Source organism: Leeuwenhoekiella nanhaiensis (assembly GCF_002744755.1).
GTDB classification, from domain to species: domain Bacteria; phylum Bacteroidota; class Bacteroidia; order Flavobacteriales; family Flavobacteriaceae; genus Leeuwenhoekiella; species Leeuwenhoekiella nanhaiensis.
Genome location: NZ_KZ319300.1, coordinates 1 through 57,671 on the forward strand (window position 1 = coordinate 1; position 57,671 = coordinate 57,671).

42 protein-coding genes and 1 pseudogene (1 of these 43 running past the window's edge) are annotated in these 57,671 nt (G+C 45.3%); 22 read left to right on the top strand and 21 right to left on the bottom strand.

Going from position 1 to position 57,671, the window contains the following annotated elements; translation table 11 throughout:
- Positions 1-200 precede the first annotated feature (200 nt).
- Complete coding sequence (locus CJ305_RS16420) at positions 201-1,013, bottom strand: dolichyl-phosphate beta-glucosyltransferase (protein ID WP_099647390.1); 813 nt, start codon at positions 1,011-1,013, stop codon at positions 201-203.
- A gap of 177 nt (positions 1,014-1,190) precedes the next feature.
- Between CJ305_RS16420 and CJ305_RS16425 the strand changes: the two genes are divergently transcribed.
- Genes CJ305_RS16425 through CJ305_RS16435 form a run of 3 tightly spaced genes read left to right on the top strand, consistent with a single transcriptional unit; the run spans position 1,191 to position 6,960 of the window.
- On the top strand, positions 1,191-4,229 hold the full coding sequence (locus tag CJ305_RS16425) for a hypothetical protein (RefSeq protein ID WP_099647391.1): 3,039 nt from the start codon (positions 1,191-1,193) through the stop codon (positions 4,227-4,229).
- Entirely contained in the window at positions 4,226-5,452 is a 1,227-nt protein-coding gene (locus CJ305_RS16430) for a hypothetical protein (RefSeq protein WP_099647392.1), read from the top strand. Before CJ305_RS16425 ends, CJ305_RS16430 begins: the two co-directional genes overlap by 4 nt.
- On the top strand, positions 5,449-6,960 hold the full coding sequence (locus tag CJ305_RS16435) for a cellulase family glycosylhydrolase (protein ID WP_099647393.1): 1,512 nt from the start codon (positions 5,449-5,451) through the stop codon (positions 6,958-6,960). Before CJ305_RS16430 ends, CJ305_RS16435 begins: the two co-directional genes overlap by 4 nt.
- Here the strand turns inward: CJ305_RS16435 and CJ305_RS16440 are convergent, their stop codons facing one another.
- The 3 genes from CJ305_RS16440 to CJ305_RS19760 all read right to left on the bottom strand — a co-directional run bounded on the left by CJ305_RS16440 (position 6,961) and on the right by CJ305_RS19760 (position 9,689).
- Positions 6,961-8,163 (bottom strand): glycosyltransferase, encoded by a 1,203-nt coding sequence (locus CJ305_RS16440; protein WP_099647394.1) that lies wholly within the window; start codon positions 8,161-8,163, stop codon positions 6,961-6,963.
- Between the two features lie 124 nt (positions 8,164-8,287).
- Positions 8,288-9,544, bottom strand: a complete 1,257-nt coding sequence (locus CJ305_RS16445) for an MATE family efflux transporter (protein WP_099647395.1) — start codon at positions 9,542-9,544, stop codon at positions 8,288-8,290.
- Between the two features lie 10 nt (positions 9,545-9,554).
- Positions 9,555-9,689, bottom strand: coding sequence for a hypothetical protein (locus tag CJ305_RS19760; RefSeq protein ID WP_262490590.1), 135 nt, complete (start codon positions 9,687-9,689; stop codon positions 9,555-9,557).
- 694 nt (positions 9,690-10,383) lie between these two features.
- Here CJ305_RS19760 and CJ305_RS16450 point away from each other — a divergent pair.
- Entirely contained in the window at positions 10,384-12,405 is a 2,022-nt protein-coding gene (locus CJ305_RS16450) for a tetratricopeptide repeat protein (RefSeq protein WP_099647396.1), read from the top strand.
- A 7-nt stretch (positions 12,406-12,412) separates the two neighbouring features.
- Here the strand turns inward: CJ305_RS16450 and CJ305_RS16455 are convergent, their stop codons facing one another.
- From CJ305_RS16455 to CJ305_RS16490, 8 genes are all read right to left on the bottom strand, one after another.
- Complete coding sequence (locus tag CJ305_RS16455) at positions 12,413-13,141, bottom strand: LytR/AlgR family response regulator transcription factor (protein ID WP_099647397.1); 729 nt, start codon at positions 13,139-13,141, stop codon at positions 12,413-12,415.
- A gap of 36 nt (positions 13,142-13,177) precedes the next feature.
- Positions 13,178-13,495: a histidine kinase gene (locus CJ305_RS16460; RefSeq protein WP_099647398.1), complete on the bottom strand. Its 318-nt coding sequence runs from the start codon at positions 13,493-13,495 to the stop codon at positions 13,178-13,180.
- Positions 13,488-14,531, bottom strand: coding sequence for a sensor histidine kinase (locus CJ305_RS16465; RefSeq protein WP_099647399.1), 1,044 nt, complete (start codon positions 14,529-14,531; stop codon positions 13,488-13,490). The genes CJ305_RS16460 and CJ305_RS16465 overlap by 8 nt, the downstream gene beginning before the upstream one ends.
- Before the next feature lies 1 nt (position 14,532).
- The gene (locus tag CJ305_RS16470; protein ID WP_099647400.1) at positions 14,533-15,663 is read right to left on the bottom strand and encodes an FIST signal transduction protein; all 1,131 of its coding nucleotides are present in this window, start codon (positions 15,661-15,663) and stop codon (positions 14,533-14,535) included.
- A gap of 3 nt (positions 15,664-15,666) precedes the next feature.
- Positions 15,667-17,643: a PAS domain-containing sensor histidine kinase gene (locus CJ305_RS16475; protein WP_099647401.1), complete on the bottom strand. Its 1,977-nt coding sequence runs from the start codon at positions 17,641-17,643 to the stop codon at positions 15,667-15,669.
- Positions 17,636-18,178: a heme NO-binding domain-containing protein gene (locus CJ305_RS16480; protein WP_099647402.1), complete on the bottom strand. Its 543-nt coding sequence runs from the start codon at positions 18,176-18,178 to the stop codon at positions 17,636-17,638. Before CJ305_RS16480 ends, CJ305_RS16475 begins: the two co-directional genes overlap by 8 nt.
- On the bottom strand, positions 18,178-18,579 hold the full coding sequence (locus CJ305_RS16485) for a response regulator (protein ID WP_099647436.1): 402 nt from the start codon (positions 18,577-18,579) through the stop codon (positions 18,178-18,180). The genes CJ305_RS16480 and CJ305_RS16485 overlap by 1 nt, the downstream gene beginning before the upstream one ends.
- A gap of 526 nt (positions 18,580-19,105) precedes the next feature.
- Positions 19,106-21,832, bottom strand: a complete 2,727-nt coding sequence (locus CJ305_RS16490; protein WP_099647403.1) for a T9SS type A sorting domain-containing protein — start codon at positions 21,830-21,832, stop codon at positions 19,106-19,108.
- A 397-nt stretch (positions 21,833-22,229) separates the two neighbouring features.
- On the opposite strand from CJ305_RS16490, the gene CJ305_RS16495 reads away from it, so the two are divergent.
- The 3 genes from CJ305_RS16495 to CJ305_RS16505 all read left to right on the top strand — a co-directional run bounded on the left by CJ305_RS16495 (position 22,230) and on the right by CJ305_RS16505 (position 24,309).
- Positions 22,230-22,796 carry a GrpB family protein gene (locus CJ305_RS16495; RefSeq protein WP_099647404.1) on the top strand — a complete coding sequence of 189 codons (567 nt, stop codon included), beginning with the start codon at positions 22,230-22,232 and terminating at the stop codon, positions 22,794-22,796.
- 160 nt (positions 22,797-22,956) lie between these two features.
- On the top strand, positions 22,957-23,397 hold the full coding sequence (locus CJ305_RS16500) for a 3D domain-containing protein (RefSeq protein WP_223248905.1): 441 nt from the start codon (positions 22,957-22,959) through the stop codon (positions 23,395-23,397).
- 138 nt (positions 23,398-23,535) lie between these two features.
- Positions 23,536-24,309, top strand: a complete 774-nt coding sequence (locus tag CJ305_RS16505) for a 3-keto-disaccharide hydrolase (RefSeq protein WP_099647406.1) — start codon at positions 23,536-23,538, stop codon at positions 24,307-24,309.
- Here the strand turns inward: CJ305_RS16505 and CJ305_RS16510 are convergent.
- Complete coding sequence (locus CJ305_RS16510; RefSeq protein ID WP_099647407.1) at positions 24,306-25,196, bottom strand: DUF808 domain-containing protein; 891 nt, start codon at positions 25,194-25,196, stop codon at positions 24,306-24,308. The genes CJ305_RS16505 and CJ305_RS16510 overlap by 4 nt on opposite strands.
- 288 nt (positions 25,197-25,484) lie before the next feature.
- Here CJ305_RS16510 and CJ305_RS16515 point away from each other — a divergent pair, with 288 nt between their 5' ends.
- Both CJ305_RS16515 and CJ305_RS16520 read left to right on the top strand, forming a co-directional pair.
- On the top strand, positions 25,485-25,856 hold the full coding sequence (locus tag CJ305_RS16515) for a hypothetical protein (protein ID WP_099647408.1): 372 nt from the start codon (positions 25,485-25,487) through the stop codon (positions 25,854-25,856).
- A 127-nt stretch (positions 25,857-25,983) separates the two neighbouring features.
- Positions 25,984-26,847 carry a hypothetical protein gene (locus CJ305_RS16520; RefSeq protein ID WP_099647409.1) on the top strand — a complete coding sequence of 288 codons (864 nt, stop codon included), beginning with the start codon at positions 25,984-25,986 and terminating at the stop codon, positions 26,845-26,847.
- Position 26,848: 1 nt separating this feature from the next.
- On the opposite strand, the gene CJ305_RS16525 is transcribed toward CJ305_RS16520, so the two are convergent.
- A complete protein-coding gene (locus tag CJ305_RS16525) occupies positions 26,849-27,130 on the bottom strand; it encodes a hypothetical protein (RefSeq protein WP_143469403.1) in 282 nt (93 codons plus the stop codon).
- Between the two features lie 324 nt (positions 27,131-27,454).
- On the opposite strand from CJ305_RS16525, the gene CJ305_RS16530 reads away from it, so the two are divergent.
- From CJ305_RS16530 to CJ305_RS16540, 3 genes are all read left to right on the top strand, one after another.
- Positions 27,455-31,033: a ShlB/FhaC/HecB family hemolysin secretion/activation protein gene (locus tag CJ305_RS16530; protein WP_189319474.1), complete on the top strand. Its 3,579-nt coding sequence runs from the start codon at positions 27,455-27,457 to the stop codon at positions 31,031-31,033.
- A gap of 276 nt (positions 31,034-31,309) precedes the next feature.
- Positions 31,310-32,758: a Gfo/Idh/MocA family protein gene (locus CJ305_RS16535; protein ID WP_099647411.1), complete on the top strand. Its 1,449-nt coding sequence runs from the start codon at positions 31,310-31,312 to the stop codon at positions 32,756-32,758.
- Between the two features lie 487 nt (positions 32,759-33,245).
- A complete protein-coding gene (locus tag CJ305_RS16540) occupies positions 33,246-34,673 on the top strand; it encodes an exonuclease domain-containing protein (RefSeq protein WP_099647412.1) in 1,428 nt (475 codons plus the stop codon).
- A 5-nt stretch (positions 34,674-34,678) separates the two neighbouring features.
- Here the strand turns inward: CJ305_RS16540 and CJ305_RS16545 are convergent, their stop codons facing one another.
- From CJ305_RS16545 to CJ305_RS16575, 7 genes are all read right to left on the bottom strand, one after another.
- Positions 34,679-35,338 carry a hypothetical protein gene (locus tag CJ305_RS16545; protein ID WP_099647413.1) on the bottom strand — a complete coding sequence of 220 codons (660 nt, stop codon included), beginning with the start codon at positions 35,336-35,338 and terminating at the stop codon, positions 34,679-34,681.
- Between the two features lie 8 nt (positions 35,339-35,346).
- Positions 35,347-35,964, bottom strand: a complete 618-nt coding sequence (locus CJ305_RS16550) for a hypothetical protein (protein WP_099647414.1) — start codon at positions 35,962-35,964, stop codon at positions 35,347-35,349.
- Between the two features lie 23 nt (positions 35,965-35,987).
- Positions 35,988-36,593, bottom strand: coding sequence for a hypothetical protein (locus CJ305_RS16555; protein WP_189319475.1), 606 nt, complete (start codon positions 36,591-36,593; stop codon positions 35,988-35,990).
- Positions 36,594-36,929: 336 nt separating this feature from the next.
- On the bottom strand, positions 36,930-38,441 hold the full coding sequence (locus tag CJ305_RS16560; RefSeq protein WP_099647416.1) for a rhamnogalacturonan acetylesterase: 1,512 nt from the start codon (positions 38,439-38,441) through the stop codon (positions 36,930-36,932).
- A 176-nt stretch (positions 38,442-38,617) separates the two neighbouring features.
- On the bottom strand, positions 38,618-41,464 hold the full coding sequence (locus CJ305_RS16565; RefSeq protein WP_099647417.1) for a glycoside hydrolase family 2 TIM barrel-domain containing protein: 2,847 nt from the start codon (positions 41,462-41,464) through the stop codon (positions 38,618-38,620).
- A gap of 6 nt (positions 41,465-41,470) precedes the next feature.
- Positions 41,471-42,751: a rhamnogalacturonan acetylesterase gene (locus CJ305_RS16570; RefSeq protein WP_099647418.1), complete on the bottom strand. Its 1,281-nt coding sequence runs from the start codon at positions 42,749-42,751 to the stop codon at positions 41,471-41,473.
- A 74-nt stretch (positions 42,752-42,825) separates the two neighbouring features.
- Positions 42,826-43,872: a GntR family transcriptional regulator gene (locus CJ305_RS16575; RefSeq protein WP_099647419.1), complete on the bottom strand. Its 1,047-nt coding sequence runs from the start codon at positions 43,870-43,872 to the stop codon at positions 42,826-42,828.
- Between the two features lie 137 nt (positions 43,873-44,009).
- Here CJ305_RS16575 and CJ305_RS16580 point away from each other — a divergent pair, with 137 nt between their 5' ends.
- From CJ305_RS16580 to CJ305_RS16630, 10 genes and pseudogenes are all read left to right on the top strand, one after another.
- Positions 44,010-46,106 carry a bifunctional aldolase/short-chain dehydrogenase gene (locus CJ305_RS16580; protein ID WP_099647420.1) on the top strand — a complete coding sequence of 699 codons (2,097 nt, stop codon included), beginning with the start codon at positions 44,010-44,012 and terminating at the stop codon, positions 46,104-46,106.
- A 75-nt stretch (positions 46,107-46,181) separates the two neighbouring features.
- Positions 46,182-47,462 carry a sugar isomerase gene (locus CJ305_RS16585; RefSeq protein WP_099647421.1) on the top strand — a complete coding sequence of 427 codons (1,281 nt, stop codon included), beginning with the start codon at positions 46,182-46,184 and terminating at the stop codon, positions 47,460-47,462.
- Positions 47,463-47,478: 16 nt separating this feature from the next.
- Positions 47,479-48,852 (top strand): FGGY-family carbohydrate kinase, encoded by a 1,374-nt coding sequence (locus CJ305_RS16590; RefSeq protein WP_099647422.1) that lies wholly within the window; start codon positions 47,479-47,481, stop codon positions 48,850-48,852.
- Positions 48,853-48,857: 5 nt separating this feature from the next.
- The gene (locus CJ305_RS16595; RefSeq protein ID WP_099647423.1) at positions 48,858-50,006 is read left to right on the top strand and encodes an alpha-hydroxy acid oxidase; all 1,149 of its coding nucleotides are present in this window, start codon (positions 48,858-48,860) and stop codon (positions 50,004-50,006) included.
- Between the two features lie 3 nt (positions 50,007-50,009).
- Positions 50,010-51,428 carry a purine-cytosine permease family protein gene (locus CJ305_RS16600; RefSeq protein WP_099647424.1) on the top strand — a complete coding sequence of 473 codons (1,419 nt, stop codon included), beginning with the start codon at positions 50,010-50,012 and terminating at the stop codon, positions 51,426-51,428.
- Between the two features lie 224 nt (positions 51,429-51,652).
- Entirely contained in the window at positions 51,653-52,036 is a 384-nt protein-coding gene (locus CJ305_RS16605; protein WP_099647425.1) for a DUF6980 family protein, read from the top strand.
- A 140-nt stretch (positions 52,037-52,176) separates the two neighbouring features.
- Positions 52,177-52,797: a hypothetical protein gene (locus CJ305_RS16610; protein ID WP_099647426.1), complete on the top strand. Its 621-nt coding sequence runs from the start codon at positions 52,177-52,179 to the stop codon at positions 52,795-52,797.
- A 650-nt stretch (positions 52,798-53,447) separates the two neighbouring features.
- A pseudogene (locus CJ305_RS16615) lies at positions 53,448-53,690 on the top strand (type II toxin-antitoxin system ParD family antitoxin).
- A gap of 700 nt (positions 53,691-54,390) precedes the next feature.
- The gene (locus CJ305_RS16625; RefSeq protein WP_099647427.1) at positions 54,391-55,881 is read left to right on the top strand and encodes a glycoside hydrolase family 28 protein; all 1,491 of its coding nucleotides are present in this window, start codon (positions 54,391-54,393) and stop codon (positions 55,879-55,881) included.
- Positions 55,878-57,671, top strand: the 5' portion of a protein-coding gene (locus CJ305_RS16630) for a rhamnogalacturonan lyase (RefSeq protein ID WP_099647428.1). The gene runs 81 nt beyond the window's last position; only the first 1,794 of its 1,875 coding nucleotides appear in the window; it begins with the start codon at positions 55,878-55,880; the stop codon falls past the right edge of the window. The genes CJ305_RS16625 and CJ305_RS16630 overlap by 4 nt, the downstream gene beginning before the upstream one ends.

The following is a 57,671-nucleotide window of genomic DNA, read 5'->3' on the forward strand; positions in this document are numbered from 1 at the left end:
TTAAGTGGTCAACCTATATCAGGGACGTACATAGAAAAAACTCATCACTCAGAATTCCTAACTCTGCATTCTGAAAACTGCCCACTGAGACTGCTTACTGTTTTCATATTTCGTATTTCTGATTTAACAGTCCCCTGAGTGATAAAACCTAAGGAGCATCATATCGAAGGGCCAACTTCTAACCTGTAAGCCCGTAATTCCTAAGCCGCAACACGCAATTCAGGTACTCCGGCATAAACCGCAAAAGCAGGTTCAGGGGTAGCAATCGGTGCCTGTAACACTGCAGGAAGCGTATAGGTTAGCCAGATTTGAGCCAGTTTCCCGGGGATTTCAATAGCGTCTTTAACGCCTAATCGTGAATCGTCCACGTGCACCCAGCGCATCAGGGGTTGTTCGATGATTTGCTTCAGGGTCTGTCCTTTGCCCAGGTATTTTTTCAGTCTTAAAAAGATTTCCACATCAAACAACCATTTGCTCACAAAGCCCTGTTCGTACAATACCGGGATGATCTCACGGGTAAATACTTTGGCTCCGCACTGGGTATCTCTAATGGGTAAGCCTAAAATAAGGAGAATAAACTGCTTGATAAAGTTGGAAAAAAGGCTGCGCATAAAATTACGCTCAATACCTCCACCTCCCGAATTTCGCGATCCAAACACCATAGACACGCGCTCGCGTTTCAGGGTAGTCACCAAATCTTTAAAATCCCGGAAATCCGTTGAAAGATCGGCATCCATAAAGCCGATATAAGCAATTTCGTCTAACGTATATAAATATCGGGCGCCGGCACGAACTGCAGTGGCTTTCCCTGAGTTTTTCTTCACATCTACAATACTGATGCCTGTAGGTGCCTCAGCACGCATACGGTTCAATACATGTAGGGTACGGTCTTTACTGCCGTCGTTTACAAAACATAAATGATAATCGTCGTGCTCCTGAGCAAAGCGCACAAAAGCTTCCTGGTTAAGACGTTTTTCTTCGTTGTAGCAAGGTATGATAATGCCTGTTTTCATCGTAATAGATATTTGGGTTTGTATTAATTTCCGTACAAACATACCTGCGTCTCGGGATGAAAATTTGGCTTTATCTGTGACTGAACCGTTTCTGTAGATGGAAACCATTCGTCGAAGGACGAACCATTTATCGAAAATCCTATCTTTACCTAAAACAAATAAGCCCCAAAACACCTGATGAAGGCAAACCAAACCAATAAATACCTGGTCACCGCAGTACTGCTGGGCATTATTGTACACGGTACCTCCATCTTTTTTACGCTGGAGCGTACCTATGATGCGTTAATTCATTTGTTTTTTGCAAATCATTATGCGACCAGCTGGTTTGAACCCTGGAACTACAGCTGGTACACCGGCTTTACCGTAATGGGCTATCCGCCATTGGTACACCAGATCATCGGGGCGTTATCGCTGGTGGGCGGACTCAAATTTGGCATGTTTACCCTCGCCTTTGTGGGCATCATCTTATTCATCACCGGCGTTTACCGCTTTACCCTGGTGCTTATCCCCGATAAAAAGGTGGCAGGTTACGCGGCCATCCTGGCGGTCTTTTCGTCTTCCTTTGTAGAAACCCTGCATATTTTCGGGCAGTTACCCAGTATTATTGGGATTTCGGTGCTGATGCATGCGCTGCCTGAAATTTACCTCTGGCTGAAAACCGCCCGCAAACGACATCTGTTTAAAGCCCTGGCCCTGCTTTCGGTCACGGTAACCTCGCACCATGTCACCCCTATTTTTGGAATGGTATTCTTTATTTTTCCGCTTATAGGTATGGTAATTATGGATGCGGCCCGCGAAAAAGTATCCACCAACCGCGAAGTCACCCTGATGCTGTTTGTCAAAACCCTGTGGAGCCATCTCAGGCGTATCATCATCTTCGGCGGTTCGGCTCTGTTCCTTATAGTAGTCTGCATCCTGCCCTATTGGATCAATTCCAAAAAAAATCCCATCACCCAGGTGCCCATCCCACACGGTTCCCGGGATAATTTTCTCGAAGTGACCTCATCGGGGCTGGCTTTTTTCATCATTCCCTGGGGAATTTTGCTGCTGCTCCTGCCCTATTTCTACTACCGCTATTACAGCAAGCGCCTGTTGTTTTTTGGGATCAGCTTTACCCTGTTGTCCATTTTAGGAACCGGAGGCACCACACCTATTCCCTTGAAGATTTTGGGCGAAAACGCATTTAACATCCTCACGCTCGACCGGTTTACGCTTTGGGCTTCGATAATGGCCTTACCGGCTTTCGGGGAGTTTTGCTATCGTTTTGTGGAGGGCGATTATAAGGAATACCTGCAGGCCAAATGGGGTTCGCTGCTGCACCGCGCTTCCGGCGGTTTTCTCGCAGGGGTTTTTATCGCCATCGCCATTTTTACAGTTACCCTGGGTAAATTCAGGCCCAGTCAGCCTGCTACCTTAAACATGCTGCCCATCGTCAATTTCCTCAATCAGGACAACCACGACAAATGGCGCTATCTGCCTTTGGGCTTTGGCGATCAGATGGCCTGGCTTTCGGCACTTACTCCCGCGACCACGGTTGACGGCGATTACCACTCGGCTCGTCGCCTGCCCGAACTCACTTCCCGCGCTGTAGAACGGCTTGAAAATTCGAAATACCGCGGTATTGAAGGTATTGGTTCGTTGCAGCAGTTTCTCACGGTACCCGAAAAATACCATCTGAAGTACGTGTTTTCAAACGATAAGTTTTACGACCCGCTCCTGTATTTTACGGGTTGGCACCGCCTTAGTGTGCTCGAAAACGGCATTCAGGTCTGGGAAAAAGGAGGAATAGAACCTCTGCCCAGCTTTATCCCAAAAGAAGATGTTGCCCTGTTTCAAAAACTGATGTGGGGCACCATCCCGTTTCTCACCGTAATTATCGCCCTGCTGCTGCACCTGAAATCGATGTGGACGCGCTCCTTTAAAAAAGGACGGGAACGCGCAGCCACGTATTTCAATTTCATCCCCTCCAGGCATCGCATACCCGGTTTGCTTTACCGGATTTCACTGGTTTGGGTTTTATTAATGACCGGTTTCTTTTGTTTGGGGATGTACCTGTTTTACATCAAAAGTGAAGAGCAGTTGAGCCCTAAAAATGCCGTGATGGCTTATTACGATGCGATGGACTTTAAAGAGTTTGAGCGGGCGCATTCCTATATTGATCCGCAAAGCGGAAAGAGTATCGCCCAGTTTATGCTGGAGATTTCGGTATCAGACGGCTTGCTGAGTTCGTATGCCAAGCTCGACCGCATCGATGTGGAACTGACGGCAGCAACCGATTCAACCGCCCACGCCGTTGCCCGGATGGAATGGGTCACACCCCTGAAAATCATCGAAACGATAGACAGCCTGCAACTGGTAAAACGCAAAGGCGACTGGTTTTTAAGAGCCGAAAGCGTAGATCCCGATATTCCGCCAGATCAGCTGCTCACCGAAAATACCACAGCCTGGTACAACCACGGCAAGCGTAAAATCACTTCCGAACAAACCTACCATGAGGATATCCTGAAACAGCCCGTGGTCGAGGTGCTTTCCGCCCGACTCGTGCAGCGCGACAGCCTGTTTTACATTGTGGGCGAAATTCAGAATGTAGACAACATCCCGGCAGATATTTCGGTGACCGGCGCTTTATACGATGCCCAAAACCGGGAGCAGGCCCGCTACAACGCGCAGGATCTGGTCAAACACAAACTGCTGCCCAAAGAGACCACACCCTTCCGTATTGATTTTATTGAAATCCAGAAAGATTCGGTGCTTCGGGATATTGAAAATTTTGAGGTACAGGTAAAAGCCAATGTCGCCACTACCGATCTGTATCAGGCGGTTGCACCTTCCGCTTTAAATCAAAAAGACCAGCAGCTTACCGGCTTCCTTTTTAATCCCACCACTGAGGCGGCGACCATTCCGCAGTTGCTGTTAGCCTATTACAATGAAAATCAGCAGCTGGTTTGGGTAGAGGCTACCTATGTGGACGAAAGTGTGCGTCAGCAACGCAAGCAGCCTTTTGACCTGAGTTTATACACCGGCGCATGGCCCCAAATCTGTGCTTCGGGTTTGAGCACGGTTTCGGTAAACGGGCTTCCCAATCAGAGTATTTCTGATAAAATCGTACCCTTAAGAACCGATTTTGGCAAAGCCGAAGAATTAATCGAAATCAGCGGGATGCCCTATCGCTATCTCAGCATCACCCCAAATGCGTATATTGGTAATCCGCGATGAAAACCAGAAATACATACCGCTTCGGTTTAGCCCTGCTCCTGCTGGGTTTGTTTGGGGTTGCCAAAGCGCTGCAGACGCCCGCGTCCCAAACGGAAAAGAAGGCCCTAAAGCTTGAAATCCCCGCTTCACAAACCGTTACGCCTGAAGGAATACCGCTTCGGTTTTCAAAATATCAGCTTCCGCTTAGCGATTCCATCCGCCTTATCGCCTCGGGTACCTATGGTACAACCGTTTTAAAACCCCAATCCGGCACTGATGCTCAGTATTTCCATATTCCGCCGGAACTCACCAAACACGCCGGAGTGATCACCTGGCAACTGCTTGAGGGCAAAACCCCACTTCAGGAAGGCCAATTCAGCCTGCTTGCAGATACGACCCATTTGGGCGAACTCGAGAATTACCTGGGTCCGCGCAGCATTGTGGCCAGTCCGCGCGATTATACCATGCTCGTAAGCCTGCCTACCGATTATCTCGACAATCTGTTATCCGACGGAACACCGGTAGTGATCAAACATCAGTTTCAGGAACAAATTACCACTACCCCCAGCCCAATCTATGCGGGTTTTGCGTGGAAGAACATCCCTGCGCCCTTGCAAACCGGCCGGGTGACTACCGCCAGTGTTTTGGGTAAGGCTGCCTCGCGCGAACTCGTCGCTGATGTGTATCCCGATCTGGCTGAAAACTTCAGGCTAAGCATCGAGCAACTGCACCCCTATGCAGACGGCAACGCCCTGGTGACTTTTAAAACCGATCAGATCAGGGATGAGCACGGCAATGTGATTACTGACGGTACGCTGGTTTATTTCTATATGCGGAATGAGGAAGGCAAGCGCTGGAAAACCGCCGCCTCATGCCTCAACGGCTATGCTTTTGCCCCGGTGCTGCACCCGGAATTCCCCACCACCTGGACGGTAGAGGCCGTCATCAAAGGCATTGCCCGTAGCGGCGCTGCTCAGGTGAGTTTTAAACCGGCAACAGACGAGATCCCGCTACGTTTTAAAGACCGAAGCCTGCACATAGGGCCCATTACCAGCTATCTGGGGCAATTGATTCCTGATGGAATTAGCGTCGAAGTTCAGATAGGCAATACAATCCGGGTTCTTAAAACCAGAGATGGCCGGGCTTCCTTTGATCTGAATCCCGAAGAATACGCCGCAGGAGACTATCTGGTTACGGTAAGAGCTTTAGGTTTAACCACTCAAAAAACCATCGCGCTGCAGTGAACCGAAATAAAACCATATTGAGAGCTACGATTCTACTCCTGTTTGTGCTGGTGAACGCCGGGATTCTGTATGGCATCAGCCAGATCATCGCCTACCTCAATACGGGTGCCGATAAATCGACCATGCTGCATCTGGATGCCAAACGCGGCGATTATTACCTGCCCGATGTAACCTGGGAATCTGTTGATAATCCCGGCAGACCTCTCGAGCCCGCAAACCAGACCCGTCTGGAACAGGATTATCTGGACGCCTGGTATGTACGCAACAACGCCCTCTTTACAGGCGATGAGACCGGAATCAACGATCACTATACCTCAAGTGCCCGCGTCAAACTCAAAGAATTGATGGCCTTTAACCAGGCAAACGGAATCAGCATAGAAACGACCACGCTGGCGCATCATCCCACGCTGGAGTTTTACAGTGCTGACGGCAAACTGGCCGTACTCACAGACCGAAAGGTAAATGGTTTTGAAAAAATTTATACAAACGATACACTCCTGCAAGCCCAGGCTTTCAACGCAGATTACCGGGTGGTGCTCCTGCTTGAAGACGGTTTTTGGCGCATCAGGCATTTTGAAAGACTCGCGGCTCGTAAAGATTCGGTTGTAACTGCTTCGATTCAAATGGAAATGGAAGCTTTAGAAGGCATCAACTACTATCCGCAGGAGACGCCCTGGGATACCTTTGGCGAAAACTTTGATCGGGAACTACTGGCTAAGGATTTCAGGTTGGTAACCGATTTAAACCTCAACTGCATTCGGGTATTTATAGGCTATGAAGATTTTGGTAAAGCCAACCCAAAACCCGAAAAGCTGGAAAAGCTTACGCAGCTTTTGGACGAGGCCGACGAAGCCGGTTTGAAAGTGATGGTAACGCTTTTTGATTTCTACGGAAACTACAGCCTCAGCGATTATACGCTGACTAACAAACACCTGAGCGGAATCGTTAAACACGTAAAAGAGCATCCGGCGCTTTGGGGTTGGGATGTAAAAAACGAACCCGATCTGGATTTTGAATCCCGTGGAAAAGAAACGGTTTTGTTTTGGCTGCGCCAAAGCATTCAGAAACTGAGAGCGCTTGACGGCAAACATCCCATAAGCATTGGCTGGTCTACACCCGAAGCGGCTGTCCTGCTCAAAAATGAGGTAGATGTGGTTTCCTATCATTATTACCGGGATCTCAGTGGACTTTCGGAAGCGCATCAAAAGCTGAAGAACCAGACTCAAAAACCCGTAGTGCTTCAGGAAATAGGCTACTCGTCTTATTCAGGTATCTGGAATGGCTTCGGTATTGGCAAAACCAGTCAGGATGAGTTTTACGAGGAGTTTCTACAACTAAAAAGGAGAGACAGTATAAACTATCTCTCCTGGACGCTCTTCGACTTTAGGGAAGTTCCGGAACGTGTTGTGGGGCGGTTTCCGTGGCGTAAAAACAAGCAGAAGTATTTCGGTATTATTGACCAAAATGGGGTGAAGGACGAAGCCTATTACACCATCAAAAACCGTTAATCAGGCAGCCATAAGCAATTCTTCGGCCGTTTCACCATCAATATTTTTAAAAGCTTCCAGATAGCGTTGTGCAATCACAGACATCGGCAGGGCATTGGCCGCTTCAAAATTGGCCTTCGCCAGCTCGGTACGATAGGCAGAATCTACCACCAGTTTAGCAATTGCCTGGGCAAGACTTGTAGCATTTTCGGGTTCAAAAAACTCCCCGCGATAGCCTTCTTCTTTCACCAAAAGGGCAAGATCCCCCAGGTCTGGCATCACAACCGCTTTACCGTAACTACCGGCCTGATGCAGAACACCGCTGCTTCCGGTTGTTGAAGTGTAGGGGAAAACCACCATCGCGCTTTCGGTAAAAATGCGGGGTACATCTTCTTCAGCTACATAACCGGTGAAATGCACATTAGGTAAGTGCGCATACTTAGCCTGAACACCTGCCAGATAACCAATGGTATTCGGGTTATCGGTCCCGGCGATGACCACTTCCAGTTCTTTACCGGTAACCTGACGGGCGCGCTCTACGGCTTCAATAAGGACTTCTACTTTTTTATAGGTACCAAATTTTCCAAAAGTCATAATCTTCAGCGGACCTTCAGCGAGCTCAAAGCTCGGCTCTTTGGCCAGTTCAAAGGTACCGTGCGGAATGAGCATACAGTTTTTGGCCTGGTATTTTTCTTCTAACAGATTCACGTAATTGCCAATGGTAAGGGCTACTTTATCGGCCTTTAAAACCACGCGGGTAAGCAACGAACCGATGAAATTAAATACTTTAATTTTCAGTTTATTGGAGGTGAATCCGGCCTGATTGAGATCTACCGCTTCCATAATGTTATGCAGCAACACGATGGTTTTCATTCCCATCAGTTTGGTAAAAAAAGGAGTAAACAAGCCTAATGCAGCCGGAATCTTTTGGTCCCCAAACTTCATAAACTGAAGATTGTAGAGCACCGCATCGGGTTTTACGGCTTTAAGAGTTTTAGTAATAGACCACACATTGCGATAGCTGTTAAACTTCCAGCAGTTGATGACTTTTACCGTGCAGCCTTCCTCTTCAAAACGGATGTCAGCCTGAGCAGGTTCCACATCGGTTAACAGAACGATTTCAGTAACTTCTTCAAGCTGGCGAAAATGCTTCACCAAATGATATGCATATTCGTTAAGGGTTACTTTACTGGGAGGATACGCGGTTACGATAGCTAATTTCATAATCAAGGTTTTTAAGATTTGGAGTACTTGAGGTTTAAATTCAGAACAAAAATGGGTTAGAAATACCAAAGCTTTTGTCGAAACACGTTCGTTTGAAGTTTGGTATCGACGAATGGTAGTTATCCTACGACGAGGCTTTTTTCAGCTTTAGGCTGTGCAGCACAAAATAAGAGACCTGGGCACACAGCAAGAGCCCCATTGCAATCACCTGAGCGATGACCACTTCGAGTAAACTGGCGTGGAAAAATACGATAAGCAGCACCTGCACCACCCCAAAAATACCGGCCAGGGCTACGGGTTTATATTCATCAAGGGATAAAAAGTAATAGGCAAACACATTAGACAGGGCAAACAGCGAGGTAGCCAGCGCATACCAGCCGAGCAAAGGCGCGACAGACAGGTAAGCTTCCCCAAAGAGCAGTTGTACCGAAAACGCGGGGAACAAAAAGGTAAAGGCGGTGATGGAAAGCGACAGCAAACCAATATAGCCCAAATACTTCTTAAGAACGGGTAACGGATTCTTCCCTTCTTTACGCAGCAAAACCACCTTGGGCAATAGGATCATCACAAACATCCAGGTCACAAAATACACTACCCGGCCTATCAGCGCCAGCGAGGCGTACAAACCCGCATCGTAGGCTTCAAAATAATGCTTCACCAGCAGGATATCGCTGTTGTTACACATGATTTGGGTGAGTTCGTAAGCGGCAGTAAGTACAAAAAACTGCAGGATCTGTTTATACTGCTCGGGTGCCAGTACCGGCTTACTGCCCCGGGTAGGATTGTTCTTTTGAAAGGGAAACATTCCGGCGACAAACGAGACCGCGATGGCGATTGAAACGGCGTAGGCCGCCTCGACTTGAAAAAGTAACAACAGGCTAAAAGTCAGCACCAGGCGCACCAGCATTTCCAGTTGATAGGTGACCGAAAGCTGCACGAAAAGCTGATTGCCCTGCAGATTGCCACGGTTGACGCTCATCGCGAAATATAGGGGTATGGCAAGGCCAAAAATCACAAATAGCGTTGCCGAAGCCGTATGGAACAGTTCCTGCAAAAACGGAGCGCTCAGCACACACAAAATGCCAAAGCCAATCCCCACGCCGGTCGCATAACGCAAAGCTTTAGCGATTAAGGCTTCCCGCGCTTCGGGGTCAAAACCGGCGGTAAATTTAGCCACCGCAAGCTGAAAGGTCATCGCCACAAATGACAGGACTAAAAGCATCGTAATGAGTATGGCGGCATCAGCAAAGGCAGCCGGTCCCAGCACCCTACCCAGAATCAGGTTGTAGGCATAGTTACCTCCGTTTACCACAAAGGCACTGGCCATAAAGATTTGTTCGGGAGTGAGGAGTTTGGGAAGACGTTTGGTTACTACAAGCATGAGATAGGTCTTAGCAGGTTACTAATGAAATGACACGGGTTTCCGCTTTGCGGTGTACCACACGCAGGAAATTTTGGGTAGCGGGGCGGTACACGTTATGCACCACTTTTAATTTAGATTCGGAGGTGATAGGAATAAGTCGCATAGTCTTTGGGTTTTTATTGGTACAAAGATGTTGCGGGAATCACCAGGATTCGGTCAAATTTCGTTTAGCGGAAGTCTGCTGTAGACGAATGGTATTTAATCGGCTTTGAAATGGAGTTAATCGATTTAGGCGAGAGGGTTTCTGGTTGCAGGTTGCACTATTTACTATTTCTTGTTCTTTGCTCTTTGCTCTTTATTCTCTATTCTTCTTTTCGGTTTTCGGTTTTCGGTTTTCGGTTTTCGGTTTTCTAAAAGAATATAATAATATGAATGTAAGTTCCGCTACCTTAAATTTTAGATTTTGAATTCTGAAAACATCCCTCCTAACCTCCCTTCAAAGGGAGGAACTTTCTTCCTACTAAAATCTATACCCTTAGTTCAAAGCGATTCCTGAGTAATGCGACCTGAGGAGCATCGTATCGAAGGAAAAGCCGGGAATGTATGTAATCTTGAATGCAAAGAACTGCCTGCTGAGACTGCTTACTAATTTGGAATGCAGAGTGCTCTGTTATCAGTTATTTCGTATTTCGTATTTCGTACTTTCAACTTCTAACTTCTAACTTCTCAAATCTCAAATCTTACATCTAACATCTAACACCCCACCTCCAAATACCAAAAAGTATCGACGAGTTGCAAATAACTACAGATTGAATCTGTACGAACTGCTTCTAACTTGCATCAGTAAAATAACGATGATGAAAAAACTAATTCTCGCTTTAAGTATGTGTTTCGCCAATTGGGCTTTTGCTCAGGAAATGACTACCGGATTTAACTTACTGGAAAACGGTAAGTATACTCAGGCAAAATTGTTTTTTAAAGAGATCCTTGAAGACTATCCTACCAATAAAACGGCCCAGCTGTGTTACGGCAGGGCTCTGGGTTTGAGTGGTGAGACCGCGAAAGCGACAGCTCTTTTCACCCAAATGCAAAACGAATATCCGGGGGATTATGAGATTGCCTTAAACTATGCCGAATCGCTTTTATGGGCCGAAAACTTCAACGAAGCCCAAACGGTGTATGAAGACCTGGTTAAAACAGACAGTACGAGCTTTTCGGCGGTATTGGGTTATGCCAATACCCTGTCTAACCTGAAAGAATACAACAAAGCTCTGGAGCGCGTCAATCAGGCATTGAGCCTGCAACCGGGAAATGCAAACGCGCTGGTTTCGCGTAAATACATACGTCTGGGCAGAGCCAATCAATTGAGCAGTGATGGAGATTATCGTACGGCTTTGGCTTTGCTTGATGAAAACCTTAAGGATTTTGAAGGCGATAACCTTAGCCTACAGGTTAAAGCCAATGTGCAAATCGCACAGAAAGATTATGATTCGGCTTTTACGACTTATGGCCGTTTGGCAGATTCGGTTGCAGTTTTGACCGGGCAGGCTTTGGTGGCCCATCTCGACGGTGCCGATCAAAAGGCTTTAGCCCTTTCGCGCAAAGCAAAAAATTTCAGCCCGAAAGATTCGCTGCAAAGCATACAGGCCAGCGAGCGTTATGTACAGGCCCTCATCTGGAACCAAAAATTTAAAACCGCGCGCCACGCTTTAGACAGTTTAGATCAGATCTATGGAAATGCTCCGCGTATTTTGGCCTTAAAAGCCAGTCTGGGTATGTACACCGGCACCTTTAAAACCAGTATCGCGCACTATCAGTCTATTTTAGAACAGGACTCCACCTCCTTTGACGGAAATCTGGGTATTGCCAATGCCTACCGCGCACAGGGTAACCTGGATCAGGCTTATGCTTTTGCCCAAAAAACCACGGAATACTACGCAGGTCAAAAAGACGCTTTAGGACTGATGCAAACCCTTTCGGGCAGTCTTGCTCCACAGGTTATGCCACGTGCCGCCTATACCCGTGATAACGGAGGCAACCGGGCCTATGCCGCCGGTTTGAGCGTGCTGTTCCCGGTGTCCTATCGCTTTCGTACCCAAATCAATTACGACTACCGTAAAACTTCCAATGAAGATGTAGATGCGCAGGCCTCGAACAGCAGCTTTAATTTTGGAGTTCAGTACCGCATCCACAACAACACCTGGATTGAAGCCAACCTGGGAGTCCTTAATGCCGAAGCCGATGTCAACAGCTATACAGATGTCAACGGCTCGGTGCTGTTAAAAGCCCGCCCGCTTCCCTTACAATACCTTGAACTGGGCTACAGCCGCGAGTTACAAAACTTTAATGCTACGCTGATCGACCAAAAAATCTTTATGAATAACTACAAGCTCAATTACAATATGGGCACAAACGTAAACCTGGGCTGGTACACGAGCCTTATTTTCACGCCACAAACCGATGGCAACCAGCGCAAGTTGTTGTTTACCTCGCTGTATTACAACTTTACCAAAGCTCCCGCACTTAAAGGCGGAATCAACTACCAGTACCTCAGCTTTAAAGATCAGGTACCTGCGTTGTATTTCAGTCCGTCAAGCTATCAGGCGGTGGAGTTGTTTGCAGATTTAAACGGAAGCATCAAAAACTGGCAGTATACGGCCAATGCTGCCGGGGGTTATCAGTTTGTAGAAAAAGACAAGGCTACGACCCTTTTCAGGATTGAAGCAGGCATCATCCATACGCTATCAGATCGTCTGGATGCGGGTTTTTATGCCAAATACAGCAACGTGGCTTCGGCTACTGCTGCCGGTTTTGAGTTCACCGAGGTAGGCCTAAAAATGAGATGGCAGTTTTTAGCAAAACCGGTGTTTAAACTCTAGTTCGGTTTTAAAGCAGATTGAGCCGCTTCATCAGTTCGGGGCGGTTAGAACGGCTGATGGGAATCACATCCCGCGCAATAAGCACACTGTTGTCTTCAATATCAATAATCTTCTTGATGTTGATGATAAACGAACGGTGCACCTTCACAAACAAATGATCGGGTAATTTCTCTTCTATTTTTTTGAGGGTAGAATGAACGGTGTAGTTCTTCTGTTCGGTCTTGATGAGGATGTAATCGCCTTTGGCCTCGATCAAAAAGATTTTATCAAATTCTATTTTAATCAGACGCCGGTCTATGTTGACGTACATTTCCTTTTCAGTAGAAGCCTCGGGATTTGCAGAGGTTTCTTTGCTTACTGCCGGTGCTGCGGCGGGAGCCGCCGGCGGGGCATTTTCGAGCCTTTGTAAGGCTTTGATAAACCGCGGCAGGGTAATGGGTTTTACCAGATAATCTACAATGCAATCGTATTCAAAGGCTTCAATGGCAAAATTGCGGTCTGAAGTGGTGAGTATGACTTTTGGCGGACTTGCCAGCGTATCTAAAAAATCAAATCCCGTAAAATCGGGCATGTGAATGTCGAGAAAGACAAAATCAACTTCATTCTTGTTTAAAAACTTGATCGCCTGAAGGGCATTTGGAAATTCATCAATTACCGTAACATCTTCCACCTGACTGCACAGGTGTGATACGATCATTCGTGAAGCGGCTTCATCATCTACAATAATACAATTCACAATTTGAGGCTTTTGGGTACTACAGCAAATTACAAATTATAAGTCATTTACAAAATCAGAAAGTCGGTTTAGCTCCCGTTCAAAGGCGATTTGTGAGGTTTTAGCGCCGGTTTTCAATTCTTCCTCATAAAGAATGGCGATTTCGTATGCTTCATCCATACCGGCTATCCCCAGTTTGTGCTTCATTTTATGCACACTTTCGGCTGCAGATTTCCAATGCTCCTGCTCCATATAGCGGCGGTAGAGCTCTATTTCCAGAGGCAGCTCCTTTTTAAGAATGGCAATAAACTGGCTGCGGAACTTTTCATCGTCTCCGGCTAAATCATCAACGTAATTAAGGTTAGGGCTATTCATAGTGATTTTCGGTTTGTGGGAGGGTGAAATAAAACGTGGTGCCTTTGCCCGGTTCGCTGTCCAGCCAAATGCTTCCACCATAGGAGTTTACAATCTTCTTGACAATGGAAAGTCCGATCCCGGTAGAATTGGAATCGTGCTCCAGTTTTTGAAAGACTTTAAATATTTTATCGAAATAATTGGGATCAATACCTTTTCCGGTATCGGTCACTTCAAACTGATAGCCGCTATCCAGTTCGCGGCCCACGATTTTGATGCTGCCGGAAGGTTTTTCGATGCTTTTAACCGCGTTACAAATAAGGTTTTGAAACAACTGGTGAATCTTAAACCGGTCTGCTGTGATCACCGGCAAACGGTGTACCTGCACGTCAATATCTTTAGGAATGTGAATACCGGAAAGCGTTTCCTGCAGCAGCAGATTGAGATCAATCCGACTTTCGGTACCGCTTTCTCTATCTATTGTGGAATAATGTAGAATTCCGCCAATGAGGGCGTCCATCTTTTCGAGATGGGTTTTGATCAGATCCATTTGCTGCAGTCCGTTCTCGTCAAGTTTATCACCATAGTCTTCCCGAAGCCAGGAAACCAAAGCATCAATGTTTCTTAAAGGCGACTTGAGGTCATGAGATACAATATGCGCGTAATCGCTCAACTCCTGATTTTGCTGTTCCAGTTCCTGCAGGAGACGTTCCTGCTTTTTAGTAACGGCAATTAGCTCTTCGGCCTGTGTGCTGATGTAATCGGAAAGATTTTCGCCTTCCAGGAGCGGTGCGCCACTTGCCGGTGCCACCCGGTTGATGACTTCTTCAAACCGACTTAAGAGTGCGCGCTGCTTTTCGGTCTCCTGACGCAAAGAAACATTGGCCTGATAGAGTTCGTCTGAACTGAGCTTCATCGCCCGCTGCGTTATATTGAACTGGTCTTCGAGGTTGTCATACGAGTTGCTTACGGCCTGCAAAAAAGCTTGCAGATCCTCCCGTTCCCGAAGTTCTTCGGGGAGGTATTTGCGCATTTGGCGGAAAAGCAGCTCGTTCATATCATTCACTTATTAACGTTATGGTCATGGTTTGGTTGTGCAGTTTACAGCTGCGTTCGCCGTAAAAGGGAGCGATCTCCCCGTACGAATACATGCCGCTGATGATCACGTCTTCGCCCAGCACTTCCCGCACTTCTTCAACCTCTTCTTCCACCCGTTGACTCAATACCAGTTTACGACCTATACAGCTGATGAGCAGGGCAAGCTGCGGTGGTACCGTGCGGCCTTCAAGCGCCCGTAAGGCGGCAGTTTCGGAAGCCATGGCCAGGCTATCTGTATTGGTCATCATCAGTTGTACCAAAGCCTGCTCAGGCACGTCACCGGCCAGGATCATCGCGTTTTGTGCCTCATCAATCTGAAGAATGGTACGTACAAAAGCCTGATTGTTTTCGGTACTGGTAACATTAAGCGGATAAATCAGCGCAGATCCCCGAAGTTCTTTAGCCTTTTCGCCCAAATACATACGATACAAATCAAGGGCCGGTTTACCGTCTATTTCGTACAGGACATTGCCTTCAGAGCGGGTTACCACACGCTGCGGCCCAAAGGGAATCCAGCCGCCGTACAGCGAGAAACTGGCTTCAAAGCTTTCGCCATAAAACCCGATTACCACGATTTCCCCGTCATCAGGCGGTTTATTATACCCGGCGAGGGTACGTTCAAAACGGGCATCATCCCCACACAAACCACCAGTAATCAACACCTTGGGAGCCGCGGCCTGCATACCTTTGGTGAGTGCTGAGCCGTTTACCGAGCTGCCTTCCGAAACCACAAAAATGTGTTTAAGTCCTTCGGGATTCAATTTACTAACCACCTCACGCCCGGCCCGTTCGCTGTTGTACGCTACGCTTCTGACGTTTATGGTTTGCACTTCAAAATGCGCTCGCTCCAATTCGATAGCCGTGACGCTGAGATGTTCATCGTTCACCGAATCGGCAATCAAATCACCGCTAGACGAACCAAAAACCAGATGCCCATCGGGGAAAAGTTTGCGCAATTCATCAAAAGTAACCGCCTCTTCCAGCAGAAATCGGTTACCGAATATCAGAACAAGAGGATTCTTCAAATCCTGCTTTGGCCCTATATACTGCCAGGCTGTATCGCGTTTCCGCTGAAGTTGTACCGTTTTCATAAGCTATTTGGCTAAGGTGAAATAAAAGGTGGTTCCTTCGCCGGGGGTGCTTTCCAGCCAAATCTTACCGTTGTACAACTCCACAATTTTTTTGACAATAGAAAGTCCCACACCGGTGGAATCTTTTCGTTTTTGCAAAGACTGAAAAATCTTAAACACCTTCTCGTGATACTCGGGCGCGATCCCTACCCCATTATCACTCACTTTAAAAAGCCAGTTGCTTTGCTGCTCTTCACATTCAATACGTACCCAACCCGGATTTTTATCGCAGTAGGCAATGGCGTTGCCTATGAGATTTTGAAAGAGTTGTTGCAGCTTCACCCGGTCTGCCATCAGCACCGGAAGCTGATCAGGATAGCTAAATTCAATATGTTCGGGGATGTGTATCAGGGTTTTGATATCCTCAAGTACCTGCTTCACCGGCACCTCCTCGCGTTTGCTGCTTTCAATACCCATACTCGAATAATTAAGAACATCTGAAATAAGCTGCTCCATCTTTTCAAGGGTTTGATCTATAAGACCAAAATTAGTAAGGGTTTGCTCATCAAACTGCTCTTTATTGTCTTCTCTGATCCAGTCTACCAAGGCACTCAGACTGCGTAAAGGCGATTTCAAGTCGTGAGAAACCACGTGGGCGTACTCCTGCAATTCGTCATTACTCTTCTCTAGCTTACGAAGCAGATTTTCTTTTTGAAGCTCCAGGTTTTTGATGTCGGTAATATCGAGGTGAATACCAATAGAACCTACCACCTTACCGTTTATGTTGTAATTAGGCGCCCCGCTGATTAGCCAGTGGCGTAACTCGCCGTTTTTTCTGCGGGCACGAATCTCGTACGAATTGGAAGTCCCATGCTGGCGGCTTTCATTCTCTGCGGTGAGTTTATCGCGGTCCCCGGGATAGAGCAAAACGTCCATTCCCTTTTTCCCCAGAAGTTCTGCTTCGGTATAACCCGACATTTCTTCAAGACTTTGATTGACCATCAGGATCTCATCATCGTTGTTTACCTCGATCAGACCGAGGTTCATATTGGCGATAATGTTGCTGTATTTTTGACGTTCGGCCTCAATACTCTCGCGGTATTTTCTGCGAAGGGTCACATCACGGTAGGTCCAGAGATGCCCCTTGTATTGCCCCTCTTCGTAGATGGGGATAAAATCGCGCTCCAGCACACGGCCGTCACGCATCGCAAGTTCATCTGCGAGCACCTGTTCTTTACTAACAAGCAGTTCGTTTATGCGGTTTACAAAACCATCCGGATCTTCAAACAGACCTTTACTTTGCTCTGCAGCCTGCTCACAGTTCTGACCCTGCAGCAGTTCGGGTGCGACGGGAATGCTGAAAAAATCGCAAAAGCGCTTGTTTGTAATTACTATATTTCGATTTTCATCTTCAAGCAACACACCGCTTTCCAGATTAAGAATAAGGGTAGAAAGCCGGTTTTGGGAATCTACCAGTTGCTGCTCGTTGCGCTTCTGGCTGGTAATATCACGAATAATACCCTGTGCTGCCAACGGCTTTTTATCGCGATCGTAAATTACACTGGCATTTATTTGCACATAGCTCACTTCACCACAGGCACGGCGTATGTGAATTTCAAAATTGGTGAGGGAGCCTTTTTGCATCAGCTGCTCAAAACCCTGAGGTACGAGAGGCCTATCTTCTTCGGTTACCAGTTTGTATAAGTGAATGTGATCTTTAAGCGTATACCCCAAAAGGCTTTCGGCAACCTTGTTCATTTTAATGGGAACCCCTTCCAGATTCATCATCACATAGGCATCTGCAATATTGCCAAAAACACCCTGCAACTCAGAGTTTGCGGTATAGACCAGGCTTTCGAGTTTCTGATTGGTCTTTTTAAGCTCTTCAGACTTAAAATACAGCTCACGGGACTTTTCTTCAAGAATACGCTCTGCCTCTTTACGGGCAGCACGTTCCCGGGCCAGCGCCCTCTCATACAACTCGAGTTGCTTCTCACTCATAAACGCGGATACTAAATTTCACTTCGGTACCATCATCCTTGATCTTTTCGACCAGCACTTCTGCCTGATGACCAAAATGGGTTAGCGTGCGCTGCATCAGTCCTTTACCAAAGGCATACATCGCGCGGCTGGAGCGGTATAACAAAATCAGCTTGTCGCTGTCTTTTTCAAGCACCCGAAAAACAGGCAGTTCGGCATCGGGATATATTTTACGCACCTCAACGTGGATGTGGCTTTCTATGGAAGCCAGTAAGTCTAAAGGATCGGTGTACTGGGTGATGAAACCCTGATAACTTCTTAATACGACCCCGAAGAAATGCTCACCATAAACTTCGAGCAAGGTGTCAATAGAAACTCCCGTTTGCTCACTGAGTTCAACCAGCAGGCTTAGCATTTCTGAAAATTGATAGGTGCCCACCGCGGTATAGACTCCGCCGGAAGGCAGATGCGCTTCGCTGATAAGATGGTCTACCATCTCAAGGCCATAGCGCTCTTCTACCAGCTCCAGAAATTCTGTAAAAACAATACCTTTCATTAAGAATCTATAAGTTCGTTAATACTCCAGTAGTCTAAAGCGATTTTAATTTTATTGACGTAGTCGTCGTATTTCAGAGGCTTTATCAGGTAACCTGCAACGCCTATTTTATAACATTCCAGCATATCTTTCCGATTTGCTGAAGTAGTCAAAATCACGGTAGGCAAAAACCGCAGACGGTCGTCAGCCTTGAGTATTTTCAGGAAATCAATCCCGTTGATTTTAGGCATATTGAGATCCAGAAAAACAACATCGGGCAAACTCCCTCCGGCTTGCAGCAGGTTAAGTGCCTCTTCGCCGTCACGGGCTTTAATCAACTGATGTTCGACGCCCAGTTTGCTGATAGCGCGTTCGAGTTTCATGACTTCTATAGCGTCATCTTCGATAAGTAAGATATTCATTTTACGTGTGATCACAAGTTTCAAGTTAGGGAAGCTACAAAATTGCATCAGAAATCCTTTTGAAAAGTCAAAGCTAGATGAAGCCTGCCTAAAGTGTAGACGAGTGGTCATTAAGTGTAGACGAGTGGTTTTTACAAGTACTATAAAGACTAAAAATAGGGAGGGTGAACCTGCTTTCTAATTCGGAATGCTGAATGCAGAGTTAGGATTCCTTCACGGAAACATCCCTCCTAACCTCCCTTCAAAGGGAGGAATTTTATACGAACTAAGAACCTACCCCTTCCTTCGAAGGAAAGGGCTGGGGATGGTTGTAATTTTAAATTTTAAACCTTGAATATTGAACCAACCAGATGTGATTTTTCAGTCGCTTAGGGCTCCCTCGAAATGACTGTTGGCAAAGCTGAATGCGGAGTACAGAGTTAGGAGTTATTTTGAATCGCTAAAAGTAACTCAACACTCAGAATTCTTAACTCCGCATTCTGCTAACTGCCCACTGAGACTGGTTACTGCTTTCCATTTCGTGCAGTTATCCTTTTATAAACCGAAGCGTACTGCTCTGCTCCCCGCTGGTAACACGAATCAAATATACCCCCGGAGTTAAGGACGAAACCGGGATGGCCCGGGTTTTCGAAACATCAAGCGGCCCCAGCACATTGCGCCCATTCAGATCGTAGATGATGGCTTTCGATGCATTTGCCTCATTAAGCTGCAACTGAAGCACATCGGTAGCGGGATTGGGATAGATTTTAAAAGAGTCTGCAGCATTAACAGGTGTGACACTCAGCTGATCGAAACGTACCGGCAGACTCGCAAGCGTATAACCGGCAGATGCCGAAAGATAGGCCGTAAACGGATCTACTGTTTGCGGAGTTCCGCTCTCGACCCGTTTAAAGACCGGGTCTTCATTCTCAACAGTAAGGATATAAGCACCTGCTGTGGCCTGAGTTTTAATATAAACTGCATTCAGGTTATTTGTGGTATTGGCTTTTGGAGTACTTACTGAGCCACTGCCCGTAAAGCTAAAGCTACCTGTTCCTAAAACCAGCACCGGGGTATTGGCCGGGATAACGTCACCGGTTATAAGCTTGCACGCAATTTCATCAGTTCCGGGTTCTATCGTATAGCAATCTGCACCTTCGGGAATAGCAGCTTCAAAAGGTAAAATAAGCAGTTCGTAACCGCTAAAATCACGGGTATAGCTGGCTTGTGTAGCCGTAAAGCTTTCGGGCACCTGAAAGTTTCCGTTGCCTTCCAGTTTCAGTTGCGAAGCCTGAGTGCCGCTAATTACATTAGGTTGATCTAATCCACTGCCAGTTGCGGTGTAAAACAGGAGATTGGGATTCGCCGCCTGTGATTTCCAGTCGGTAGTTTCGGGGATGGCCGTGGTTTGGGTAAAATCGATCCCGGTATAATCAGGATTGGAAAGCGCTTCGAGGAAATCGCTGTCTTCCTTACTGTAAACCCCTTCAAAAGCATAGGCTTTTTCATTCCCCAGTAAAAAATAAACCGCTCCAAAATCAATAGTCAGCACCGAACTGTAATTGGTATTGCTTATTCCTAAAATGCCCGTGATTCCATCGGTGAGCACCGCGCGTGAAAGATCAAGCTCAAATTGAAAATTACCGGTTGCAGGCATTTCAATACGCCCGTAGTTGTGCGAACTCAAAGCTCCCGCAGCGTTAACGTAGTGCAGGGTGGTGTTGTCTGAATTGTATTGATTGGCAGAGACTACATTTTCTACCTGAAAAACAAGTTTGGTATAACGGTCATCAAGCGCCAGATAGCCATTAGTAAGTGCGGTGTTTGAGCTGATCAGACGGTTGTTCACGCTAAAGGTTATTTGGCGGTTACTCAGCTGATAACCGGTACCAAAGGTCGCCTGCGTGGGATTCTGACTTTCGATAGGGTTGTAATACACAGGGCTTCCGGTCATTTGCGACTCGGGACGCTCGCTGCTTTTTTCAAAGACAAAAGTGGTAAAACTACTGGGCGCAATTGTGAGTTGTGGGCGAAAACGTTCTGAAGCATAGGTAACTTCAGTAGTGGTCATACTTTCAGTGGTTGTGGTGACCACCCGGGTACCGCTTTGGGTATAAAACGGAAGGTCTGCCGTAAGATTATAGGTATTGGCCGAAGCATTGATAAGATGCAGCGTCAGGGTGTTTCCATCCTCAGAAATATAAGCCGAACCTTCAAGCTGCCCGCTGTCATCAAGCCAGGTTGCGGCAATACGCTTTTTACCGGTGGTGTATTTCGCAAAATGCGACAGAATATATCCCCGTTTGGTAATCACGCCTTCCTGGGTACCGCGTTCGCCATCACCCATCATCCCGTAATAGCGCTTGGAGGCATAATGCACCCAGGCACTTACGTTTGACAGCATAGCCGTATTGATGCTTCGGGCAAAATCAAAGGCATCCTGCTGCCAGTTATAATCGCGCGGAGCCTGACTGCCTGCGTTCCAGTTGATCAAAAACTCGGTCATCCATGCCTCTTTACCCTGACTGCGCTGCAAGGTAATCCCTTCGGTCTCCACAGCGCCATACTGATGTCCGGCAAAAATGTCGAATTGTTGTTTAACCCCATCTGCTGCCAGTGCCTGCGCATAGCGCGTGGAAATCCCCACCGTCTCCGGGGCGATGATTTTACAGTCGATACGACTGCCGTAATCCCGTATAAAGTTGGCCATTTGCTGCGGCGTCCAGGAGCAACCCGCGTAAGTGACCTTATAATCGGGTTCGTTTTGCAGAGAAATCCCGTCAAGTTCTACCCCGTTATCGCGCAAATACAGCACGTAATCATTCAGATAGTCTGCATAATCCCCGTAGTGTTCCTCTTTCAGAAAACCTTCAATCTCATTGCCATTTGAATCAATTACGATACCGGCTATGTTGTTGTTGGTTTTCCACTCGGCCGGCATAGACCAGGGGCTTGCAAAAATGATAAGTCCCAGCGACTGCGCGAGCTGAGCCGTAGCCAGCGACTGCGACCAGTTGTCACGACCTATGGGAATATAGAGGCGCATAATGTTATAACCCAGTTCGCTGTCCGCACCCCAAAGCTGGCGTATTTGGGCAGGGGTCATATGGTTGTAGGCAAATTGCGGACTGCACACAAAACCGCCATAGCCGGTAACAGTCTGAAAGTTCGCACTGGCATCAAGTTGTACCGTAGCAGGGAGTTTCTGCGCGCTAAGATTAGACAGGCTTAAGGAAAAAAGCAGACTTAAAAAATAGGTGTAGAGTTTTTTCACGGCAGTAGTTTTTTTTGGTTTCAGTTTAGTATGATCGGGATTTAAAAAGGTCCCGATTCTGGTTCTAATTGGTTTTAAGAAATCGATTGCGTAAATCGGCTAAAAAAAATATGCGTTAACCCGAGAGCTAAAAAGTGCTCGCATTTACGGGTGTAATTTAGAAAGTTACAAGCTTGTTCACTGCCAGATTGGGTTACACATACTTTTGAATAGGATACATGAAAGGGATTTTAAAACTAGAAATGACTGCACTATTGAGAATTGAAATTTAAAACAAGATTAAATCAACATCCTGAACAGTTAGAAACAATTTATTTTGGAAATGCTTACCACCCGAGATAAAGCCGGGCGAATCGGGTATATTTGTTTAGGTGATGGGTAAGCTGCTATTTAAAAAATGAAAGATGATATGTTAATCGAAAAATACACCTCACAATGGGTTGAGGATTTCGAGAGTTTAAAATTCGAAATCGAATGTGGCCTCAACGGACTAAATCCGCGTATCGAACACGTAGGAAGCACTTCGGTACCCCATTTAGATTCAAAACCCATTATAGACCTTGATATCATCTACGAAAACGAATCTGAATTTAAGCTCTTAAAAGCCGGACTCACAAGTATTGGGTACTATCATAATGGAGATCAGGGAATTGAAAACCGGGAAGTTTTTAAACGCGAAAAAAAGGACGGGCATCCGGTTTTAGATTCGATTTCCCATCATTTATATGTTTGCAAGGCTCAAAGCGCGGCTTTGCAGCGGCACATCCTAACCCGTGACTTTCTGCGGAAGAATGACTGGGCCAGAATAACATATCAGGCGATGAAATATGAACTGGCCGAAAAGGCAAATCAGGATAAAAAACGCTACGCAGCACTTAAAGAAGTGTATGCCAATGCATTTTTTGACGAAATCATTGAAAACCAAAAGTCAAGCTCCGGTTCCTGGCAGGAATCAAAAGATTGATCTCTAAAATTGAATGCTTCAATTCGGTTACAAGATTAGCCAAACCAGATTAACTCCAGAATCATTCCCAGGGCTACCTGGCCCTGCTCACTATCACCTAAACAAATCACCTTAACCTTTAATTATCAGGTGTTTAAATATAATTTTTGTATTTTATTGAATGATGAAGTTCAAAAACCAAAAAATAGCGCTTACCTGTTATATAGTATTTACAGCACTGCTGGTGATTGTGGGTTGTAAAGAACCCGAAAAAAAAGTGACATTGACCGTCACCGCAACGGCATATAATTCTGTTGAACATCAAACTAAAAAAGGCAATCCGGGTCTTGCAGCCTGGGGAGATCAGTTAGAGCCGGGCGAAAAAGCCATTGCTGTATCCCGGGATCTTATAGATCTGGGATTAGATCACAATGAGGAAGTAGAAATAGACGGACTAGAAGGCACCTACATCGTCAAGGATAAAATGAACCGTCGCTGGGAGAAGAAAATTGACATTTATATGGGGCTTGATGAGGAAGCTGCAAAAGAATGGGGTCGAAAAAAAGTGCAAATTACATTCAATGAAGTAGATAAACCCAACGATAAATTTTCATCTAAATGACGAAACGCTTCAGCACTCTGAGACTGCTAGTTGTAGCTTTTGAAATAAAACACAAACTCCTTAAGGATATTCCTTCAGGAGTTTTTCTATTTTGAGGTATATCTTAACTTGTAGCAATCTAAAAGCAATTTCTTTCCTATGAATTTTCGACACTTTTTGGCACTCATAATCGCAGCAACGGTTTTATTTTCCTGCGAACAGAAACAGGACGAATGGCAGGTTTTATTCAACGGAACTGATCTGGAAGGATGGACACCGAAATTCTACCATCACGAGACCGGTGAAAATTATGCAAATACATTCCGCGTTAAAGACAGTGCGATTGTCGTAGACTATTCCGATTACGATACTTTTGATGAGCGTTACGGGCATTTGTTTTATAAGAGACCTTTTGAATCCTTTCACCTGAAATTCAAATACCGCTTTACCGATGAGTGGATGGAAGATGCCCCCTCCTACACCTTTCGCAACAGCGGGGTGATGTTTCACAGTCAGGCACCCAAAACCATTTTAAAAGAGCAGGACTGGCCGCTTTCGGTAGAATACCAGATGCTGGCAGAGGCCGAACCCGGGAAACCCAGACCCACCGGCAATATGTGTTCGCCGGGAACTGATGTCTATTATCAGGGCCAAAAATCAAACGATCACTGTATCAATTCAACCTCTGACACCTACACCTGGGATACCTGGGTTGAAGCCGATTTGATTGTGTACAGCGATTCGCTGATTATCCATAAGGTAAACGGCAAGGAAGTGCTTCGCTACAGTCAGACTCAAATAGGCGGCGAGGTCGCAAACGGTTTTGACCCGGCTCTAAAAATTGACGGAAAAGCCTTAAAAAGCGGTTATATTGGCCTGCAGGCCGAAGGTCAGGGAGTGATGTTTAAAGATCTAAAGCTGAGAGAACTCTAGTGTGCAGAAGCCTTCCTGCCCTTGAAAAGTTTTTTGGCAGCATTTACTATCGGTAAAACCAAAAAGCCTATTACCAGACCGGCTAAAAATTCGAAGACTATTGCCGGAAGCCCCAGACTTTCTTCCCAATGGTGGAAGAACTCCAGATTGTGCACAAATATTCCACCCGAAACCAGCATCAACGCGATGGTCCCTATAATTCCAAGGCTTTTAATTACCCAGGGAAGCGCGCTGACCAGAAACATCCCTACTTTATCTGAAAAACTGTTTTCGCGATCGTTCAGGTTGATGAGTTTGGCACCAAATTCATCCATTCGTACAATAAGCGCTACAATCCCATAGACCCCCACTGTCGCCACCAAAGCGATTACGGTCACTACTCCTATTTGCGTGGCAATAGGCTCCTGAGAAACCGTACCCAATGCAATTATGATAATCTCCACCGACAGAATGAAGTCAGTAAGTATAGCCGATTTTACCTTTTCCTTTTCCCGCTCCATCAGTTGCTCTTCAGTCATCTCATCAAGCTTTTCTACAGCATTATGCTTCTCGTGAGGCACCAGATATTCATAGATTTTTTCGGCACCTTCATAGGCGAGATAGAGACCACCAATAATCAGGATCACCGTTATGGCCGTGGGCAGAAAGGCACTCAGCAAAAAGGCAACGGGCAGAATGATTACTTTATTAAGCAGTGATCCTTTGGTTATAGACCAAAGTACAGGCAGTTCGCGGTCTGACATAAACCCGGAAGCTTTTTCGGCATTCACGGCAAGATCGTCCCCAAGAATTCCGGCGGTCTTTTTACCCGCGACTTTACTCATTACGGCTACATCATCCATCAATGCAGCGATATCGTCTAATAATGCAAAAAAACCTGAGGCCATGTTGTGTGTTTTTGGTTGTCACCGGCAATATAAGCTGGCTGTAAGTATTATGAAATTAAAAAAATGATAATTTCATAGAGAGCTCCTTTATACATTCACAAAAAATCTGTTTAAAGGGAAGGCTGAAACCTGAAAAAGCTTACCAATACGGATAGCAATAAGATAACAGGATCGCCTTTCTTGTTAAAAGATGTTAAAGCTGATAATATGTAGTACAATTACTGACTATTTAGAATCAGTTTTAATTAATTTCGCCGCTCTAACACGCTCCATTCTCCAAAAAAACTGATGAATACGATAAACCTCGGCGATTTTCGCTTAGACTTTCAGCCCACCTACATAAAACTTAAAATCAATGAAGGATTTCATTTTGATGCCAAAGCATTTGAAGAACTTCATTCAATAAAAGAGGAAATATATGGAAACCTTAAAGTGGGAATTTTAGTATGTAATGATGCGGAAGCTGATTATTCTATAGATCCGTTGGTTCTGGTTCACTATAAAGAAATTTTGGAAAATCATCTTCAATGGGTAATTGTGGTTTCAAATATTGTTTCTGACTTTAAGAATTTTGAGTATCTCCAACGCCTGACCAAAGTACCCTGTAAATTCGTACGCAACTATAAAAGTCTTCATCCGGAATCCTGTATCGCATCCTGACCGGTGTTTGGTTAAAACTTCTTAGTTTAAAGCACGGCTTAAATCTTAAAACTTAATTAAGAACACGATAAATACCGTGTTTAGCCCTTAGCTTTGATAACCTTGAAGTAAACCAATATACCATGCTATGAAATATCTTTCGCTTTATATAATCCTGGGAGTTATGCTCATTGCCGGCGCCCTAAGCTTTTTCTTTTATAAAAAGTCTATGCGTGAAGAACAGGAAATTCTCGCGAAAGCTACCTACACCATTCAAAACCGCTGGGAATTTCCTCAGATTCTTGGAGAGGTAAGCGGAATTGCCTGGGTAAATGACTCTATTTTGGCGTGTATTCAGGATGAGGAAGGTGTTATTTATAATTTTAACCTGAATACTTCAGAAATTACACACGATATCCGTTTTGGCACCGATGCAGATTATGAGGCCATTGCCCTGAACGGAAAGCAGGCTTTTGTCATGCGCAGTGACGGTCTCATTTTTGAAATTGATGATTTTACGTTAGACACGGTAGATGTTTCGCCTTTTGATACGCCTTTTAAGGCCGAAAATAATATGGAATCTTTAGCTTATAATCCCAAAACAAATCTTTTGGTCACGGTACCTAAAGATCGTGGACTCAAAAAAGACCGCTACAAAGGTCTTTATGCCATCTCACCGGAAACGCGCACAATGGGTGAAACGCCACTCTTCAATCTGGATATGAAAACGAAAACTCTGGATTCGATTCAAAAGAAAAATGCGGAAGACAACTTCTTTCCTTCAGATCTCGCCATTCATCCCAAAACCGGGGAGTATTATCTGGTAGACGGGCGCAATCTTAAATTGCTTATTTTGAGCCAGAGCGGGCAGGTTGAAGCCTTACACAACCTTAACCGCTATCACTTTGAGCAGCCGGAAGGAATCGCCTTCAGTCCGGACGGTCGCTTATTTATTGCCAACGAGGCAGCAGGCGGGGTTGCAACCCTGCTTGAGATTACCCTGGAAGAATAGTTTAATCCAATTCATCTGCAATTACCGGCAACAAAATCAGGGTTTGTTTCGCATCGCTGTCATCCATTAAATAATCTATTTTTAATTTGTAGTTGATATCGCGCTCCTCAGCATAAAAGGCGCCATCGCGAATGTCAAATCCACCGGTTTCGGTGTAGGCCAGACTTACAATTTTAGATTCATCGATAGTACGCAATTTTGATAATTCGTGATCACTCAAACTATATCGTTTGAGAAGCGTGTTCAAACTTTGCGAAAAATGACTGTTGGCTGAAGCTTTCATAGTAATAGAATTTTCTACAAAATTACTATTAACAATATAAACGAATGTATTGCGATTTCCCAATTCACACTTTATTAGCACAGTTTTAGCCTATTATTAAGCCTTCGGGCTATCAAAGCATGGTAAAATCCTGGATTCTTTCAATTCTAAAAACAAGAAAATTAATTATTTAGAATAATGAATTTTAATAATACATCCTAATTCGAGAAGATTCAACATTACTTCATTTCTTAACACTTCTTTAAAGCTGTGTTATATGAGGGTTAAAGTGTGGGGCTGCTCCGTGATTTTAACATATTTTCAGCCTTTGTAAGCAAAATCTATATGAAAATCACTACATCTACTTCCCTACCACTCTATTTTACAGCACTTGTATGGCTTAGTCTTTCGTTTTTCGGGGCGCAGGCGCAGGAGCGAGAAATTGAGCAGGTTTTTTACTTTACCGGTAACACCTCCCTGCAAACGCAAAATCCGTCGCTTGAAGTCCTAAAGGCCATCACCGCAATGTCACAGGATGACGAAAAAGCGACTTTTGTGGCTTTGGGCAATATTACTGATAAAGGATATCCGCCAAAAGATAAAGACCGCAAGAAGGTTGAAGAACAACTTCAGGCAAGTTTGCTGCAACCCCTTAAAAACTTTAACGGGAACCTGATCTTTATGCCCGGAAAAAACGAATGGAATAAAAACGGACACGAGAATATTGACGATCTGGAGTCTTTTATTCAGGATAACAGTGAAGTGAAATCTTGGCCAAATGACGGCTGTGTCCGCGAGATTGAAGACCTGGATATGGAGAAAGTGGAGTTGCTGATGATAGACTCCCAATGGTTTCTTGAAGATTGGGATGATCATTTGTACCTCAACAACAAATGCGATATCAAAACCCGCGATGACTTTTTCGCCAAGTTTAAAGACGACCTTAAAGATGAGCAGAATAAAACCGTAATCGTAGCGGTATACCATTCCATTCTAACGCGTTCCCGTCAGGATTTCTTCGAAAACATTGGCGGACTAAGCAAACAGGACTACTACAGCCAGCAACGTCAGAAACTTGCCGGAAATCTTGAGACTATGGCAAGCTTGTTTCCTGATGTGGTTTTTGTATCGGCAAGCGACCGCAACCTCCAATATCTGGAAGATGACGGTATCCCTCAAATCATTACCGGTGCAGCTTCAGATAAACTCGATAATGTAAAGAATACTGATGATGGACAGTTTGCTGCGAAGGCACACGGCTTTGCACGCCTCACCGTTTATAACGACCGCAGTTCTAAAGTAGAATTTTTTGAAACCGGTAACGGCAACCCGCAAAAACTCTTCGAAAAAGACATTCGCCGCCAGCAAACCAAACTCAGTGAAGTAAGCTATCCTGATATTGATACGTTTGGCGACACCTATAAAGCTTCGATCTACACGCCTGAGGAAACAGATAAAAGCGGTCTGTATACCTTTTTCTGGGGAGATCACTACCGTCAGGTTTACAGCAAAACCATCGAAGCTCCTGTATTGGATCTTTCGGCTTTGCCCGGTAATGTACACGCCATTTCTGAAGGTGGTGGTAACCAGTCGCGTTCTATCAGACTTATAGATGACGAGGAACACGAGTATACCGCCCGTGAACTCCGCAAGAGCGCGGTGCGCTTCATTCAATCTAAAATTACAGACCACTATGTGCAGGATATTATGAGTAATTCTTTGGCCGAAGATGTGGTTCAGGATTTTTACACGACTGCACACCCCTATGCGCCTTTCGCCCTAAATCCCATTTTTGACAGTCTCGACATTTATAACGCCGAACCTAAAATCTATTACCTGCCCAAACAAAAACAGCTGGGCATTTACAATGAAGATTACGGCGATAAACTCTATATGTATGAAGCTCATGCCGGGGATGAAAACAAATCTTTTGCGCGTTTTGGCAACCCGGACGACATAATCAGTACCAAAGATTTACTGGCAAATATTCGCAAGTCTAAAAAGCATCAGGTTGATGAGTCTAATTTCCTAAAAGTACGCCTTATGGACTTTGTCGTGGGTGATTACGACCGCCATTACGACCAATGGCGTTGGTCTGAATACGAAATGGAAGACGGTAACAAAATGTATAAAACCATACGCCGTGACCGTGACCAGGCATTCCCTAAATACGACGGACTTATCCTGAGCATTCTTAAAATGGGAATGATTGATTTCCGCTCTATGGAAAAATACGATGAAGATGTAAACAGCGTCAAATGGATGAGCCGCTACGCCTATCCGCTTGATCAGGCTTTCTTAAAGGAAATTACCTGGGAGGACTGGCAAAAGCAGGTTGATTTCATTCAGAAAAATCTAACCGATGAGACTATTGAAACTGCTTTTGCAACCCTGCCCGAAGCCGTTCAGGATGAGACTATCACAAATATTAAGAAAAACCTGAAACTGCGTCGTGATAACCTACAATCTATTGCGAAGCGCTATTATGAGTATTTGATGAGTCATCAGATCATTTTGGGTACGGAAGATAAAGATGAATTCCGTATTACCCGTAAGCCCGATGGCGCAACAACCATCAGTTTAAAGACTGAAAATGGACGCGATTTTGAACGTACGTATACCAAAGACCTCACTAAAGAAATCTGGATTTACGGTCTGGATGATGAAGACAGCTTTGTGGTAGAAGGAGAAGGTGATCACTACATCCCCCTAAAGATTCTGGGTGGTGAAAATAACGACGTATATGATTTTCAGAATAACAGCCGGGTAAAGGCTTACGACTATAAAAGCAAGAAAAATACGTTTACAAATCCGGCTTCCAGCAAATGGCTGGTAGACAGTTACGACATCAATACCTATAATGATGCAAACCGAAAACTGAGTGCCAACACGGTATTCCCAAGTATTGGTTTTGATCCCGATGCCGGTTTTAAAATAGGCTTACGCGATACGTATACGACCTACGGCCTGGCCAACAATCCGTTTAAAACCCAGCAGACCCTAACGGCAGCCTTTTACTCGGCTACCAGTGGATTGTCGTTAGACTATTCCGGAGAATTTGCGCACGCATTCTACAATTGGAATTTCAAATTAGATGCACGCATCACCAGCCCTAATTATGCGATCAACTACTTTGGTATCGGCAACGGTACCAATTATGATGAAGACGCTGTCAGCCGGGATTTCAACCGGGTGCGCATCGCGCAATGGAACATCAGACCGGCCTTTAAATATGCGCAGGACCGCATTCAGTTTAGTATAGGACCTTTGGTTGAAAACTTCGATGTAGAAAATCGGATGAACAGTGCTACCGCACAACAGTTTGCATCAGATGATGATGTGTTTAGAAACCAATTGTATGCGGGTGCTGAAGCGCGTTTTCAGTATAAGAACAAGAGCGGCGAAATTGCATTCATACGCCGGGGGTTTCAGTTTGATCTGGATGCAGGTTACAAAACGGCGATTAAGGATGAGTTTGATAATGAATTTACCTATATAAAACCTACCCTTTCCATAGACTTCCCGTTGCACTCCAGCGGATTTGCAGTGTTGGCTACAAAAGTGGGAGCTCAAATGAACTTTGGAGACTACGAGTTCTACCACGGCGCTACTTTAGGCGGAAACAACAGTCTTAGAGGTTTTCGTAATGAACGGTTCAATGGAGACCGTATGTTTTACCAAAGCATTGACCTGCGTACCGGCATTGCCGATTTACGCACCAGCTATGTGCCCCTGCGTATAGGCGCTACCCTGGGCTACGATTACGGTAGAGTGTGGACGGACAACGATACTTCAGAACAGTGGCATCACAGTTACGGGGGTTCGATCTTCTTAAACGGATTTAAGGCTGTAACTGCAAATATTGGCTATTATTTGAGTGACGAAAGCGACCGTGTCATTTTCACACTGGGCTTCAGGTTCTAGGCCTTTCAGCAAAAATCTTTTTTAGAAATCCTGCCTTACCCGGCAGGATTTTTTAGTTTAGGAGCACTGCTCTCACTATAGGTTCCGTCTTAAAAAACCGGGGTAATACCCGGGGTTTAGCTAAAGTACTTTTGGTATAAATCGCTATCACATCTTGAAATGCCAAAAAAATGCATTAATTTTTACCGAAATACGAACTATTCAAGTGTATTTTTAAGGATAGCACGATTTTGTCCGCTACCCAATTATTGATAACCCTTTTAAAATTTAAACCACATGAAACGTAAAACACCGCTACATTCCACTCCCCGCAGGGATTTTATTAAGAAAGCTTCAATCGCATCGCTGGGCATTTCCATTGTTCCCCGGCACGTTTTGGGAGGTGTAGGCTTTACAGCACCCAGTGATAAACTGATGGTAGCCGGAATAGGTGTAGGCGGCAAGGGTGAAAGCGATATTAAGAGTTTTGCAGATTCCGGTTTGGCCGAAATCGCTTTTTTATGCGACGTAGATGACCGTCGTGCAGCGACTTCCCGGGCGCGTTTTCCAAAAGCGAAATACTATAAAGATTACCGTGAAATGCTGGAAAAGGAAGCTGACAAAATCGATGCCGTATCAGTCTCTACTCCAGATCACGCCCACGCGGTACAGGCGATGGCCGCGATGCAACTGGGCAAACACGTGTACGTTCAAAAACCCCTTACCCACGATATTTATGAAGCCCGGGCACTTACTGAAGCTGCAGATAAATACAAAGTAGTCACCCAAATGGGAAATCAGGGTGCTTCCAACAACGGTACGCGTTTGATGAGCGAGTGGTATGATGCAGGGCTCATTGGCGACGTGACTGAGGTTTATTGCTGGACAGATCGTCCCGTTTGGCCACAGGGAATCCCCTGGCCCGAAACTTCAAGTGCCATCCCCGCAGAACTTGACTGGGATCTCTGGCTCAATACTGCGCCGTACAAAGAGTATGTAGACGGCCTGGTGCCTTTCAACTGGCGTGGCTGGTGGGATTACGGTACCGGTGCGCTGGGGGATATGGGTTGTCACCTGGTAGAAGTTCCTGTACGTGTACTCAACCTAAAATATCCGAAAAACGTACAATGCAGCGTAGGCAGCGTTTATGTAGATGAATTCAAACGCGGGTATTTCCCGGACAGTTGTCCGCCTTCAAGCCACGTGACCATGACCTTCCCAAAAACCGACAAAACATCGGGTGATATCACGATGCACTGGATGGATGGCGGCATTCAACCTACCCGTCCTGAAGAACTGGGGCCTAATGAGGTATTTGGTGATGGCGGCAATGGTGTGCTTATTATAGGTACCAAAGGAAAAATGATGTGCGGCACTTATGGTAGAAATCCGCAACTTTTGCCTACTTCTAAAACCGAAGAAGCCGTGGTGCCTCAAAAGTATGAGCGTGTTCCGGGTGAAGCCGAAGGTCATTACAGGCAATGGGTTGAAGCCGCTTTGGCAGGATACGGTAAAAAAGAAGTGAGTTCGCCCTTTAGCGTGGCGGGGCCGCTTACTGAAACCTTACTCATCGCAAACCTCGCCATACGCGGATTTGATATTCGTAAAGAACGTGAAGACGGGCGTTACGATTATCCCGGGCGCTATATCGAAATGCTTTGGGATGCCGAAAACATGAGAGTTACCAATTTTGAGGAAGCCAATCAGTTTGTACGACGCAACTACCGCGAGGGCTGGAAACTCTAGAGAAGAAACTAAAATATAACGTCCTGAACATGTATTGATCAGTACAAAGGGAAAATCGGTAAATATGAATGCTACAAATTAAATTTCAATTCATGGGTTAATTTTGTTCTTTGGTCTTCTTTTTCTTCCGCATAGCAAGAAGTCCACGTTAAAAATTTTCGAAGCCTTGGAGAAAATTTAGGGGACTTGTTGCGGTTTTGCCTGATAAGGCAAAAATGCCTAAGAAAAAGTGTCCTTTCTTTTGGTTCGTTTTCTTTGGACAAGCAAAGAAAATGAACGGAGCAGGATATAAAACTACGGTTATAATTATTTGAAGGATCCCCTCTTGAGAATTCAAACCGATATTAAAAGGAAGCTAGAAAGAAGAACACATTCAATAAATCAGTTTATTTAGGACCATATTTATTTAAATCACTTTATTGGAAAAAATCCGTTAATACGGATTTTTTCCTTTTAAAAGAATATAAAAATTCAGTACTTTGCCCTGATGAAAGAGGCGAAGTTTGCCATCATAGATGTGGAAACCACAGGAGGCGGAATCAGAGGGAACAAGATCACCGAGATTTGCGTCATTGTTTTGCAGCACGGTGAAGAAATTGATCGCTTTGTATCGCTGGTCAATCCCGGTCGCGAAATACCCCTGTATATCGAAAAACTCACCGGCATAAACGATGCGATGGTTGCCGATGCGCCCTACTTTGATGAAATCGCTCCTCAGATTAATTCCCTTACCAAAGACTGTATTTTTGTCGCCCATAATGTGGGCTTTGACTACAATGTGGTGCGTGCCGAGTTTGCCGAAGCCGGAATTGATTTTAACCGAAAACGGCTCTGTACAGTGCGTCTGGCCAAAAAACTCATTCCGGGATTATTCTCCTACAGCCTGGGGAATTTATGTACTTCGATCAATATTCCGCATCGCGACAGGCACCGGGCTCAAGGCGATACCGAAGCTACCGTCATCCTTTTTCAGCGCTGCCTGGCGCTTGATGAAGACTATGAAGTCATCGGTGGTTTTTTAAACCGAAAATCAAAAGAGTCTTACGTTCCGCCCAATTGTAAAGCTTCCGATTTTGAAGATTTGCCTCAAAAAGCCGGTGTATATTTCTTTAGAGATAAACAAGGAAGTCCCCTGTACATAGGCAAAGCCATCAACATTCAGAAGCGGGTGCTTTCACATTTTCGGGAAAAAAGCAACCGTAAATATGCGCTGTTGCAGGACACCTATAGCATTGACTACAAACTCACCGGCAGTGAGGTTTTGGCTCTGCTACGGGAGGCAGAATTGATTCTGAAACATTATCCCAAATACAATAAGGCTCAAAAAAATCCTACTAAGCCTTATAAGCTTACCTCCTACCACAATAAAAAAGGAATTGAGCAATTTGCCCTACATAAAAATAAGATTGCACCTGTAAGCTGGATGCAGTTTTACACGCGTGAAGAGGCCATCGAATTTCTGGAAATGCTGTGTGAAAAATTTGAGCTTTGCCCCAAATTTTGTGCGCTTCAGACCGGAGTCGAAAGTTGCTCCCACTACAAAATTCACCAGTGTAGCGGAGCTTGCGACGGAAGCCTTTCAGCCAAAGAATACAACCGGCGGGTGAGTAAGGCACTCGATTTTATTGAGCAATACGAAGACTCATGTCTTTTGCTTGAAAAAGGTCGTGAAGCCGGAGAGAAATCCTTTATCTATTTGGAACAGGGACGCTTTGCGGGATATGGGTTTATCAGCGCTCAGGAAGAAATCAATGCGGTAGATGATTATCAGAACTTCATGATTCGCCAAAAGAGTTCTGCCTATGCAGATCGCATCATTCAGCGGTATATAACCACCTCAAAAAAGCTGGAGCGCATCGCACTAAAGGAAGCACAGGAGCACGAAAATTCAGTATTTGATCACTGGTTAAACTAAGGGATCTAGCCCTGATACTTCAGCACAAGCCAGCGCCCGGCCCCATCAGGTCCGGCATCAGCATCGTAAACCAATTCAATAGACCCTGTACCACTTATGCCAAAAAAGGGTTTATTTACCGGAAAAGTGATGCGCTGTGAAGGGTCAAGCACTGTTGTGGATTCGAGCATCATACTTACATTTTTACTCGAATCTGAAAAGAAAAGCGTTAACCTGCGGCCTTCAGTTCCTCCCTTAATGCCCCCAATTTCATAATTAGCACCGGCATAATTAATACAGGTTACAAAAGTTGCCAGGTCATTTGCTTCTCCTTCCCCCAGCTGAGGATCAAGAACGTGAATGGTTCGAGTATTACCGTTGGTGGCATCAGGGATGATTACTCCCAAATCAACCTGACCCGTTGTACGGGAAACAGGCCGTATTACCGCTTCATTATTCACAAAAATTATATTTGCCCCCAGCTCAGTAAGATTGAGTTGCTCACCTCCTGTCAGTCCGGTAACCGTAATATCTGAAGTACTCTCCACCGGTAAATCGGTTACTCGTGCCGTACCATTAACATCAAGAGTTGCCTGAGGAGTTTCGGTATTTATACCTACCTGCGCATTTAAAAGATAAAATGCATTGAAAATGATAACCTGTACTGTTATTTTAAGATAGTCCATGGCGAATTTTAATTTTGTAATGAAAGTAGAATCCACTTTTGCGATTTGCCATCGTATATAAACTCCGCAACGCCACCCTGAATTAAAGCATCGCCAGGTGACGCTAGTGCATTTATTCGATTTTGAGCCAGCGACGTATTAGAAAGATTAACAAAAGTCACATTGTGTGACGGGGTTGCATAAAAATAGAGATGCATACCATCTTCTCCATTAGTAAATCCTGTTATGCGAATATTTCTATCATAGCCTGTAATGTGAATAACTGTTTTACCCTCATTTACCTGACCTGCGCCAAGATCAAGATTCAAATTATCTATTCTGAGGTTTCCAGAACCTGGGGTCATGTAAGATGCTAAACTTTTCGCTCCTATACGGTATTCCGAACTGCTTACCAGTTCAATTTTATTATTAATGATGCGTATCTGATTGGAGAAGGGAAGTGCGGTGAGCGTACCCTTATCATCTGCTCCCACCAGTTCTACGGCATCATCAGGTGAAGTTCCTTCAATTTTTAAATCACCTACCACGTGAAGCATTTCTTCTGGTTGAGTGGTACCAATGCCTACCTGAGCAAAAAGCAGTGTGGGGAGCATAATTAAGAGGAAGATGAGGTAATTGTTTCTCATAGAACTTATTTTGAGGTGATGTGTTAACCGCGCTTATTGATCATAACCCATCTTTGCAGTACTTCGCTGTAAATAAATTCTGCAATACCCTGGGACTGTAAGACTTCATTATTTCCATCAATAGTTTGTATTCTATTTTCAGGCAAACTCGCTGCATTTTCAGGAAAAAAGGTCACGTTATTAGTTTGAGCATTGATAATGTACAGTACGCGACCATCAAAACCGTTTGCAAAACCGGTAATATTATACCCACCCCCTGAACCACTTAATCGAATAAGGGTATTTCGTTCATTCACGTCTACAAGACCTAAATCGTAATTATCATACTGAGTAATTCCTGCAGTAGCGCTTTGATCAACATCTCCAATGTAAAAAAGATTAGCATCAGACTCATCGACCTCAATGACTCCATCAATAATTACAAAATCATCCCCCAAAGGAAACTCTCTGGCATAACCGGTATTGTTTAGTCCCACTAATCGGGTAGCCTTCACCGAAGTACTGGGAATAAATTTAAAATCTCCTACAATGTGAAGTGTTGCCTGTGGATCGGTAGTACCTATGCCTACCTGCGCCTGTAGTGAAAAAGCGCCTAATATCCCTAAAACGAGTGCGAGTTGTTTCATCATTCAACTTATAAAAACTACGATTCGGGGTGATGTAAAAGTAGAAGTTAGTCTATTCATTGACAGGCTTTAAGCCTGTTTTTCGACTAGTTCAAATTTTCTTCGTTTAAATAAACAATTGGCAAAGACATAAGAAAATCGCGAAAGAATATAGGGTATAATTCCTACAAAATAACGCAAGAATTATACTACTAATAAAATTAACAAAAATATAAATGATTCTAGATAATTTCTAAGACTGCAACTTGCGCTCTTCGCGCGCCACAGAACTAAAAAAACACACACAGGAAAGGATAAAATGGTTGATCAGCTCTGCTTTAACTATGGGAAGTAAACCTCTTATTCTTTTCTTATAAAAACAAAATCACGCAAATCACTTTGACGTAGATTTTCTATCAGTTCGGCAACTGTGAGTGCATTGAGTTGAGCTCCTTCCCCATTGGTATGCGTATGATCATCCGGAAAGAACGCAGCAACCACATCTGGCCCTAGCTGCTCGTACTTCTGAGCTACTGCCTCATTTAAATCGAGGAAATAGCCTCCCGCCTGCTCGACGGCTTCTTTGGCCCAGGTACCGTAGCTCTCAGAGGCCCTAATAACCTGTCCCTCATTCCATTGATTACGGGGGATCATACTTAGAACAATAGGTGTAGCACCTGTTTCCTGCGTTTCCTTTATATATTGTTTCATATACCAGCCATACGTATGTACCGTCTCAGAACCCGTACTATCGCGGTTGACTTCCTGAGTCTCATCTCCCATTCCCTTTAACGATCCACGGTACTTGGGTTTATCTACATGTCCGCCATCATTATGGCCAAATTGCATCAACACAAAATCCCCGGGTTTTAATTGCGATTTGACAGCATCCCAGAGTCCCTCGTATCTAAACGTTCTGCTACTTCTTCCTCCACGGGCTTTGTTGTACATATTGATACGGGTAGTATCAAGATGCTGCTCCAAAAACATTCCCCAACCCGATTTGGTAGGCTGGCCGTTATTTGCCACAGTTGAATCCCCGATCAGATATAAATTCCGCTTTGCGGGAAGTTTAACCTTGGGATTTTTTAGCAAATAATTTTTTAACGAATTATCGCTCTCGCGTAAACCTTCTGCAATCAGGGAAGCAGCAAGGGCAGCTCCTTTTGCAGAAGTATGCGTATGATCGCGTTTGTAAAACAGGTTTCCGGTTACGGCATCTTGCCCTTTTATCTCCATCGCTGAAGCCATCTTATCATTGAGGTTGATGAAAGTCACGCCTTCTTCCTGAGCTATCTGTTTCGCCCAGCCTCCGTACGAGTCCATATTTCGCGGTACCTTGCCATTGTTCCAATCGTTACGCGGTATGGGAGCCATAACAATCGGGATAGCGCCTTTAGATTTAGCTTCCTTTACAATTTTACGCAGGTACCAGCCGTAGCTGTGCACGATTTCGTGTTCCCCGGTAAGCATATTGTCTATCTCTTCGGTCTCCTCTCCAACACCTTTAATAGTACCACGGGCTCGCGAATCGTCATTTAAAGCCCCGCTATCGTTGTGCCCAAATTGAATCAAAACATAATCGCCTTTTTGCAGACGGTCTAAAATCGGCTGCCAAAGTCCTTTGGTCTGGAAAGTACGGCTACTCGTTCCACCCAGGGCGTGATTCTCAATCCGCACCTGTGTCGTATCTAAAAACTGACCGATAAAATCACCCCAGCCCCAAAGACCGCCGTCTCCTTTTCCGCTTCCGTTTTTTACGGTAGAATCTCCTACACAGTATACCGTAGGTTTTTGGGCATTCACGCCCATACAGTTCACCAGGATTAGCGCAAAAAACAATAGGAAACTTATCTTTTTAAAGGCTTTCATTCTTCTGTATTTTGTATTCGTTATGAGGTTATTTATAATTTGTTATTCCGTATTTCTAGTTCTTTGTTCCCTGAGAAAAGATGGAGTTGTGTCTATTCGAAAATTTCGAATTTCGTTTTTCGTATTTCGTATTTCAATATTCTATTGTCTTGCATCTAAAATCTTTCGTCTAACATCTACTTCCTAAAATCAAACCAAAGCTTCATCGAAATGCCGTCATCGCCGCTTTTGATGCGAATGTTAGAAGGCTGACTGCTGGGGCCTTGTTGTTCCAAAGGTTTAAAAGCCCGCATTCCAGAAATTTCATACATAAATGAAAGGTTTCCTTTTGGAAATCGCGGCTGAAAATGACTGCCTCGAAAACCATTTTTGGCTTCATCAGGCGTAAATAAGCGTAAAAACAGTTTGTCGCTTTCGCTAAATACTTTAAAACTGTTGTCGCCGGCCTGTAAATTGCCCGCCAGAAAATTGGCATAATAGCCTTTAAACTCAGGGTAAATCAGGTTTTCAAAACTTTCTCCGGTGATCGTGGTGTTGTATTCCTTTTCCCAGATTCCGGTTTCGATTCCCTGCAAACGGTTGCGCCAGGTATGATAGGGTCCGCGGCCAAAAAGCGTAATGCCCTCAACTCCTTCTTCAGGAAAATCAAAGCTGATCCCAAACTGATCGATATCACCCTCGTAAAACGCGCCATCAAAACCGCTGTTTCTACCTGCATTTTTAAGCGCGATCAATTCCATATGCACCCGGCCATCGGGATACATGGTCCAGGTAAGGTGATCGATGCCGCCGTTATAATCTACCCGGCATACGGCATGTTGACCCTCCTGACTCAGAGACACGTCTTTAACTTCGGCTTTCATACCTATAGGCTGTGGCCCATTAATAAAAGGAACCAAACGATCTCCGTCTTTAATTTCGGTAATGTAGCCGGTTTGAGCATCCAGCTTCAGGATTAGTTCACCGGCACGTAATGTAACCATGTTACCCTCGCGGATGCCGGTTGCAGCCCTGTTGCCTTCCCCTTTATACATAAGCTTTTCAGCAAAATAATCGGCTTTATGTATGGGCCAGGTCCAGGTGTAGAGTTCGCGTCCATGCTGGTCTGTAGCTGTTATCTCCAGCCAGTCGCCGTAGAAAAAGTCGGGCGATACCGGCATCTGTAACTTTCGTGTTTCCCCGGGTTCTGCATCAGCAACTTCAATGCTTCCCGAATCAACCACCCGTGTTTTTGTTCCCGGTTGATATAAAGCTTTAGCATCGGCCTGGATTACCCGATAGTTCATCGTGACCGTATTCAGATTGCTAAATAAATAATCGTTAGTGACCAAAAAGCTACCGTCAAAGGTTTCGGTGATCGCTTTGGGCTTAAACTGCACCGGTGACCAGATTTCCTTTACCGCAAAAAAACTACCTTCCTTTTCCCGATGCGGCCCCAAAACGCCATCTGCCGCCAGATTGCCTTTAGAATCGAACTTTTCCTCCCCGGTCCAGTCGGTACGCAAAACAGCTTCATCGCTAAATACCCACATAAATCCACCTGCAAACAGCGGACTCTCGCTGTAATGCTGCCAAAAATCCTTAAGCCCCGCACCAATGCCGTTATCGTAAGTACCGTGCATAAATTCCGTAGGAAAAAATACGTTCTCCCCGTTACCAAAACGGTGTACTCCAGTTAGAAACGTGGGATAATGATGCGTATCCCAACCGTCAAAATCAGCCCAGGGATGAATCACAATGCGGTTTTGTGGATCGTGTTTATTGAATTCCCCATCCAGTTCGTAGTTCCAACCACCTTCATTGCCCTGATCCCAAATGATGATCGAGGGATGATTCACATCGCGCTGCACCATTTCCCTGATCAGTTTTTTTCCGGTTTCGGTGTCATACGGATTTTGCCAGCCCGCGAGTTCGTCAAGCACAAAAAGTCCCAGCGAATCGGCCACTTCCAGAAAGTGATCATCCGGCGGATAGTGAAACCGCACGGCATTCATATTCATGTCCTTAATCAGGTTTACATCCATAATGCTGATGCGCTTGCTGGTACTGCGACCGCTTTTCGGCCAAAAGCTGTGGCGGTTGATGCCTTTCATTTTGATTTTGGTACCGTTCACGTAAATGCCGTCGCGTTTTCTAAACTCAAGCGTGCGAAAACCGATGCGTTCGGTTACTTCGTGAATGGTTTTTCCGTTTTCCTGCAGCTGCAGGGTAAGGACATACAGATTGGGGTTTTCGGGATCCCAGGTTTTAACACCTTCCCAGTTAAACTCGAGTGTTTCTTCCGGTTTCCCGCTCAGCTCGCGGCTTTGGGGTTCAAAGTTTTCAGTCTCTCCTGAAAGCGGTTTGATACTTGCCCGTACAATGAAATTTTTAGAAGGATTTGATAATTTTAAAACGGCATTCAGGCTCCCGTTCATTTGGGGATCGACAGCGACGTGATCTATGTGGGTTTTGGGTTTAATCTCAAGCCAGACGGGACGGTAAATCCCGCCAAAAAGCCACCAGTCTGCCTTCCGCTCTGCGTTATTCACACTTCCATTTTCGGAATGCTTCCACACGTGAACCTCCAGCAGATTTTCAGCTCCCGGCTTTACATAAGGGGTTATGTCGTAGTCAAACTGGTAAAACCCACCGTGATGCTTCGGCCCTACGACCTTACCATTGACTTTCACTTCGGTGTCAGTCATTACGCCGCCAAAATGAATGGATATTCTTTTTCCTTTCACAGAAGCGGGAACATCAAACTTCAGCTTATAAAAACCTTCTTCTTTGCTGGGCTCATCCTGTTCCAGTTCTTTGTACCAGCGACCGTAAGTATACTCACCGAAACCCTGCAATTCCCATTGAGACGGGACTTCAATCGTGCTCCAGCTCCCGCTGTTGGCTCCTCCTGAAACTTTAAAATCCCAGGTTTTGGAATGTTCAAAATCGGTTCCCGAAAGCCAGATTTTTTCGGCTTGCTGGGCAAAGACTGTGCTTAAGCTTAAAAGTAATATGGAAAGTGCTGAGAGAAATTGCTTCATAACTAGTTAATTACCATCGGGTTTTTGCAGTTCAAAACGACTGCTCAGCGGAATGCGGTACGAGCCGGCGTCATTAGGTTGACCGGGTTTATATTCCGGTGCATTGCTTCGAATGTAGTTTTTTAAGGGATGATCGCTTTGGCGAAGGGCGTGAATTACCGCCAGAGCGAGTTCGTTAGCCCCAAAATTGCTGAAATGCGTATTGTCTTCCAGAGCTTCGCGCTGCGCGGGAAAGTAATTGGCGGGATATTGCACAAAAGCTTTCCGGGATGCTTCGGGTCCCCAGGCTTCATACATCGCAGTACTCATACGGGTTAAATCGATGAGCGCAACCTCTTCCTGTTGCGCAACCTTCCGCATCGCATCGGGAAAATCGCCGTGGGTTTCTTTCAGTTTGGCACCTTCAAAAGCCCTGCGCTGGGTGGGCGTGATCAGGATGGGAATGCCCTGCTTTTCGCGGATGCGGCGTATAAAATCGGTTAAGAGATTGGTATACAATCCCCAGGCACCGTTGCCTTCGCCTTTGATTTTTTCATCATTATGCCCAAACTCGATGATGACAAAATCATCGGGTTTAAGCTGACTTAAAATTTTATCGAAACGGCTTCCGTTAAATGAGGCCAGCGAAGCCCCTGACGAAGCCTGATTGGAAACGACGATCTCATCGGTTAAATAAGCCGAAATAAACTGTCCCCAGGAAGCCCAGGGCTCCACATCCTGATTGGTAACCGTAGAATCGCCTGCTAAAAATAACGTACGGGTTTTGGGTGAAGGCTCAATATGGATCTCGTGTATAACACTGTTTCCCAGGAATTCTAGCGTAAGCTTGTGATCCCAGTCTAGCGTGCCCTGCTCCCGATCTTTAAGCCCAACTTTATAGTCTTCCGTAATTTCTGGGTAGAAAACGGCAACGGTAAAAGTCTTAGTAATTGTATCATCTGTGTTTATCGGTTCACGGGCTGCAAAGAGTCGCTTAGATTCGGCCTTAAGCGTCATTTCGGTATTCTTTCCGGAGAGTACAAGACTCACCGTGTAAATCCCCTCAGGTACATCAACCGAAAAATAGACCGGTGCAGTTGCCGAAAAACCCGCGCTATGCTGAGTTACGCGATAAGCGGTTCCGAAGTCAAAACCATAGCCGGTATCCGGCTGATAGGGAAGTGCAGTAGTAACCCCGGTAGCCTTTTCAGCATCCGTTTCAGTACCAAAAACAAAACGGTAATCGATTGTATTCTGAGCCTGAAGCGCAGCAAAACTGAAAAGAAACCCGAGAATGAATGTTTTCATGAATTCAAAATGCTATTGATGAACGGAAAAATACAAAGCGATCTCCGCAATACCATCCTGTACTGTTCTGATTTTTAAACCGAGTTACGCTCTATGTACTTAAACACGTTTTTTACCCGCTCTTTTTTGTTTTTCAGAATCATATAAGCGGCGGTTTCGCCCATCGCCTTAAAATCGGTACTAATCACCGTGATGCCCAGCAACTCTTTTAAGGGAGTTTCGTTATACGAAATGACCCCAATATCGGTACCCAACGTGAGATTACGCGCACGGATCTGACGCATCAGGTTCACCAGATCCATCTCTTCGATGGTGATGTACACATCTTTGCGTTCAAACTCCATATCCTCGTAAATCTCATCAAGAATCTCAAAATCAAAATCGTATTTCTGGCAAAAAAATCTAAAGCCGTGAACAATGCGCATGGGATACGGATGTATACTTTTTGAAGGATAAACCAAAATCAACCGGTCGTATTTCTTGAGCTTTTCAATACCTTCTTCCAGGGCCTGAAAAATATCTTCCTTAAAATCCTGATAAATGGCTCCATAATTCCCTTTGATTTCAGGCTTGGCATTGTCTACCATCAGAAGCTGATCTTTGGGAATCATTTCGATCGCCTTTAAAACCTGTGGTGTAAAACTTACGTGATTGAGGTCACCGTCTTTAAAATGGGGCATAATCACGTAGTAATTGTAGGCTCCTATATTTTTCTCAATCGCATTGATAAACAGCGATTCTTCGCAATGGTAAATAAAGAGGTTTACGTGCGCGTTAACTCCCATCGCGTTGACAAAATGATTGTAGATCATCATCTTGTATGAACTGGGTTTGTTTATGAGGAAAAACACATTGATTTTAGAAATCAGATCGGTCTTGGCCGTATAATACCCCTTGCCTTTTACCGAAATGATCACCTTGCGTTCCTTGAGTATCTTATAAGCTTTTTCTACCGTATCCCGACTGAGGTATGCGGCTTCGCTCAGTTCGTTAATAGACGGGATCTTTTCTCCCACCTTTAACCGGCCGCCCGCGATGTCATTAATCATAGAGTCAACAATCTGCTTGTACTTGGGTATTCTCGAATCTTCATTTATGTTAATGGTAAAGCCCTGAGCCATAGTAAGATTTTTTAACTTCGGTAAATGTATAAAAAGAAAGGCTTCTCTAAAGATTAATCATACAGTACAGCACAGGATGCCTAAAATCCATGAAGCACCTAGTTTTGAAATCCGACGCTTTAATCTATACTTAAAAAATGGAAAAAACCTTTACTCACGTAAACTACCTTTGGAATGAGCAAAAAGCCGCAGAATTAGGCGACGACCAGGTTGCGCTCTTTTTATACCGCTCTAATATTTTAGGGGCAGATTTACGCATTACCAATTACGGTGGTGGTAACACCAGTTGTAAAACCATGGAAAAAGACCCGCTCACCAATGAAGAGGTAGAAGTTATGTGGGTTAAAGGCTCCGGCGGCGATATTGGTACCCTTACCCGTTCAGGGATAGCCGGTTTATATACCGAACGACTGAGAAATTTAAAGAACGTTTACGGCGGCCTGGAAGATGAAGATCGAATGGTGGGCCTTTTCAACCATTGCATCTACGATCTGGACTCTAAAGCCCCGTCTATAGATACGCCCCTTCACGGTTTATTGCCCTTTAAACATATAGATCACCTGCACCCCGATGCGCTGATCGCAATTGCTGCCGCAGAAGACAGCCAGCGGGTTACCAAAGAAATCTGGGGAGATACCATGGGCTGGGTGCCCTGGCAACGTCCCGGTTTTGATCTGGGTCTTCAGCTTGAAAAATGCCTGAACGAAAATCCGGGTATACGCGGTATCGTTTTGGGAAGCCATGGCCTTTTTACCTGGGGCGACACCTCCTATGAATGCTACATCAACAGCCTTGAAGTAATCGAGACGGCTTCAGCCTATATCGAGAAAAAGGTAAAAGAAAACGGAAGCATTTTTGGCGGACAAAAAATAGAAAGCCTTCCGGCAGAAAAACGCAAGGATCAGGCTGCCAAACTGATGCCACTCCTGCGCGGCCTCGCTTCTTCAGAAAGCCGAATGATAGGCCATTTTACAGATAGTGATACCGTACTTCAGTTTATAAACAGCAACGATCTGCAGCGTCTGGCACCTATGGGTACCTCCTGCCCCGATCACTTCTTGCGTACCAAAATTCAACCTTTGGTATTAGAACTTGATAAAGACGCTGATCTCGATGACACTCAGGCGGTTTTAGACCAGCTCAATCCTGCCTTTGAAAAATACCGCGAAGAATACAAAGCCTACTACGAAAGCTGTAAACATGACAACAGCCCCGCGATGCGCGATCCCAATCCCGTAATCATCATTTATCCGGGTGTGGGTATGTTTAGCTTCGCGAAAAATAAACAAACAACCCGGGTAGCCAGCGAATTCTACATCAACGCGATCAACGTGATGCGCGGTGCCGAAGCCATTACCAGCTATACCTCCTTACCGCGTCAGGAAGCTTTTGATATTGAATACTGGTTGCTTGAAGAAGCGAAACTTCAGCGTATGCCGAAGGAACAACCGCTTTCGCGAAAGGTAGCCATCGTTACCGGTGCTGCCGGAGGTATTGGTAAAGCCATCGCCGATAAGCTGGTTGCCGAAGGGGCTAACGTGGTACTTACCGATATGAGCGAGGAAGCTTTAGACGAAGCCGTCGCTACGTACAAAAAAGATCAGGTTACCGGTGCGGTGTGTGATGTAACCAGGGAGGAAGCCATTAAAGAAGCTTATAAAAAAGCCTGTCTGGAGTTTGGCGGGGTAGATATCGTCATTCATTCAGCCGGACTCGCAATCTCTAAACCTTTAGAGGAAACCACTCAAAAAGACTGGGATTTGCTTCAAAACGTACTCGTAAAAGGTCAGTTTTTAATGGCTCAGGAAGGGGTTGCCGTGATGCGCAAGCAAGGCCTGGGCGGTGATATTGTGAATATCGCCAGTAAAAACGGATTGGTTTCAGGACCTAACAACGTGGGTTATGGCACTGCCAAAGCTGCGCAGCAACATATGACACGCCTATTAGCCGCTGAACTGGGTGAAGAAAAAATACGCGTAAACACCGTAAATCCTGATGGGGTAATCGTAGGCAGTAAAATCTGGGAAGGCGCTTGGGCCGAAGGTCGTGCCAAAGCCTATGGCATTGAAGTCAAAGACCTGCCTGCTCACTATGCCAAACGCAACCTCCTTAACGAAATCATCCTTCCGGACGATATCGCAGACGGCGTTTTTGCCTGCGTGGGTATCCTGCTTAAAAGCACCGGAAATACCATAAATGTAGACGGTGGTATGGCAAACGCATTTGTGCGTTAACATTCAATGTACTAGTTTAAACCGCCGGAAGCTCTTTTTGGGGCCAACGGCGGTTCAATCAATGACTTTCTCCTCATGAATATCAACAAACAGCAACTCGCAGATCTCAATAAAACCAATCTCAAAAATCACCAGACACATTTTGATTTTTTAGCTCAATCGTTATCGCATTCAGATACAGACGTCAATACGCTGGTGGCTAAACTCGCCGAATTTCAGGTGGCTATCCCCAGCTGGGCCTTAGGTGCCGGAGGTACTCGATTTGGAAGGTTTTCGTTTAGCGGCGAACCTGCCTCTTTAGAGCAAAAAATAGAAGACATCGGTCTTATTCACAGCCTTACACAAACCGCAGGCGCGGTATCCCTGCACATACCGTGGGATGTGCCTAACGACTACAACGCCATTAAAGAGCTGGCTGCATTGCACAGCATAAAGTTTGATGCCGTAAACAGCAACACCTTTCAGGATCAGAAAAACCAGAAAGAATCGTACAAATACGGTTCGTTGAGCAATACCAGCGCCGCAGTACGCGAGCAGGCTATCGCTCACAACAAAGAAGTGGTCGAAATAGGCAACCAACTGGGCTCTAAAGCCCTGACGGTCTGGCTGGCAGACGGTTCGTCTTTTCCGGGGCAAAACAACTTTCAGACTGCACTTACCCATACGCAAAACAGCCTGATTTCGATCTACGAGGATATGCCTGCCGACTGGAAACTGTATATCGAGTACAAACCTTACGAACCCAATTTTTACAGCACCGTCATTCAGGATTGGGGTACTTCGCTGATGCTGGCAAACGGCTGTGGCGAACGCGCGTATACGCTGGTAGATCTGGGCCATCACCTGCCCAACACCAATATTGAGCAAATCGTTTCTATCCTGATGCTGAAGGGCAAACTGGGCGGTTTTCACTTTAACGACAGCAAGTACGGTGACGACGACCTTACCGTAGGCAGTATTAAACCTTATGCGTTGTTCCTCATTTTTAACGAACTCGTTTACGGGATGCAGAACAATCCGCAAAACCCCGAACTGGGCTGGATGATCGATGCCAGTCACAACGTGAAAGATCCGCTGGAAGATTTAATACAATCGCTGGAGGCCATTCAGGAAGCCTATGCGAAAGCTTTACTCATCGACCAAAACGCCCTGCGCGCTGCTCAGGAAGCCCATGATGTGACCACATGCCAGGAACTTTTGCAGAACGCCTACCGTACCGATGTACGCCCGCTCATTCGCGAGGCCCGCTTGCGCCATGGGGGTGCGCTCAATCCTATTGAAGCCTATCGCGCACTCGAGGTTCGCAAAAACCTCATCAACGAACGCGGCAACAAAACCGTAGCAACCGGACTTTAATCTGCAAATACACCTGATGAAGAAAACGGTAACGGCCATATTCGATATTGGTAAAACCAATAAGAAGTTCTTCCTCTTTGATGAAGACTTTCAGGAAGTGTACCGCGAGTATATCCAGTTTGAGGAGATCGAAGACGAAGACGGGCATTCCACCGAGGACCTTTCCGCTTTGCGAAACTGGCTCAAAAGCGTTTTTGACCGTATTCTCAAGACCGAAAACTACGACATCAGGGCGATCAACTTTTCGTCTTACGGCGCCAGCCTCGTACATCTGGACGAAAACCGCGAGGTGATTTTCCCGATGTACAACTATACCAAAAGCATTCCGCAGGAAATTATTGATTCGTTTTACAAAAAATACGGCCCGGAAGAAACCTTTCATCAAAAAACCGGTTCCTCAAGTGCCGGAATGCTCAATGCCGGCATGCAATTGTATTGGCTGAAACACACCAAACCCGAAGTATTTGCCAAAATACGCTACAGCCTGCACCTGCCGCAATACCTCAGCTATGTGTTTACGGGGATTCCGCTTAGCGAATACACCAGCATAGGCTGCCATACCGCCCTTTGGGACTTTGAAAAAAAAGACTATCACGACTGGGTGTATGCCGAAAAACTCGATCAGCTGCTGCCGCCTATCGTTTCTACCGAAACCAGCATCAATATGAATTACAACGGCAAGCGCATCAAGATTGGTGTGGGCATTCACGACAGCAGTGCCGCCCTGCTGCCCTATGTGCGCAGCCTGAGCAAACCCTTTATCCTGATCTCAACCGGTACCTGGAGCATTTCGCTCAACCCGTTTACCGATAGCCTGCTCACTGCACAGGATGTAGCAGACGATTGCATCAATTATATGAGCATCAACGGCAAACCCGTAAAATCGGCACGTTTGTTTCTGGGCAATGAATACAGCATTCAGGTTAAAAAACTCGCCAAACACTATGGCGTAGATGCCGATTATCACAAACAGGTCGCTTTTGATCCCGAGATTCATTACGAGATTCACAAAGACTTTGAGCCCCTTTTTCACTGGGAAAGCCTTGATGTTCCCAATATGCCACACAAAACTACATTAAGATACACTACTTTTGAACACGCGTATCATCACCTGATGATGGAGCTGGTGTTGCTTCAGGTCGCGAGCATCAAAAGTGCAAAAGGCACGATGCCTATCGAAAAGCTTTTTGTAGACGGAGGCTTTAGCGACAACGAGGTATACATACAACTGCTCTCGCATCATTTTAGAACGATGGAATTGCGCACCACAGACTCTTCACTGGGATCTGCTTTGGGCGCCGCAATTTGCATTTCAGATACGCAACTGAATTCAAAATTTCTCAAGAAAAACTATTCGATGAAGAAGCACATTCCCTTCATCGCAAAATGAACATTATGGCAAATTCTTTTGACACTGCGTATCCTTCTGTAGACGATTTAAGAACAAAGGCAAAAAGCCGCGTACCCGCTTTTGCGTTTGAATACCTCGACGGCGGTTGTAATGAAGATGTAAGCATCAAACGCAACACCTCCGAAATTCGCGATGTACAATTACAACCGCGTTACCTCAACAATTATGGCGAAAGTTCTACCAAAACCAAAGTATTGGGAATGGAGTTTGACGCGCCTTTCGGGATTGCGCCGGTAGGCCTTCAGGGTCTGATGTGGCCCAATTCGCCTGCGATTTTGGCCAAAGCAGCCCACAAACACAACATTCCGTTTATCCTGAGTACGGTAACGACTATGGATATTGAAAAAGCCAGCGAACTCACCGAAGGAAACGCCTGGTTTCAGCTCTACAACCCCGTGGAAGATGCGGTACGCAACGATATTATTGACCGTGCTGAAGCCGCCGGTTGCCCGGTTCTGGTACTATTGTGTGATGTGCCTACTTTTGGCTTTCGCCCACGGGATTTTAAAAACGGATTGGCGCTTCCGCCCAAAATGTCGGTACGCAACATCATGCAAATCCTCGGGAAACCTACCTGGGCTTTTAATACGCTTAAATACGGGCAGCCCACTTTTGAAAATCTAAAACCCTACACGCCTGAAGGTTTAAACCTCAAACAACTGGGCGCGTTTATGGACCGCACTTTTTCGGGCAAACTCAACGAAGAAAAAATTAAATCCATCCGCGACCGCTGGAAAGGCAAACTGGTGCTTAAAGGCGTGCAGTCCCTTCAGGATACGCAGGATGCGATACGTATGGGCTTTGACGGCATTATCGTCTCTAATCACGGCGGGCGCCAGCTTGATGCAGCACAATCTACCATCAATTCGCTTAAAGAAATCGCTGCTGCCTATGGCGATCAGATCGAAGTGATGATGGACAGCGGCCTGCGCTCAGGCCCCGATATTGCCCGCGCGATGGCCTGCGGAGCCAAATTTACCTTTATGGGCCGCTCGTTTATGTACGGCTGTGGCGCTTTGGGAAACAAGGGCGGCGATCATACCATAGGCATGCTCAAAACCCAATTTAAACAAGTCATGGATCAACTGGTTTGTGAGCGGGTCGAAGACCTGCCCAAACACTTAATAACCTAACCGATGTCACAATACAATCAGGAAGAAGAAGCCATTGAAGCCCTTGCCGGCGGCGAATTTGAACGCGAGCGCGTACCCCAGTCGAGACTGCAAAGCTGGAAAGCCTTTTTAGGAATGTATGCCGGTGAGCACGCCGCAGGAACAGAGTTTGTCATTGGCCCCCTCTTTTTAACCACCGGGGTTAGCGCTTTTGACCTGATTGTAGGATTGTTACTGGGTAACCTGATGGCGGTACTCAGCTGGAGGTTTCTAACGGCTGAGATCGGGACCAAATTCAGATACACGCTCTATTTTCATTTAGAGAAAATATGCGGCACCCGTCTGGTGACCGCTTACAACCTGGCAAACGGAGTCCTGTTTTGCTTTCTTGCAGGAGCGATGATTACCGTATCGGCCACGGCAGTGGGGATTCCCTTTGATATGGAAATGCCCAAACTCACAGACACGACGCCCAACAGCCTTACCTGGGTAATTATTGTGCTGGCCCTGGGTGCCGTGATTTCGCTCATCGCTGCGAAGGGCTATAATACTGTGGCCAAAGCGGCCAACTGGATGTCGCCCGTGATCGTTTTGGCTTTTATCGCCTGCGGCGTGGTAGCGCTGATTCAGCTCGATGTAAACAGCTTTAGTGATTTCTGGAATATTTGGGGAGAAGGTGGCGAACCCTTCCCGGGACAGATTAAATACACCTTTTGGCATGTGGTGCTCTGGTCATGGTTTGCCAATGCAGCCATGCATATTGGGATGTCTGATCTGTCGGTATTTCGCTTTGCGAAAAAAGCCAGCGCCGGTTGGACGACCAGTGCCGGAATTTACATAGGTCATTACATCGCGTGGATTGCCGCCGCTTTGCTCTATGCTGTGTACCTGAAATCTCCCGAAGCGCAGGCGATGCTGGCCGCTGGGGAAGCGCCCTCAGTAGCTCCCGGTCCCCTGGCCTACAACGCGATTGGCATCTTTGGCATTATCGCCGTGATCCTCGCAGGCTGGACGACTGCAAATCCCACGATTTACCGCGCCGGACTTGCCTTTCAGGCCATCATCCCGAAACTCTCTACCTTTTGGGTAACCATCATCGCCGGAACCGTAGCCACCATCGCCGGATTGTTCCCGGCCTTTGCAATGAAACTCTTAGGTTTTGTCGCCCTCTACGGTTTTATTTTGGCCCCGGTAGGCGCCATCATTGTCTTTGAATACTTCTTTGGCAAACAAGCCGGAATTCGAAGTTTTTATGCCGAAAAAACCGGAATCAAATTCAACTGGGCGGTATTTGCAGCCTGGGCATTAAGCTTTGGGGTCTTCTATTTTATTTCACTGGAGTACGACGTGTTCCTGTCGTTTTTAACCCTCCCCGCCTGGATCAGTTGCGGAGTGTTGTTTTTGATTTTTAGCCGGTTTTATCAAACCAAACCGGTCGCTTAAGACCTTACGACTTTTCACCTCGTGGAAAAAGGCGGTGTAGACCGCTTTCTCAATGGTCGCTATTGTAGGGGATAGCGACCATTTTTTGTTGGTTGGTGTGCCGGTATCTACAGTTCAACAATCAAGATTCCTAGAAGATGAGGAATGCCGTAAAGCTTAGTCTCTGTAAAAGAGTATATTTATACTTATAAAACAGTTATAACTATGATATCTGCAAGCTGAAAATGACATTCGAAGAATTTAAAATATTGCACCAAAAATTCACTTCTGAATTAAACGGAAATGTGAAATGGAATGACCCTGATTACAATAAATATATTGCCGTAATTCAAGAGAATAAAGAATTTCACGAATGGACTTTAAAGAAAAAATTTCGGGAGAATAAATTTGTCACGGAATCAATTTGTTGCCTACAAATGGCGGACAAAATATTTGAAAGTTTAGACAGAAAAGGAAATATAAAATATGGAGATGTCGATGTTGTGATTAATAAATGGAACGATGGGACTCATGGAATTCCAATTCATGACGGAGGAACTTCTATAATCGAAATTAATTTTTGCCCTTGGTGCGGACAAAATTTAACGGACAAAAAAGCCAGCAGGTAACAACGTCTTAATTCAGCGTTTTGACAGTACATAACCGAAAAGTAAAATATAAATTAAGCTTGATTCTGTGCGGAATAGTCCTACGAACGATTCCACGCTAAAATCATTACAAAAGCTTTATTTCGCATTGAATACAGAAAATGAACTGGGAGCAAATCGACACCATACTTAAAGCGCAAATTGCCAATAAATCGAGCATTCAAGACGGTTATAGCCAAATCAAAAAAGTCTTGACAGACAACGAATTACTTTTCGTAGATATCGACATAGATAAACTCAAGAAGGAATTTGATAAATGGCTTGCCGATGTAATTACAAAAGAACCAATACCAAAGAATATTAAATCACTTTATTTCGGTCTGGCAACTCTAGCGTTTCCTGAGATAGATGATGGTAAAGAACAAACGACTGTCTACCTAGCAGGTTCAAGATTGACACCTAAACAGGGTGAAGATTGGGCTTGTGACACAGCCTATTTTCCGAATAGACGGTATCTCTTGCCAACTGAATTTGAGAAAATAGACAACGTGATAAAAAGTAACGATAATCTAGGGGGTGATTATGAAGTGTTCGTTTTCAATGGACTTTTAAACTTACTTGTTCTTGATGCTCTTACAGACTTTAAAGACAGTTTAATGAATTATCAGGACAAAAAACTTGGATTTTTTAAGACGAGTAAGAAACGAGATAGTATGCATTTTGGAGCTGGCTTTGACTCAGGAGAACTATACCTACTTGGAGAATTAAAAAATGATTATTAAAAACATCTCATAACGTCGCGTATAGCATTAAGTGGAAAAACCGCTACGAGCAAGGTTTTCATTCCGTAGCCAGCTTTGGTTTAGTTGGAAAGAAAAGTACTTCTAAATCGCCACAGCCATACACAAACCGTTATGATAGGTTATAACCGATTATTTTAAATAACTAAGAATGCAAACATTGAATAGGATAAAACCAATTTATTTATATCTGCTCTCTGGCATATTTTTTATTCTATCCAGATACGGTACAGAAAATTCTATAATCAAATATTCACTAAGCATAGTTGGAATTATTTTCTTTATTACAGCTATCGTAAAATACTTTAGGAATTAAAGAACCCGTATTTTTATTTGACGACTTAAATACTTCCGTCAAAAATATACTGCTAAGAACACTAACCTAACTTGTGCCATCCGGGAGGTTGGCAGTAATTTCAATGAAAAAAAGGCACTATCCCATTAACTGTGTAAGCTAAAAACAACAGGGGTTTGACTTATTTAAAATCTGACCCCTTTTTCATAGATTTTCAGGCATTGATTTGAGATTACGAAAAAATAAACTTCTCGATTAGGCTTTCATCCAATTATCAAAAAAACGCCTCATGTTTAAGTTACCCGATTTTGGTAATTTTTGGTATATTTTTATCATAATGGGAAAAAACACCTCAATAGCACTCGGAGATTACTTTGAAGAATTTGTAAAATAAGAAGTGAAATCAGGAAGATATGGTTCTGTAAGTGAAGTCATTCGTTCTGCGTTAAGACTTTTAGAACGGGAAGAACGAAAGGAACAGGAACTCATCAAAGCACTCGAGATCGGAGAACAAAGTGGCTTTGTAGAAGATTTTGACCCCAAGGAAAATCTTAAGGAATTGCATTGCAAGTACCTATGAGTAAAAATAAGTACCGAATAAGTGCTGCGGCGATTGAAGATTGAGACAGAATTTGGATTTACACACTTCATACACGGTCCAAAGAACAGGCAGACCATTATTACGACCTAATCATTGCTGAAATAGCATTTATCCCCGCTAATTTTAATAGTGGAAAATCCGTTGAGCATCTCCAATAATAAAGGAATATTCAACCTGCCGGTGCAGACAAGTCTGACCAATTTAAAAAAGGCGAGCTTAAAAATGATCAGAACGTATTATAGAATCGAAACTTGTCAAACCCGAAGCATTTAAAAAAATAAAGTCTGTTTCAAGAACGCTAAAATCGGCATATAGAAAAGATCTCGTAAAATTTGAAATGAGTGCTTCGTAAAATTTTCTGCTGTTTGACCCGCAGGGGAGTTCAGAAAATTTAGAAGCCGAATGATAAATTTAGAGATCGTTTCTTAAGCCTAGACTTTTTTGGTTCGTTTGCCTGCCCTGAGCGCAGTCGAAGGGTGGGCGATGCAAAAAAGAACAAAACGTACTCCTAAATCTATAAAACACGATATAAAACCAAGGATAAGTCTATCCTAAAAAAGAATAATACATTTGGTTTCAAGCAACTCATAAACTTAATAGGCTTACCCATCAGGTAAGAACAGGATGCATTATCCTGCTAAAATCAGGAACTTGATTCGCATACCAGTAGATCCTTGCAATGAAATCAATTTTACCTGTTTTATCCTTTATTTTTTTCTGTCTAACCGCCTGTAAAAACACCGCCTCAGACGGCGATCAGTCCGTCGCAGAACCGGCCGCCTTTCAACCCGAGTGGATTGACGAAGTAGGTGCCGATTCCATCACCTTCAAACCCGATGTGTTTTACGTAAACGACTACGATGCCATTGCAGACGGTAGTGCATTGACCACAACTGCAATACAAAAAGCCATTGATGACGCAGCAGCAAACGGCGGCGGGACGGTAACGTTTAAACCGGGTAAGTACCTCAGCGGTTCAATCTTTGTCAAAGAAAACGTACGCCTTAACATTCCCGAAGGGGTGACCCTCCTGGGTAGCGAAAACATCGCAGATTATCCCGAAATCGACACCCGCATCGCCGGGATCGAGATGCAATGGCCCGCAGCCCTCATCAATGTACTCGATCAAAAAAATGTACAAATTGACGGCAACGGCCTCGTTGACGGTCAGGGAAAAGTTTATTGGGATTACTACTGGAACCTTAGAAAAGAATACGAACCCAAAGGCCTGCGCTGGATTGTAGATTACGACGCCAAACGCCCGCGTACCCTGCTCATTCAAAATTCGGAAAACACCCTGCTTAAAGACCTCAACATTCAGCGAGCCGGTTTCTGGACGGTGCAGGTGCTCTACTCCAGCCACGTCACCGTTGATGGACTCACGATACAAAACAACATTGGCGGCCACGGCCCCAGTACAGACGGGATTGATATCGATTCGTCGACCTACATTTTAGTTCAAAATTGCGATATCGACTGTAACGACGACAACTTTTGCCTTAAAGCCGGCCGCGACTGGGACGGCCTGCGTGTAAACCGCCCCACCGAGTATGTGGTCATACGCGATTGTATCGCCCGCGCAGGATCTGGTCTGTGTACGCTGGGCAGCGAGACCAGCGGCGGTATCAGGCACGTCTTTGTTTCCAACATCAAAGGTCTGGGGACCAAAAACGGACTCAACATCAAATCGGCTACCAACCGCGGCGGCGGCGTTGAAGACATACGCATGCAAAACATCAAAATGGACAGCGTACGTACCTTTATGGAGGTTTCGATGAACTGGAATCCCTCCTACAGCTATTCCAAACTGCCTGAAGGCTACGATTACGACAGCATCCCCAAACGCTGGAAAACCCTGCTGATGGAAGTAGATCCTCCTGAAAAAGGCATTCCTACCTTTAAAAACATTTCGCTTTATGATATTGATGTGAAAGGAGCTCAACGCGCCATTAATGTGAATGGGATGGAAAAATCCCTGGTGGAAAACATCACCCTAAAAGACGTACACATTCAGGCAGCGGAAGCCGGGCAAATCACCTATTCGAAAGATTGGGAGCTTCAAAATGTGAGTCTTGATATTGAAGATGCTTCTCAGCTGAAGATCGAAAATTCACCGGGAATTCGTTTTTCAGATTCGCTGTACTCCTCTCTAAAACCAAAGAAACCTTGAAACACAGCTATCTGCTTATCCTTCTGATTTCGGTATTAGGCCTGCAAAGCTGCACAGCCCAGCGCCTGATGGAAAATCTGGACCGCGGCGTAGTGGCGATCCCGCAAAAGGGAGGTTCGGTTGCGGTGAGTTGGCGTATTCTGGGCACCGATCCTGAGAACCTGTGCTTTAACCTCTACCGGAAAACCGGAGAATCCACTCCCCTGCTTGTAAAAGAAGGTTCGGCTACAGATCCGTCTTTTTTCGCAGATCAAAACGTTGATCTTTCCAAAGAAAATACCTGGTATGTTACTTCGGTTATAAACGGGTCTGAACAGCCAGAGCCCGGCTCCTATACCCTAAAAGCAGGAGCAACCGATAAAAACTTTCTTTCGCTCAAACTGCAACCTATTGAAGGTTATACCGCCAACGATGCCTCGGTAGGCGATCTGGATGGCGACGGGGAATATGAGCTTGTTTTGCATATGACCGGCAAGGGCCACGACAATTCACACCGCGGCCTGACCGATCCTCCTATTTTTCAGGCTTATGAGTTAGACGGCACCCTGCTCTGGCAACTGAGTCTGGGTAAAAACATTCGCGAAGGCGCGCATTACACGCAGTTTTTGGTCTATGATTTTGACAACGACGGCAAAGCCGAATTCGTCTGCAAAACCGCAGATGGGACCATCGATGCGTTGGGAACGGTTATCGGTGATCGGGATGCCGACTGGCGCGACACCGATGAACGCTCGCGCACCTACGGCAAGATTTTAGAAGGCCCGGAATACCTCACCGTGTTTGACGGAGAAACCGGTAAAGCCCTCGCCACAACAAACTATATTCCTCCCCGTGGAGATATCGGCGCCTGGGGCGGTGTGGGCGGAAACGGGCACAACGATCGTACCGGTAACCGGGTAGATCGCTTTACGGCCTGCGTGGCCTACCTGGACGGCGTACATCCCAGTATTGTGATGGGACGCGGTTATTACGGGCGTATCGTTTTGGCGGCCTTCGATTTTAAAAACGGAGAATTAAAATCCCGTTGGACTTTTGATTCGGAAAACGGAAAAAATCCCTATTCCGGGATGGGTAATCACAACCTTTCGGTTGCAGATGTAGATGGCGATGGTAAAGACGAAATCATTTTTGGCGCGATGACCGTAGACGATAATGGAAGCGGCCTGTACACTACCGGTTTCCGGCACGGGGATGCCATTCACGTAAGCGATCTGGACCCTGAGGTTCCGGGTTTGGAGCGTTTTGGCGTACACGAGATCGAAGAAGGCACCAAAGGTCCCGGCGTGGTGCTCTTTTCGGCAAAAGACGGCAAGGTGTTGTTTGAGGCCGAACCGGATCAGGATATCGGGCGTGGGGTGGCAGCACCCATAGATTCTACCCGTTACGGCGCCCAGATGTGGTGGTCGGGCTCCCGGGATTTATACGATATCAAAGGAACTCAAATAGGTCCGGCTCCGCGTGCAGCCAACTTTTTAATCTGGTGGGACGGCGACAGTACCCGCGAACTGCTAAACCGCAATTACATTGAGAAATACGGCAAAGGCCGAATTTTCAGAGCCGAAGGCGCTCATTCGGTCAACGGTACCAAAGCAACTCCGTCTCTGTCTGCAGATATTCTGGGAGACTGGCGCGAAGAGCTTATTCTACCCAGCGATGACGGTACCGAACTGCGTATCTACAGCACCACGATCCCTACCGATTTAAGGATGTACACGCTGATGCACGATCCGCAGTACCGCCTGAGTATTGCCTGGCAAAATGTAGGCTACAACCAGCCGCCACATTTGGGA

Coding starts and splice junctions, on each gene's coding strand:
- CJ305_RS16420 (WP_099647390.1), bottom strand. CDS start 1,013: ATGAAAACAGGCATTATCATACCTTGCTACAACGAAGAAAAACGTCTT.
- CJ305_RS16425 (WP_099647391.1), top strand. CDS start 1,191: ATGAAGGCAAACCAAACCAATAAATACCTGGTCACCGCAGTACTGCTG.
- CJ305_RS16430 (WP_099647392.1), top strand. CDS start 4,226: ATGAAAACCAGAAATACATACCGCTTCGGTTTAGCCCTGCTCCTGCTG.
- CJ305_RS16440 (WP_099647394.1), bottom strand. CDS start 8,163: ATGAAATTAGCTATCGTAACCGCGTATCCTCCCAGTAAAGTAACCCTT.
- CJ305_RS16445 (WP_099647395.1), bottom strand. CDS start 9,544: ATGCTTGTAGTAACCAAACGTCTTCCCAAACTCCTCACTCCCGAACAA.
- CJ305_RS19760 (WP_262490590.1), bottom strand. CDS start 9,689: ATGCGACTTATTCCTATCACCTCCGAATCTAAATTAAAAGTGGTGCAT.
- CJ305_RS16450 (WP_099647396.1), top strand. CDS start 10,384: ATGAAAAAACTAATTCTCGCTTTAAGTATGTGTTTCGCCAATTGGGCT.
- CJ305_RS16460 (WP_099647398.1), bottom strand. CDS start 13,495: ATGAATAGCCCTAACCTTAATTACGTTGATGATTTAGCCGGAGACGAT.
- CJ305_RS16465 (WP_099647399.1), bottom strand. CDS start 14,531: ATGAACGAGCTGCTTTTCCGCCAAATGCGCAAATACCTCCCCGAAGAA.
- CJ305_RS16470 (WP_099647400.1), bottom strand. CDS start 15,663: ATGAAAACGGTACAACTTCAGCGGAAACGCGATACAGCCTGGCAGTAT.
- CJ305_RS16475 (WP_099647401.1), bottom strand. CDS start 17,643: ATGAGTGAGAAGCAACTCGAGTTGTATGAGAGGGCGCTGGCCCGGGAA.
- CJ305_RS16480 (WP_099647402.1), bottom strand. CDS start 18,178: ATGAAAGGTATTGTTTTTACAGAATTTCTGGAGCTGGTAGAAGAGCGC.
- CJ305_RS16485 (WP_099647436.1), bottom strand. CDS start 18,579: ATGAATATCTTACTTATCGAAGATGACGCTATAGAAGTCATGAAACTC.
- CJ305_RS16495 (WP_099647404.1), top strand. CDS start 22,230: ATGAAAGATGATATGTTAATCGAAAAATACACCTCACAATGGGTTGAG.
- CJ305_RS16500 (WP_223248905.1), top strand. CDS start 22,957: ATGATGAAGTTCAAAAACCAAAAAATAGCGCTTACCTGTTATATAGTA.
- CJ305_RS16505 (WP_099647406.1), top strand. CDS start 23,536: ATGAATTTTCGACACTTTTTGGCACTCATAATCGCAGCAACGGTTTTA.
- CJ305_RS16510 (WP_099647407.1), bottom strand. CDS start 25,196: ATGGCCTCAGGTTTTTTTGCATTATTAGACGATATCGCTGCATTGATG.
- CJ305_RS16515 (WP_099647408.1), top strand. CDS start 25,485: ATGAATACGATAAACCTCGGCGATTTTCGCTTAGACTTTCAGCCCACC.
- CJ305_RS16520 (WP_099647409.1), top strand. CDS start 25,984: ATGAAATATCTTTCGCTTTATATAATCCTGGGAGTTATGCTCATTGCC.
- CJ305_RS16525 (WP_143469403.1), bottom strand. CDS start 27,130: ATGAAAGCTTCAGCCAACAGTCATTTTTCGCAAAGTTTGAACACGCTT.
- CJ305_RS16530 (WP_189319474.1), top strand. CDS start 27,455: ATGAAAATCACTACATCTACTTCCCTACCACTCTATTTTACAGCACTT.
- CJ305_RS16535 (WP_099647411.1), top strand. CDS start 31,310: ATGAAACGTAAAACACCGCTACATTCCACTCCCCGCAGGGATTTTATT.
- CJ305_RS16540 (WP_099647412.1), top strand. CDS start 33,246: ATGAAAGAGGCGAAGTTTGCCATCATAGATGTGGAAACCACAGGAGGC.
- CJ305_RS16545 (WP_099647413.1), bottom strand. CDS start 35,338: ATGGACTATCTTAAAATAACAGTACAGGTTATCATTTTCAATGCATTT.
- CJ305_RS16550 (WP_099647414.1), bottom strand. CDS start 35,964: ATGAGAAACAATTACCTCATCTTCCTCTTAATTATGCTCCCCACACTG.
- CJ305_RS16555 (WP_189319475.1), bottom strand. CDS start 36,593: ATGATGAAACAACTCGCACTCGTTTTAGGGATATTAGGCGCTTTTTCA.
- CJ305_RS16560 (WP_099647416.1), bottom strand. CDS start 38,441: ATGAAAGCCTTTAAAAAGATAAGTTTCCTATTGTTTTTTGCGCTAATC.
- CJ305_RS16565 (WP_099647417.1), bottom strand. CDS start 41,464: ATGAAGCAATTTCTCTCAGCACTTTCCATATTACTTTTAAGCTTAAGC.
- CJ305_RS16570 (WP_099647418.1), bottom strand. CDS start 42,751: ATGAAAACATTCATTCTCGGGTTTCTTTTCAGTTTTGCTGCGCTTCAG.
- CJ305_RS16575 (WP_099647419.1), bottom strand. CDS start 43,872: ATGGCTCAGGGCTTTACCATTAACATAAATGAAGATTCGAGAATACCC.
- CJ305_RS16580 (WP_099647420.1), top strand. CDS start 44,010: ATGGAAAAAACCTTTACTCACGTAAACTACCTTTGGAATGAGCAAAAA.
- CJ305_RS16585 (WP_099647421.1), top strand. CDS start 46,182: ATGAATATCAACAAACAGCAACTCGCAGATCTCAATAAAACCAATCTC.
- CJ305_RS16590 (WP_099647422.1), top strand. CDS start 47,479: ATGAAGAAAACGGTAACGGCCATATTCGATATTGGTAAAACCAATAAG.
- CJ305_RS16595 (WP_099647423.1), top strand. CDS start 48,858: ATGGCAAATTCTTTTGACACTGCGTATCCTTCTGTAGACGATTTAAGA.
- CJ305_RS16600 (WP_099647424.1), top strand. CDS start 50,010: ATGTCACAATACAATCAGGAAGAAGAAGCCATTGAAGCCCTTGCCGGC.
- CJ305_RS16605 (WP_099647425.1), top strand. CDS start 51,653: ATGACATTCGAAGAATTTAAAATATTGCACCAAAAATTCACTTCTGAA.
- CJ305_RS16610 (WP_099647426.1), top strand. CDS start 52,177: ATGAACTGGGAGCAAATCGACACCATACTTAAAGCGCAAATTGCCAAT.
- CJ305_RS16625 (WP_099647427.1), top strand. CDS start 54,391: ATGAAATCAATTTTACCTGTTTTATCCTTTATTTTTTTCTGTCTAACC.